The sequence below is a fragment of the Aquimarina mycalae genome (assembly GCF_029906345.1).
GTDB lineage: Bacteria > Bacteroidota > Bacteroidia > Flavobacteriales > Flavobacteriaceae > Aquimarina.
Map to the genome: position 1 here is coordinate 1 of NZ_JARYGY010000012.1, position 51,343 is coordinate 51,343.

At 32.3% G+C, this 51,343-nt stretch carries 42 protein-coding genes and 1 tRNA gene; 11 read left to right on the top strand and 32 right to left on the bottom strand.

Annotated elements, in window-relative coordinates; all coding sequences use genetic code 11:
* Positions 1 to 178: 178 nt before the first annotated feature.
* Genes QBK95_RS21950 through QBK95_RS22925 form a run of 4 tightly spaced genes read right to left on the bottom strand, consistent with a single transcriptional unit; the run spans position 179 to position 2,259 of the window.
* Positions 179 to 640, bottom strand: a complete 462-nt coding sequence (locus QBK95_RS21950) for an HAD domain-containing protein (protein WP_280936715.1) — start codon at positions 638 to 640, stop codon at positions 179 to 181.
* Positions 637 to 1,065 carry a hypothetical protein gene (locus QBK95_RS21955; protein ID WP_280936716.1) on the bottom strand — a complete coding sequence of 143 codons (429 nt, stop codon included), beginning with the start codon at positions 1,063 to 1,065 and terminating at the stop codon, positions 637 to 639. The genes QBK95_RS21950 and QBK95_RS21955 overlap by 4 nt, the downstream gene beginning before the upstream one ends.
* A 59-nt stretch (positions 1,066 to 1,124) precedes the next feature.
* Positions 1,125 to 2,045, bottom strand: coding sequence for a site-specific tyrosine recombinase/integron integrase (gene xerA, locus QBK95_RS21960; RefSeq protein ID WP_348637353.1), 921 nt, complete (start codon positions 2,043 to 2,045; stop codon positions 1,125 to 1,127).
* A gap of 13 nt (positions 2,046 to 2,058) precedes the next feature.
* The gene (locus QBK95_RS22925; protein WP_348637352.1) at positions 2,059 to 2,259 is read right to left on the bottom strand and encodes a hypothetical protein; all 201 of its coding nucleotides are present in this window, start codon (positions 2,257 to 2,259) and stop codon (positions 2,059 to 2,061) included.
* Between the two features lie 130 nt (positions 2,260 to 2,389).
* Here QBK95_RS22925 and QBK95_RS21965 point away from each other — a divergent pair, with 130 nt between their 5' ends.
* Complete coding sequence (locus QBK95_RS21965) at positions 2,390 to 2,764, top strand: hypothetical protein (RefSeq protein WP_280936717.1); 375 nt, start codon at positions 2,390 to 2,392, stop codon at positions 2,762 to 2,764.
* Positions 2,765 to 2,909: 145 nt separating this feature from the next.
* Positions 2,910 to 3,638 (top strand): CPBP family glutamic-type intramembrane protease, encoded by a 729-nt coding sequence (locus tag QBK95_RS21970; protein WP_280936718.1) that lies wholly within the window; start codon positions 2,910 to 2,912, stop codon positions 3,636 to 3,638.
* Here the strand turns inward: QBK95_RS21970 and recG are convergent.
* Positions 3,635 to 5,737: an ATP-dependent DNA helicase RecG gene (gene recG / locus QBK95_RS21975; RefSeq protein ID WP_280936719.1), complete on the bottom strand. Its 2,103-nt coding sequence runs from the start codon at positions 5,735 to 5,737 to the stop codon at positions 3,635 to 3,637. The genes QBK95_RS21970 and recG overlap by 4 nt on opposite strands.
* Positions 5,738 to 5,839: 102 nt before the next feature.
* On the opposite strand from recG, the gene QBK95_RS21980 reads away from it, so the two are divergent.
* Genes QBK95_RS21980 through QBK95_RS21990 form a run of 3 tightly spaced genes read left to right on the top strand, consistent with a single transcriptional unit; the run spans position 5,840 to position 9,752 of the window.
* On the top strand, positions 5,840 to 7,924 hold the full coding sequence (locus QBK95_RS21980) for a M1 family metallopeptidase (protein WP_280936720.1): 2,085 nt from the start codon (positions 5,840 to 5,842) through the stop codon (positions 7,922 to 7,924).
* Between the two features lie 7 nt (positions 7,925 to 7,931).
* Positions 7,932 to 8,825: a patatin-like phospholipase family protein gene (locus QBK95_RS21985; RefSeq protein ID WP_280936721.1), complete on the top strand. Its 894-nt coding sequence runs from the start codon at positions 7,932 to 7,934 to the stop codon at positions 8,823 to 8,825.
* 3 nt (positions 8,826 to 8,828) lie between these two features.
* Positions 8,829 to 9,752 (top strand): patatin-like phospholipase family protein, encoded by a 924-nt coding sequence (locus tag QBK95_RS21990; protein WP_280936722.1) that lies wholly within the window; start codon positions 8,829 to 8,831, stop codon positions 9,750 to 9,752.
* Positions 9,753 to 9,761: 9 nt separating this feature from the next.
* On the opposite strand, the gene QBK95_RS21995 is transcribed toward QBK95_RS21990, so the two are convergent.
* The 6 genes from QBK95_RS21995 to QBK95_RS22020 form a co-directional block, all read right to left on the bottom strand.
* Positions 9,762 to 10,280 carry a DUF7935 family protein gene (locus tag QBK95_RS21995; protein ID WP_280936723.1) on the bottom strand — a complete coding sequence of 173 codons (519 nt, stop codon included), beginning with the start codon at positions 10,278 to 10,280 and terminating at the stop codon, positions 9,762 to 9,764.
* 13 nt (positions 10,281 to 10,293) lie between these two features.
* On the bottom strand, positions 10,294 to 11,865 hold the full coding sequence (locus QBK95_RS22000; protein ID WP_280936724.1) for an FMN-binding glutamate synthase family protein: 1,572 nt from the start codon (positions 11,863 to 11,865) through the stop codon (positions 10,294 to 10,296).
* A gap of 11 nt (positions 11,866 to 11,876) precedes the next feature.
* Entirely contained in the window at positions 11,877 to 13,160 is a 1,284-nt protein-coding gene (locus tag QBK95_RS22005; protein ID WP_280936725.1) for an amidohydrolase, read from the bottom strand.
* 13 nt (positions 13,161 to 13,173) lie between these two features.
* Complete coding sequence (locus QBK95_RS22010) at positions 13,174 to 13,713, bottom strand: DsrE family protein (protein ID WP_280936726.1); 540 nt, start codon at positions 13,711 to 13,713, stop codon at positions 13,174 to 13,176.
* Between the two features lie 145 nt (positions 13,714 to 13,858).
* Positions 13,859 to 16,231, bottom strand: a complete 2,373-nt coding sequence (locus QBK95_RS22015; RefSeq protein WP_280936727.1) for an Ig-like domain-containing protein — start codon at positions 16,229 to 16,231, stop codon at positions 13,859 to 13,861.
* Positions 16,232 to 16,442: 211 nt separating this feature from the next.
* Positions 16,443 to 16,730, bottom strand: coding sequence for a hypothetical protein (locus tag QBK95_RS22020; protein WP_280936728.1), 288 nt, complete (start codon positions 16,728 to 16,730; stop codon positions 16,443 to 16,445).
* A gap of 274 nt (positions 16,731 to 17,004) precedes the next feature.
* Here QBK95_RS22020 and QBK95_RS22025 point away from each other — a divergent pair, with 274 nt between their 5' ends.
* The 5 genes from QBK95_RS22025 to QBK95_RS22045 all read left to right on the top strand — a co-directional run bounded on the left by QBK95_RS22025 (position 17,005) and on the right by QBK95_RS22045 (position 26,199).
* A complete protein-coding gene (locus QBK95_RS22025; RefSeq protein WP_280936729.1) occupies positions 17,005 to 19,335 on the top strand; it encodes an ATP-dependent helicase in 2,331 nt (776 codons plus the stop codon).
* 295 nt (positions 19,336 to 19,630) lie between these two features.
* Positions 19,631 to 23,020 (top strand): starch-binding protein, encoded by a 3,390-nt coding sequence (locus QBK95_RS22030; RefSeq protein WP_280936730.1) that lies wholly within the window; start codon positions 19,631 to 19,633, stop codon positions 23,018 to 23,020.
* Between the two features lie 726 nt (positions 23,021 to 23,746).
* A complete protein-coding gene (locus tag QBK95_RS22035) occupies positions 23,747 to 25,048 on the top strand; it encodes a cytochrome ubiquinol oxidase subunit I (RefSeq protein ID WP_280936731.1) in 1,302 nt (433 codons plus the stop codon).
* 3 nt (positions 25,049 to 25,051) lie between these two features.
* Positions 25,052 to 26,089, top strand: coding sequence for a cytochrome d ubiquinol oxidase subunit II (locus QBK95_RS22040; protein ID WP_280936732.1), 1,038 nt, complete (start codon positions 25,052 to 25,054; stop codon positions 26,087 to 26,089).
* A 32-nt stretch (positions 26,090 to 26,121) separates the two neighbouring features.
* Positions 26,122 to 26,199: transfer RNA gene (locus QBK95_RS22045), tRNA-Pro, on the top strand.
* 52 nt (positions 26,200 to 26,251) lie between these two features.
* Here QBK95_RS22045 and QBK95_RS22050 read toward each other — a convergent pair.
* From QBK95_RS22050 to QBK95_RS22120, 15 genes are all read right to left on the bottom strand, one after another.
* Entirely contained in the window at positions 26,252 to 26,608 is a 357-nt protein-coding gene (locus QBK95_RS22050) for a hypothetical protein (RefSeq protein WP_280936733.1), read from the bottom strand.
* Positions 26,609 to 26,854: 246 nt separating this feature from the next.
* Positions 26,855 to 27,664 carry an OmpA/MotB family protein gene (locus QBK95_RS22055; RefSeq protein ID WP_280936734.1) on the bottom strand — a complete coding sequence of 270 codons (810 nt, stop codon included), beginning with the start codon at positions 27,662 to 27,664 and terminating at the stop codon, positions 26,855 to 26,857.
* Between the two features lie 68 nt (positions 27,665 to 27,732).
* Positions 27,733 to 28,173, bottom strand: a complete 441-nt coding sequence (locus QBK95_RS22060; protein ID WP_280936735.1) for a hypothetical protein — start codon at positions 28,171 to 28,173, stop codon at positions 27,733 to 27,735.
* Between the two features lie 70 nt (positions 28,174 to 28,243).
* Positions 28,244 to 29,494 (bottom strand): PepSY-associated TM helix domain-containing protein, encoded by a 1,251-nt coding sequence (locus QBK95_RS22065; protein WP_280936736.1) that lies wholly within the window; start codon positions 29,492 to 29,494, stop codon positions 28,244 to 28,246.
* Between the two features lie 169 nt (positions 29,495 to 29,663).
* Positions 29,664 to 31,994: a TonB-dependent receptor domain-containing protein gene (locus QBK95_RS22070; protein ID WP_280936737.1), complete on the bottom strand. Its 2,331-nt coding sequence runs from the start codon at positions 31,992 to 31,994 to the stop codon at positions 29,664 to 29,666.
* 331 nt (positions 31,995 to 32,325) lie between these two features.
* Positions 32,326 to 32,553 carry a hypothetical protein gene (locus QBK95_RS22075; protein WP_280936738.1) on the bottom strand — a complete coding sequence of 76 codons (228 nt, stop codon included), beginning with the start codon at positions 32,551 to 32,553 and terminating at the stop codon, positions 32,326 to 32,328.
* Between the two features lie 241 nt (positions 32,554 to 32,794).
* A complete protein-coding gene (locus tag QBK95_RS22080; protein WP_280936739.1) occupies positions 32,795 to 33,730 on the bottom strand; it encodes a TolB-like translocation protein in 936 nt (311 codons plus the stop codon).
* Positions 33,731 to 33,817: 87 nt separating this feature from the next.
* Positions 33,818 to 34,414, bottom strand: coding sequence for a hypothetical protein (locus tag QBK95_RS22085; protein ID WP_280936740.1), 597 nt, complete (start codon positions 34,412 to 34,414; stop codon positions 33,818 to 33,820).
* 85 nt (positions 34,415 to 34,499) lie between these two features.
* A complete protein-coding gene (locus QBK95_RS22090; protein WP_280936741.1) occupies positions 34,500 to 34,817 on the bottom strand; it encodes a hypothetical protein in 318 nt (105 codons plus the stop codon).
* A 153-nt stretch (positions 34,818 to 34,970) separates the two neighbouring features.
* Positions 34,971 to 35,456, bottom strand: coding sequence for a DUF1203 domain-containing protein (locus QBK95_RS22095; RefSeq protein ID WP_280936742.1), 486 nt, complete (start codon positions 35,454 to 35,456; stop codon positions 34,971 to 34,973).
* A 167-nt stretch (positions 35,457 to 35,623) separates the two neighbouring features.
* Positions 35,624 to 36,895: an adenylosuccinate synthase gene (locus tag QBK95_RS22100; protein ID WP_280936743.1), complete on the bottom strand. Its 1,272-nt coding sequence runs from the start codon at positions 36,893 to 36,895 to the stop codon at positions 35,624 to 35,626.
* Positions 36,895 to 37,362: a Fur family transcriptional regulator gene (locus QBK95_RS22105; RefSeq protein ID WP_091412900.1), complete on the bottom strand. Its 468-nt coding sequence runs from the start codon at positions 37,360 to 37,362 to the stop codon at positions 36,895 to 36,897. Before QBK95_RS22105 ends, QBK95_RS22100 begins: the two co-directional genes overlap by 1 nt.
* Positions 37,363 to 37,525: 163 nt before the next feature.
* Positions 37,526 to 39,733, bottom strand: a complete 2,208-nt coding sequence (locus tag QBK95_RS22110) for a RelA/SpoT family protein (protein WP_280936744.1) — start codon at positions 39,731 to 39,733, stop codon at positions 37,526 to 37,528.
* Between the two features lie 130 nt (positions 39,734 to 39,863).
* Positions 39,864 to 41,105 (bottom strand): M48 family metallopeptidase, encoded by a 1,242-nt coding sequence (locus QBK95_RS22115; RefSeq protein WP_280936745.1) that lies wholly within the window; start codon positions 41,103 to 41,105, stop codon positions 39,864 to 39,866.
* Between the two features lie 60 nt (positions 41,106 to 41,165).
* Positions 41,166 to 41,972 carry a TrmH family RNA methyltransferase gene (locus QBK95_RS22120; protein WP_280936746.1) on the bottom strand — a complete coding sequence of 269 codons (807 nt, stop codon included), beginning with the start codon at positions 41,970 to 41,972 and terminating at the stop codon, positions 41,166 to 41,168.
* A gap of 234 nt (positions 41,973 to 42,206) precedes the next feature.
* Between QBK95_RS22120 and QBK95_RS22125 the strand changes: the two genes are divergently transcribed.
* Complete coding sequence (locus tag QBK95_RS22125; protein ID WP_280936747.1) at positions 42,207 to 44,144, top strand: T9SS type A sorting domain-containing protein; 1,938 nt, start codon at positions 42,207 to 42,209, stop codon at positions 44,142 to 44,144.
* Positions 44,145 to 44,170: 26 nt separating this feature from the next.
* Here the strand turns inward: QBK95_RS22125 and QBK95_RS22130 are convergent, their stop codons facing one another.
* From QBK95_RS22130 to thrS, 6 genes are all read right to left on the bottom strand, one after another.
* Positions 44,171 to 46,954 (bottom strand): PAS domain-containing hybrid sensor histidine kinase/response regulator, encoded by a 2,784-nt coding sequence (locus tag QBK95_RS22130; protein ID WP_280936748.1) that lies wholly within the window; start codon positions 46,952 to 46,954, stop codon positions 44,171 to 44,173.
* A gap of 6 nt (positions 46,955 to 46,960) precedes the next feature.
* Complete coding sequence (locus tag QBK95_RS22135) at positions 46,961 to 47,365, bottom strand: hypothetical protein (RefSeq protein ID WP_280936749.1); 405 nt, start codon at positions 47,363 to 47,365, stop codon at positions 46,961 to 46,963.
* Positions 47,366 to 47,539: 174 nt separating this feature from the next.
* Complete coding sequence (rplT, locus tag QBK95_RS22140; protein WP_027394179.1) at positions 47,540 to 47,884, bottom strand: 50S ribosomal protein L20; 345 nt, start codon at positions 47,882 to 47,884, stop codon at positions 47,540 to 47,542.
* A gap of 108 nt (positions 47,885 to 47,992) precedes the next feature.
* Entirely contained in the window at positions 47,993 to 48,190 is a 198-nt protein-coding gene (gene rpmI / locus QBK95_RS22145) for a 50S ribosomal protein L35 (protein WP_027394180.1), read from the bottom strand.
* Between the two features lie 82 nt (positions 48,191 to 48,272).
* Positions 48,273 to 48,767, bottom strand: a complete 495-nt coding sequence (gene infC / locus QBK95_RS22150; protein WP_280936751.1) for a translation initiation factor IF-3 — start codon at positions 48,765 to 48,767, stop codon at positions 48,273 to 48,275.
* 99 nt (positions 48,768 to 48,866) lie between these two features.
* Complete coding sequence (thrS, locus tag QBK95_RS22155) at positions 48,867 to 50,813, bottom strand: threonine--tRNA ligase (RefSeq protein ID WP_280936750.1); 1,947 nt, start codon at positions 50,811 to 50,813, stop codon at positions 48,867 to 48,869.
* Between the last annotated feature and the right edge of the window lie 530 nt (positions 50,814 to 51,343).

The window sequence follows — 51,343 nt, forward strand, 5'->3', positions numbered from 1 at the left end:
ATAGTTCCAACATATTTTATCCTGTATATTCCACAAGCTTGTCCGAAAGAGTATTGAATTGTCAAACTTAAAATTGTCAGTATAAGTATTCTTTTCATTCTCTCTTTTCTAATTATGCACAACGTTGCTTGTATGTTGCGTTTGCTAGCCGAAGGCAGCATATGCAATATACAACCTGTTATGTTCTTTTTACTTTTTCAATTGCAAGTTCCAGATTTTCTAGATCAAATCCTTTTTGCAATTCAGTTAATATTAATTTTTCCTTATACTTTTCTTCCAATCCATTTAGGGATTTATCATCATCAATCATCAAGAAATTTGAAATTTTATATTCCTCAATAAATCTTAATATTTCGTCTTTTCTAGTCTTACAATCATTATATTCAGGTAAGAAACCACTAATTGGAGTTTTAATATTCCGATTTCTAAAAATTTGATTGAATTCAGCTAATGTTTTTATAGTTCTACGTGTCGAGCTTAACCAAATTTCAAATTCCCATTTGGATAAGAGCTTATTCAAATTAGTTATACAATCCTCATTAAATTTAGAATAACCATCAGAATCAATTTCGTCAGCCTTCCACATAGGAGTTGTAATTAAAACTCCATCCAAATCTAATATCAATACAGGCTTGGTCATTTCTTAAGTTCTTGTTTGGCTTTTATCAATTTATTCAACTCTTCAATCACATTTAGCTTTGAGTTTTTTGGTAAATTAACGTAGCCCATTCCTCCAAAAATTACTTCCCAATATCCTCCTTCATCCAATATCATTTGTCCAACAACTCTCATTTCAGTTTCGTTTAAGGAAATAGGTAAGCCAATAACCTCAAGATCATATTCGGACTCAGCATATATCTCTTTAAACACAAATATTTCTTCTCCATCTCTTTTTTTCTTCTCAGGGAAAACTTCGATAGTAGTTCCATATGTCAATATTTCATTGAAAGGATCATTATTAGTCAGTTTATATCTATTGTCAGAAACTTTGATTACGTCATAATTTGCCGTTGAAGCTTCGTCGGGCACGTACATTTTTATTTCTATAATTTCTTCTTCGTTCATTTTGGTAATTGAACATAACAATAGTATAACAGCTATTGCTATTATATCTCTTTTATCACCTACAAATCTAAAGGATTTTTGATCATTCTAAAACTATTTGTAGCCACGTGCGTGTATATTTCGGTTGTTTTACTAGAACTATGACCAAGTAATGATTGAATATATCGTAGATCTGTTCCGTTTTCAAGTAGATGTGTAGCAAAACTATGTCTTAATGTATGTGGAGTGATCTTTTTTATAATTCCAGATTTTTTAGCGGCTCTTTCTATTATTGCTTTTACACTACTACCACTATATTGACCTCCTTTTGGACCTTCAAACAAAAACTTTGTAGGTTTATATTTCTTAAAATAAATTCTTAAATCTCTTAATAGATTAACAGATAATAAGGTATATCTATCTTTATTACCTTTTGCGTTAGCAACTCTGATAACCATTCGTTTACTATCAATATCAGTAATTTTTAAATTTAGTAATTCAGTTCGTCTTAAACCCGCAGAATACAAAAGACTTACAATGCATTTGTGCTTTATATTATTGGTGTTATTAATAATAGTTAAAACCTCTTCTTTGCACAATACCATCGGAAGCTTCTTCTTTTTTCTAGGCCTTTCTATAGCGTAAAATCTATTTGGCATATTCAGAACAATTTCATAATAAAACTTTATGCTATTAATAGCTAGGTTAATATAGGAGTCTGATTTTTTTTCTTGTATCAGTTTCCTGAGATACAACCTTATTTCTTGCTCACTTATATTCAAAAGTTCAATATCAGAGTAGTAATTGATAAACGCTTCAAATGCGGTTACATATGCTCTAATAGTATTATTAGCGTAGCGTTTTAACGCTAGTTTTTGTAAATATTCTTCAGGGCAAACCTTATATGTTTTTCTCAGAGATCTGTTACCAAACCAGTCGGTATTTGCTATTTCACTAGTAGGATTAATAATTTTGTTGTTGTAGAAATAATTACAATTGATCCAGGCAACACCTTTAAATTTTTTGAAAAATTAATCCTTGATTCTTCCTAGTATTAGCAATATATACCATATTAAAAAGAGTACTCCACCTAGGATTAGGTAATTCTTTGATTAAAGCCTGGATTACTTTATCTGGGTAGAATTGTAAGCCAATCATTTTTTGCTGATTAATCAGAATATGTTTTAGAGTGATATGCTTATTAATATGTTTCATGCTTGTCAAATATGAGTGATTATATAACCAGACACAATTATAGCCGTAGAATTAAACGTTTATTAAACGTATAATTCTATGGGTAACAACTTGAACATAATAGACACTTTAGTGTATAAGAAGAACTAAAATGAAACACTGTCTGTATTGTGAGTCGATAATAAAAGGTAGAAAAGATAAAAAGTTTTGCAATCCTTATTGTAAATCAGCATATCATAATATTAAAAATCAAGATAAAGAAGATACACTTTTCAAAAAAATAGATACACAACTAAAAAAGAATAGAAAAATATTAAAAGGCTTTAATAAAGCAGGTTTTGTAACCATCAGACAAGAAAAATTATTGAAAGAAGGTTTTGATCCAAAGTATTTTACGCATTACTGGAAAAACCAAAAAGGACAGGTATATCTTTTCTGTTATGAATATGGTTTTCTGGAATTAAAAGAATACACTAAAAAGAAATATCTTTTGATAATTTGGCAAGAGTATATGAATCGATCTTAAGATAAAAAGCAAAAATCATGCATAGTAATATCTAAGAGATACGGTGATACTTCTTCTAATAAAGCTAACTAAAAATAAATATGAATTCACATTGTAACAATTAAGCATAATGACGTCCTATTTCTATATACTAAGTTGCGATTGAATGAAAAAAACACTTAATGAGGTTATTGAAGTATTAAAAACAGGAGAGGTTAAAAGAACAAAGTATGCCGTAAAGGAATATATCTTGATTTTTCTGAAAATTATAGTATTGGTTGCGCTCTTCAGGTTTATGGCAATGATGCTTTCTGGGTTGATCTTGCATTTTTTAGGGATTGAAATTCCAGAGAATTTAACACAGACTAGTTTAGAAGAAAAAACATTCTTAGGTAGAATGTTTTTGGCACTTATCCTGGCTCCCGTTATTGAAGAATGTGCTACTAGGTTAGGGTTGGTTTTTAGTATAAGAAATTTTGTGATTTCTACTTCGTTGTTACTTTTCTTTATCTTACATTTTGTAATTAATAAAATTGTGATTTTTGATGCAATTCATCCTATATCAATAAATCAGAGGATTTTAGTTTCAGGTATTTACGGAGTTTTGATGTTTGTTTTATTAATTAGAAAAGATAAAATCACGAAGACTTTATCTAATTTTTGGAGTAAACATAAACGAAGTGTGTTTTATCTATCATTTTTGTTTTTTGGTTATATGCATATATTCAATTTTGAATTGACATTACAGAATATATTGATATCTCCAATTTTGTTAAGTTCACATTTTGTAATGGGTATATTTTTGGGTTATGCCAGACTTAAACTTGGGATGTTCTCTGCCATAAGTCTACATACGCTAAACAATACTGTAAGTTATATAAAGTATCTTTTTTAGCTAATGTAATTCCAGATGTTTTTATGCTTAGCAAGCTGTTGATAGGTAAATAATAATACCTTATTTTTTTCTAGAGATAGAGAAGGGTCTTCTTTTAGAATTTTCATAGCGTAATATCTAGCGGTTTTTAAAATATCATTATCGCGTACAATATCAGCAATCTTGAGATTTAGAACTCCGCTTTGTTGTGTTCCCATAATATCTCCTGGTCCGCGTAATTTAAGATCTACTTCTGCAATTTCAAAACCATCATTAGTACGTACCATGGTTTCTAGTCTTGTTTTGCTATCTGAAGAAAGTTTATGACTGGTCATTAGGATACAAAAACTTTGTTCGGCTCCACGACCTACGCGACCACGCAACTGATGTAACTGAGATAACCCAAAACGTTCTGCACTTTCTATAATCATAACACTGGCATTAGGAACATTAACTCCTACTTCAATTACAGTAGTAGCTACCATAATATTGGTTTCACCTTTTACAAAACGTTCCATTTCATAATCTTTATCTGCAGGTTTCATTTTACCATGCACAATCGATATCTGATAATCTGGAGTAGGGAAGGAGCGAGCAATACTTTCATACCCATCCATAAGGTCTTTGTAATCTAGGGCTTCAGATTCCTGAATAAGCGGATACACAATATATACCTGTCTTCCTTTTTGTATTTCATCAGAAATAAACTTAAAAACCTTTAAACGATTGCTATCATAACGATGTACTGTCTTTATAGATTTTCTTCCTGGAGGTAATTCGTCAATCACAGAGATATCTAGATCTCCATACAAACTCATAGCCAAGGTTCTGGGTATTGGTGTTGCGGTCATTACCAAAATATGTGGAGGATACGTGTTTTTATGCCAAAGTTTAGAGCGTTGTGCGACTCCAAACCTGTGTTGCTCGTCTATAATAGCTAATCCTAGATTTTTAAATTGTACCTTATCTTCAAGAACTGCGTGAGTGCCTATTAGAATATGCAGCGTTCCATCTTCTAATTCCTGATGAATTTCTCTACGTTCTTTGGCTTTAGAACTTCCCATTAATAACTTTACATTGATATCTAAATCTTTAGTAAGTTCTACAATTCCTTGATAATGTTGATTGGCTAAAATTGCTGTTGGAGCCATAAGACATGCTTGAAAACCATTATCTATTGCCAACAACATAGTCATTAATCCTACAATGGTTTTTCCTGATCCTACATCTCCTTGTAGCAAACGATTCATTTGTGCACTGCTACCAATATCTTTTCTAACTTCTTTAATTACCCGTTTTTGAGCATTAGTAAGTTCAAAAGGCAAGTGATGTGTATAGAAATTATTAAAATGTTTTCCTACCTCTGTAAAAGGAAACCCTTTTATTTTTTGCTTCCTGATCAGTTTTTTGGTAATAAGCTGTAGCTGAATGTAAAAAAGTTCTTCAAACTTTAATCGATATTGCGCTTTAGCTAATAACTCCTGGTTTTTAGGAAAATGAATATTAAGAATGGCTTCGCTTTTATGAATTAACTTCAGTTCACTACGTATTTCTTCAGAAAGTGTATCATAAAATCTAGCTTTTGTGTCTAGAAATAGCTGTTGCATCATTTTGCTAACCACACGATTAGTAACTCCTTTATTAGATAGCTTCTCTGTTGAAGGATATACAGGTTGCATGAGCACCTTGAGGTTTTTTTCATGTTCGGCAAGGAGCTCCATTTCTGGGTGTGGCATACTAAACCCATTATAGTATTTTGTCTTACCAAAAATTACATAGGGAGTATTTAGTTTTAAGTTTTCTTTGATCCATTTATGACCTCTAAACCAAACTAACTCCATTTCGCCAGTATCATCAATGAATTTGGCAACTAAACGTTTCCCTCTTTTTTGTGCTACCATTTTGAGATGCACAATCTTACCTACCATTTGTACTTCTGCCGAAGTACGTTGTAACTCATTAATTTTGTAGTAATGAGTTTTATCTATGTATCGATTTGGAAATAGATTTAATAAATCCTGATAGGTATGAATCCCCAATTCTGTACGTAACAGATCGGCGCGAGAAGGACCAACACCTTTTAGATAATCAATAGGAGTTTGTAATATATTAGGATTCATTGGAGCGAAGATACTATTTATCATAAAAATGTTCAATGCAAAACTTGTCACATTACCAGACTAAAATCGTTATTTTGGCAGAACATTTGATTATTGATACTTATGCGATTTATTTTATATCTATTTACGTTCTTTTTTTCTTTTGGAGTTGTAGCACAACAGAGCAAAGAAGTTGACTTTTTAACAGGAAATGTGAATGTTTTTCTAGAAGCTAATTATAAAAAGGTTGAAGGCAAGGTTACCTATACTTTTAAAGTTCTTAAACCTACAAAATCTATTGCGATAGATGCTCAGAAAATGAGAATCATGAATGTACTATTAGATGGAGAGAAAATAGATATAACGTATGATGACAAGGTGTTACAAATAGTTTCTGATTTTAAACCAGCTGCAGAGCACTCGATAGAGATTCAATATATCGCGGCTCCACAAAAGGCACTATATTTCTTAAAAGATTATCAAGGAAATGATCAGATTTGGACCCAAGGACAAGGAAAATATACCTCTAATTGGTTACCGAGTTTTGACGATATGAATGAGAAAGTAGTATTTGATTTGACGATTAATTATGATGCTGATTATGAGGTGATAGCTAATGGGAAACTAATTAGCAAAGAACTCGTAAATGATTCTATCCGAAGATGGGAATACGATATGCAACAACCCATGAGTAGTTATTTATTGGCACTAGCAGTAGGGAAATATGGAAAAGTTGTAGAAACTTCTGAAAGTGGGATTCCATTAGAAATGTATTATTATCCAGAAGATAGGGATAAATTCGAATCGACCTATAAGCATAGTAAGCAAATGTTTGATTTTTTAGAAAAGGAAATCGGTTATGCTTTTCCGTGGCAGAATTATAAACAAATTCCTGTAAAGGATTTTTTATATGCAGGTATGGAGAATACTGGAACTACTATTTTTTCTGACGCTTTTGTGGTAGACAATATCGCTTTTAATGATCGCAATTATATCAATGTAAATGCTCATGAATTAGCACATCAATGGTTTGGTGATTTAGTCACAGAAACAGAAGGCAAACATCATTGGTTGCAAGAAGGTTTTGCCACCTATTATGCATTGTTGGCAGAAAAAGAGATTTTTGGAGAAGAGTATTTTCAATATAAATTATACGAAAGTGCAGAACAACTTACAGAGCAGGCAAAAGCGAAAGATGCTACCTCATTATTAGATTCAAAGGCAAGTTCGTTAACTTTTTATCAAAGAGGTGCGTGGGCGTTACATGCATTGAAAAACCTGATAGGAGACGCCAATTTCAAGATTACTATCCACAATTACCTGGATAAACATAAATACAGTAATGTTAATACGTCTGATTTTATAAACGTAGCAGAAGAGGTGAGCGGCCAGGATTTAACAGAATATCGGAAAATTTGGTTAGAAGCTATTGCTTTTCCATCACAAGAAGCATTGGATATCTTAACAACTTCTTCATTTATTAAAAAATACCTTGGTTTGGCAGGCGAACGTACACAACCATTAGCAGGAAAATGGGGAACATTGGCTACGGCATTGGATTTTCCTATCAATGAATATTTGGGGCAGGAAGTAATCTATCAGTTAGATGGAGAAACCTCACAGGAAGCCATCGCACTATTTAATAAAGCATTTGAGACTAATAATGTTTTTGTACGACAAGCAATCGCAAATACCATGAGTCGTATTCCTAAAGGATTAAAAAAACAGTATGAATCCTTGTTAGAAGATGAATCGTATGCTACTATAGAACCTGCATTGTATCATTTATGGGCTAATTTTCCTTCAGAACGAAACTCATATTTAGATAAAACGAAAGACATTATTGGATTTAATGATAAAAATGTTAGAATACTTTGGTTGGTATTAGCACTAAGTACATCAGATTATCAGCCAGAAAAGCATCAGGAGTTTTATGCGGAATTATCAGGGTATTCTTCTTCAATACATCATTTTAGTACTAGAGAAAATGCATTTACTTATTTAGAAAGTCTTCAGGCTTTTTCCGACCAATCTCTTATAGATCTTGTAGATGGAGCATTGCATCATAATTGGAGATTTAGAAACTTTTGTAGAAAAGTATTAGATAATCTATTGAAGGATCCTAAATTTCAAAAGAAATATGTAGATTTAAAGAGTAATTTGCCAAAGAGGCAACAGGATTATTTAGAAAATAAATTAACCCCATAATTAAAACATGCGCGCATTAGTAATTTCTGGAGGAGGCAGTAAAGGAGCTTTTGCAGGAGGAGTAGCGCAATATTTAATTCAGGATTTAGGTAGACAATATGATATGTTTATCGGTACATCTACTGGAAGTCTTTTAGTATCTCATTTGGCATTGTCTAAAATAGAGGAAATAAAGAATTTCTACACTTCAGTAAATCAATCTTCTATATTCAGGAATTGCCCTTTTATAATTAAAAAGAAAAGAGGGTTTAATAGCATAAGTATTAATCATTTTAATGTATTGAGTAATCTGATAAAAGGCAGAAAATCTTTTGGAGATAGTAGAAACTTAAGAGACCTGATTAAAAACGCAATTTCTAATGAATATTTTACTATGTTACAAGCTGGTTTGCAGGATGTGGTTGTAACGGTAACCAATCTATCGACTAATGAAGTAGAGTATAAGTCAATTAAAGAATGTACATATGAGGATTTTTTAGATTGGGTGTGGATTTCGTGTAATTATCCTCCTTTTATGAGTTTGGTGCGTAAAAACAATTGCGATTATGTGGATGGAGGATTAGGATCTATGGTTCCTATAGAAGAAGCAATTAAAAGAGGAGCAAAAGAAATAGATGTTATCATTTTAGAAACCGAAGTGAATTACTTAAATAGAATGCCAACAAAGAATCCTTTTACTTTAATTACAAGTATGGTTGATTTTATGATGGATAAAATAGAACATCAAAATATTAGAATAGGTAAATTTGCAGCTTCACAAAAAGAGGTAGCCATGGATTTGTATTATACGCCAACAGTTTTAACTACAAACTCATTAATTTTTGAAAAAGAAAAAATGACAAAATGGTGGGCCAAAGGATACGAGTTTGCTAAAGAAAAAAACACATCTAATAGATTATAATATATGCGAGCATTAGTAATATCAGGAGGAGGAAGTAAAGGTGCATATGCAGGTGGTGTAGCACAATATTTAATGCAGGAAGAAGGAAGAAAGTATGATCTTTTTTTAGGAACATCTACAGGAAGCTTATTAATACCTCAGTTAGCGTTGGGTAATATTGATAAGGTGTATGAAATTTATACCAATGTAAATCAGCATACTATTTTTAGTATTAACCCTTTTAGAACAAGAAAAAAAGGGAATCGAGAGTTTGTTTCGATTAACTTCTTTAATACTGTTTTGCAATTCTTAAAGCGTAGAAGAACCTTTGGAGAGAGTAAAAATCTAAGAAAAAATATTCGAAGAAATTTTTCTGAAATAGAATTTGAGCTTGCTAAAAAGAAGGTTAACGATGTTGTAGTAACGGTTTCTAATCTTACTAAAAATACTACAGAATATAAATCTATCAATGACTTCTCATATGAAGATTTTTGTGATTGGATATGGATTTCCTGTAATTATGTTCCCTTTATGAGTTTGGTAACCAAAAATGGTTGCGAATATGCTGATGGTGGTTTTGGCTGTATGGTTCCTATTCGAGAAGCAATCCGTAGAGGTGCGACAGAAGTGGATGCAGTTATTTTAGAATCCGAAAATATGGAACATAATAAGATTTTGGGGAAGAACCCTTTTTCCTTAATGGTTAATCTTTTTAGCTTCATGTTTGATCAGGTAGAAGGCCATGATACTGTCGTTGGTAAATTAGCTGCAAAAAATAAAGACGTAGTGCTTAATCTATACTATACACCATCTAAACTTACAGAGAATTCCTTAGTTTTTAATAAGAAATTAATGCGTAATTGGTGGAAACAAGGATTTGAGTATGCTGCCGATAAAGCAAAACAGGCAGAAGATAATAAACTAAAAGATATAGATATGGCTGGCTGATTTTTTATATTAAAACAAATCCTCCACTTCACTTTTGATTGCTGATAAAGCAGTATCACTAGGTGATCCCTTTTCTACTATTTCTGTAAGGATGACTTCTCTCATTGTATCCGAAGAATCTACTTCTTCTTTTAATACCGTTTTACGAATTAAAGCTATAGTACCGTTTTTAGCAGCTTTTACAATATTCCAACATTCATCAGAAATATAAATCTGTTGCGTAAGATTATGATCGAATTCTTGTTCTATAGTATTTACAAGCAAGGATTCATAACTTTTTTTATCCTCTCCAAGTGGTGGTGTTCTTAGTAATAATTTACCCGGAGAAATTCTTTCTAAAAACAATGCCATTCGCTCGTATGCCTGTAACCTTAGTGGTAATGCTTGTTTTTGATTTTCTTTATGTAAAAGAAATCTTCGCCTTTTTTCTTCGTTATCAGTGTGTGTTTTGAAATAATACAATGCTAATAAGGTGATAAAAAGTGAAGGTATTAGCGAAAGTAATAAAGGTATGATTTCTAGTTTCATCTATGTTAGTTTATTATTTATCAATTTCTTTGTAATGTCCTCCAAGAAAGGAGCAATTTTTTAAATCTTCTAAACAGCTAAAAGCTACGGGTGTTTTGGTATATTTAAAAGATTCTTCTAAGGTTTTAGTTAACTCGCCATCATCCACATTTACATCGATATCATTCATCGTAAATTGGCTTGGATGTTCATATCCCGCAGCGTGCGTAATCTCAACAAGTTCTTTTCTAAAAGATTTAAAATATTGAGCGAGTCGATCAGATTTCAGAGGAACGTTAATTCCTTTTTGTAACCATTTACTTTGGGTTGCTATACCACTAGGACATTTGTTGGTATGGCATATTTGCGCTTGAATGCAACCAATACTCATCATAGCTTCACGAGCTACATTAATACAATCAACTCCCATTGCAAACGCCATAGCAGCTTTTGCAGGAAACCCTAATTTTCCGCTTCCTATAAAAACGACTCTTTCTGTAAGCTTATGTTTTTGAAAAATTTTATAAATAGCAGTAAACCCATATATCCAAGGTAAAGATACATGATCGGCAAAACTTGGAGGAGCTGCTCCTGTACCACCTTCTCCGCCATCAATTGTAATAAAATCAGGACCTCTATTGGATTTTACCATTAACTCGGCTAATAGTTCCCATTGTTCAGTTTTACCAATAGCCGCTTTAATCCCTACAGGTAAACCAGTTTCATCGGCAATATCTTCTATCAATTGTAATAACTCAGGAACATTTTTAAAAGCTTTATGTGATGAGGGTGATAGTACATCTTTACCAACTTCTACACCTCTTATTTTGGCAATTTGAGGTGTTATTTTTGCTCCTGGCAGTACACCACCTTTTCCTGGTTTTGCACCTTGAGAAAGTTTAATTTCAATAGCTTTAATAAATGGATTGTCTTCTACTAGTTTTTTCATTTTTTCCATCGAGAAATTTCCATCCTTACTTCGTACACCAAAGTATCCAGTTCCAAAATGAAATACAACATCACCACCATTACTATGGTATGGAGATAAGCCTCCTTCTCCAGTATTATGATAGGCTCCAGCTTTTTTAATACCAATATTCAAAGAATCAACAGCTCGTGCGGATAAAGAACCAAAACTCATCGCCGAAACATTAATAGCAGAAGCTGGACGATAAGGTTTTCTACGCTCATTATATGCACCCATTACTTTCGCACATGGAAGAAAAGTCTTATCAATTTTATTAGGATGATTCTCATCCATTTGGTATGGAATCATACAATTTTTTACAAAGATATGCTGATGCTGATAGATATCCCTATCGGTACCAAAACCTTCATAATTATTTTCATTCTTAGAAGATGCATATACCCATCCTCTCTCGATTCTATTAAATGGAAGTTCTTCTCTATTATTCGCAACAAAGTATTGTCTCATTTCAGGACCAATACTTTCCAGAAGATATCTAAGGTGACCAACGATCGGAAAATTATGACTTACCGTATGTTTTTTATTAAAAAAAACATCTCTTATGGCGATAAGTGCTAGTGCAATCAAAATCCACATCCACCAGGATATAGAACCTAAGAAATTTAAGACAGCTTCCATGATATGTTAAATTATTGTGCGTTTAAATAATCAATTGCTAATTGTGACATTACTTTAACACCTAGCACTAAGCCACTTTCGTCAATATAAAAATCTGGAGTATGATGAGAAGCAGCTTTTTTTGTATCTGGAGATTTCCCTCCTAAAAAGAAATAAAACCCAGGAACAACTTCTTGAAAATACGAAAAATCTTCTCCTCCTGTGGTAGCTTTTGATAAAATTACATTCTCTTTTCCTGCGATTCCTTGAATTGTAGGAAGCATTTGTTTTACTAGTTTAGGATCGTTATAAGTAATCGATGTGTTATTTTGAAATGTTATTGTAGCTTCTCCACCATAAGCTTTTGCGATTGCTGGAACCATTTCATTCATACGACGTATAATCAATGCACGCATTTTTGGGTCAAGGGTTCTTACAGTTCCGATCATTTCAGCTTTTTCTGGGATGATATTAAAACGAACTCCACTGGTGATTTTACCTACCGTGATCACAGCAGCTTCATCTACCAAAGGAGATTCTCTACTAATGATAGTTTGTAAACCATCAATTATTTTTGCTGAAATAAGAATAGGATCAACACCAGTCCAAGGAGCGGATCCATGAGTTTGCTTTCCTTTGACATCAATAACAAAACGTTCTACTGCTGCCATAGTGCCTCCTGGTTTATAACGAATCATTCCTACTGGTGTTCCAGAATTAATATGAAGCCCAAAAATTGCATTTACATCAGGATTCTTTAGAACACCTTCTTTGATCATGAGTTTTGCACCTCCTTCTTCTCCTGGCGGTGGTCCTTCTTCTGCTGGTTGAAAAATAAACTTAACAGTACCGTTAAGTTTATCCTTATGTTTACTTAACACCTCTGCAACACCCATCAAAATTGCAATGTGAGTATCATGACCACAGGCATGACTAACGCCAACTTCTGTATCAAGAAATGTTGTTTTTACGGTAGACTTGAAAGGAACATCAGCGCGTTCAGTGACTGGTAATGCATCAATATCTGCTCTTAGGGCTACAACTTTTCCTTCTTTGTCACCTTTTAGAATACCAACAACGCCAGTTTTTGCAACATTTTCTGTTACTTCAAAACCAAGATCTTTGAGATGTTTTGCAATTTTTTTTGCAGTTTCGAACTCTCGATTAGAAAGTTCAGGATTTTGATGAAAATCTCTTCGCCATTCAATAACCTTACTTTCCAGAGTTTCTGATAACGAATTAATTTCGGGATCAATTTTTTGAGCTTGGATAGTACAACACAAAAGCAATATGGCGATTAATATGTTATTTTTCATGGAGTTAGTTGAGTTAAAAATTTATGAGTTTGTAGTCTTCGTTTTGTAATTGCACTAACGCAGTCATAGCGGATAATGCCAATTTGATATCTGGATGTAAATCCGATTTAGATATATTTCTATGTGCAGCAGTTTGTCCACATAAAATGATCTGTACTCCTTTTTTGGTAAGTGCAGAGATTAATTCGGTGTTAGGATTGTTTATACTATACTTCGCATTATATTCTTTAGTATTCAAAATATCATTAGCGGCATTTCCATGAATTACCAGAGCTACTTTGAGGTTTTTGAAGGGAACTCCTGCGTGTACATGCATATTTAAATATCTTGCAGCGGTATGGATAAGAGGATTTACCTTTGTACTATCTCCAAAAGATCTTCCAATATCAAAAACAACCTTTAATTCATTCAGTAGATCCGTTTTGAAATCTGGATTACTTACTTCATAGGTTTTTCCATATTCTGTAATCACAGTCCCAGTTTTGGATTGTTGCTGACAAAAGAGAAATCCAGGTAATGCTAGTACCAGAGTAAAAAGAAATGTGTGTTTCAAGTTTTAATTTTTGGCATCTAAAGATATTCAAAAAACTTATAAAGGAAAGTTAAAATATATTTTTGATCTTTTAAGGCATAAAAAAAGCACATTTTTGATTTCTCAAAAATATGCTTTTCTAATATTTTGGAATGTTGATAACTGTTTACAGTTTTACAAATTTACCAACAGATTCATTGTTTATCAGGATGATATATAATCCATTAGATAAACTTGATAAATCAACTTCAGGCGTAATAATTGACTCGATAATTATCTGCCCTGAAGCATTGACAATTCTAATATCTTTTTCGTTTATAGTAAGTCCATCAATGCGAAGAATATCTTTAGTTGGATTTGGGTAGTATTTAAAAATACTTGTTCCTTGGCTAGAGTTAAGTTGAGATAAATCTACAGAGAACTCTTCTGAAATAGTATTACATCCAGTTTCATTAAAAACTTCAACACGATATGTTCCAACTTGATCTGGTAAATATTGAGCCTGATTGGTATCTGCAATTGGTTCATCATTAAAATACCATTGATATGAAGCATATTCACTATCTATAGTTAAATTTTGATTATCAGGAACTGAAATTACTGGTTGTTCTGGATTATCAGCAACAATGGCACTAACTGCGGTCCTGGTATCTGTTACACAACCATCAAATGCTCCAGCTACATAATATGTCTGAGTAGCAGTTAATACTGGTGTTTCATAAGTGGATCCTGTAGTAATCAAATTTCCTCCAGTTGGAGCATCATACCATTGATATTGACTACTTCCGCTCATGGTGATTGTAGTTGATTCTCCAGTACATAGATTTTGGTTAGCAGCTATGGGTTGACTAGGCAGGTTGATATCAACGAAATTATTTTTTTCATTCGTATTTTGGCCAACACTATTGGTTGTGGTTAGAGATACTGTATAAACTCCACTTGATTGATAATCGTGTGTTGGATTCTGTTCAGTTGAAGTATTACCATCTCCAAAATCCCATAAGTAGGTATCTACTGTATTAATAGAAGTGTTAGTGAAACTTGCTATGGCACAATCAATCGTTGCTTCAAAGTTAGCAACTGGCGGTTGATTATTATCTCCTGGGATATATTGACCAGAAATTGTATAGTTTCCTAATGATGAATAATCAGAATATCCATTGGAAAAATCACTTCCTTCTCCAACTCCATCAATTTCTATAAAATAAGTTCCATCTGTTAATTGGGTATTTATAGAAGCACTCAATCCTGAGGGATCTGAAAAAGCTACTTCTTCTCCAATAGCATTTAAGATTCTAGCTTGTATATTTAGATTTGGATAATCTGGATCAGGACTGAAGTCAAAAGATACATTCCCAGTTTCGATAACAAACGAAAAGACATCTTTATCTGTTCGTTGACTGATCAGGCCAAAATTTTGACTGGCACTAACATTACCATCATTATCAACCAAGATAGATGTTGCATCCCCAATAGTATCTCCATGATCATCATTTTGAAACCCTACACCATTTGTATTATTTGCGATAATAGCGATGTCATCCTGAGAACTGGTTGCATTATTATATTCTCCAGAACTCCAATGTCCGATAGGTTTATTTGCACTCCAACCCATAATTGGACTCCATTGCCCATGTCCGCTATAATATTCTGTACCACCTTGTCCATCATGATATAATCCTAATGTATGTCCTATTTCATGGGACCCTGTTTCTCCAGCGGCTCTTGTAGATAGATTATATACCCAACAAGGGTTATCATTGTTTCTTGAAAAAGAATTTACATATGCTACACCACCAGAGCCAGGAGCAGCATCGTTGGTAGGCGTAAATATGCACATCATTCTACGATTTCTTGGAGTGGCATCAAATATGGCCCTGTTTGTAGTAACATTGAGATTAAAGGGGCGAAAATCTTCAGCCATAATTTTCCATACAGCAATAATTTTTTGATCAGAAAAATTAGGAGATGCAGCGTTAATGGTTCCTCCACTTACCCAGCTGGTTCCTGATACAACTTCTCCATCAAAATCTAAATAAATAACACCTTCTGCTCCAGGAAGACTTTCCAGAATTGGTGCCATTTTAGAAGAAACAACACTTGCATCTGTCTTCGTTTCTGGAGAGCTTTTTTCTAAATCAACACAAATTAGCGTATCGATATCTGCTTCCTTAAGATATACCTTACCATGATCATTAGTAAATATCTGATATCCTGTTTTTGAGTCTTGTAATATTAAATTACCTTCTAATTTGTTTTTAGTTTTATGTATTGTAAAAGTTGATAATTTTTGGTTATTAATGGTTCCAATAAAGGTAATATCATCATCATTTACTTGTTGAACATTCGTGCGTAAAATAATAGATGAGCTTTTAGAGTTTTTTAATGAGAATCCTTTTGTTTTGTTTTCTGAAAGATTTTGAATAAAACTATCTGGACTTTCTGCAATTAATATAGAAGATGTTTCTTGTGCATACATCGCTATACTACTTATAAACAATATAAATAGAGTAATGTTTTTGTAGTAGGTTTGGATCATTTTGATTGATTTTTTTTGGAGTAAAATAGATGTTATAATTTGTATTTGTCTTATAATTAATAATATAACTTATTGAATACAAGTTTGAGGTCATTGGTTTTGAAATAACAGTGCAATTGTGAGTTTATTGTATAAAATCATAAAAATAAAAACTCTCAATAATTTTTTTGACAAAATATTGAGAGCTATCGGGGCAATAAAATTAGAGCTTTTATGAAATACTAATAATTCTTTCTAAGGGTATAATTGTAGATTGTTTTAAGATAACTTCTCTATCTGTGATTCCCCAGATAGTAGTTTCGACTTTTTTTAATCCTTTATTATCTACAAAAACGATTTTAACTTTTTGACGTTCTAAATTTCCAAGAGATAATGCTCGTTGAAGCTCTAAAATACGATCAATTTGATCTTTTCTTTTGTTTAGTACATCTTCTTTCGGAAAGGTTAGGAATTTGATTTGTTCTTTTTCAATAGGTTGGACATTCATGTTAGGGGCCATAGCAACAATATTAGGTTATTTTTGGGGTTTAAATAATGTGTTTCTATTAGTAATGAGTTATAAATATATGCTTTTTATCTTAAAATATTGCATTTTAACGATATTTTTATTGAAAAAGATATCAACAATGTAAGAATTTATTCTTTGAGATGGATTTTTTATTTCATGTGTTATGTGTGTCCATACGTTAATGATTTGTTTATAAGTATCATTAATAATAGTTCAATAAAAAGGATAGTTTACTTAAATTTCGAAGCTTATAAAATATGAAGACTTGGAAGAATATTTAGCTGGATTAAATGATGCGCAAAGAGCTCCTGTTTTGCAAAAGGATGGCCCTATGATTGTAATCGCAGGTGCTGGTTCTGGAAAAACACGAGTACTTACTTTTAGGATTGCTTATCTAATGAATCAAGGAGTTGATTCGTTTAACATATTGTCCTTAACTTTTACTAATAAAGCTGCACGTGAGATGAAAAAGCGTATTGCAGATATTGTTGGTGCAAGTGAGGCAAAAAACCTTTGGATGGGAACATTCCATTCTATTTTTGCTAAAATCTTAAGAATAGAAGCTGATAAGCTAGGATATCCTTCAAACTTCACAATATATGATACACAGGATTCACAACGGTTAATTGCATCGGTAATTAAAGAAATGGGACTGGATAAAGATATATATAAATATAAACAGGTCCAATCACGTATTTCTTCTTATAAGAATAGTTTAATAACTGTAAAGGCATATTTTCAAAACCCAGAATTGGTTGAAGCAGATGCAATGGCAAAACGACCAAGAATGGGAGAGATCTATCAACATTACGTGGATCGTTGCTTCAAGGCAGGAGCCATGGATTTTGATGATTTATTGTTAAAGACTAATGAGTTGTTAAATCGTTTTCCAGATGTACTTGCAAAATATCAAAATCGTTTTAGGTATATCTTAGTAGATGAGTATCAGGATACAAACCATTCACAATATCTTATTGTAAAAGCGTTATCAGATAAGTTTCAGAATATATGCGTAGTAGGGGATGATGCACAAAGTATTTATGCTTTTCGTGGAGCAAACATTAATAACATTCTTAATTTTCAAAAGGATTACGATAACGTACAACAATATCGATTAGAACAGAATTATAGATCAACAAAGAATATCGTTGAAGCCGCGAATTCTATAATAGATAAAAATAAAACCAAATTGGATAAGGTGGTATGGACAGCAAATGATCCAGGCCCGAAAATATTAGTGAATCGATTACTTACTGATGGAGATGAAGGTCGATTTGTAGCGAGTTCTATTTTTGAGAATCAAATGCAGCATCAATTGACTAATGGTCAGTTTGCTATTTTATATAGAACCAACGCACAGTCTCGTGCAATGGAGGATGCGTTAAGAAAGAGAGATATTAAATATCGAATCTATGGTGGATTGTCTTTCTATCAAAGAAAAGAAATAAAAGATGTTTTAGCCTATCTAAGATTAATAATTAACCCTAAAGATGAAGAAGCGCTTAAACGGGTTATTAATTATCCAACGAGAGGAATAGGAGGTACTACGGTTGATAAATTAGTAGTGGCAGCAAATCATTATGATCGATCTATTTTTGAAATTATTGAAAACTTAGACAGAATCAATCTAAAGATCAATAGCGGAACAAAAACCAGACTCGAAAACTTTATGAATATGATTAAAAGTTTTCAGGTAACGAATCAGACGTCTGATGCTTTTGTGTTGGCAGAAATGGTAGCTAAAAACACAGGGTTATTACAAGAACTTAAAAAAGATGGAACGCCAGAAGGGATTGCGCGTATAGAAAATATAGAGGAACTACTCAACGGTATCCGAGATTTTGTTGAAGAGCAGAAAGAATTGGCAGACGAAACAGGGTCGTTAGCAGAATTTCTAGAAGATGTTGCACTGGCAACAGATTTGGATCAGGATACTGGTGATGACGATAGAGTAGCGCTAATGACAATACATTTGGCAAAAGGACTTGAATTTCCTTACGTATATATTGTTGGTATGGAGGAAGATTTGTTTCCTTCTGGGATGAGTATGAATACGAGATCAGAACTGGAAGAGGAACGAAGACTGTTTTATGTAGCACTTACCAGAGCTGAAAAACAAGCATATCTAACTTATACGCAATCAAGATATCGATGGGGTAAATTGGTAGATGCAGAACCTAGTCGTTTTATTGAAGAAATAGAACCACAATATCTGGAGTATATTACTCCAGTCGATACGTATCGATATAAACCACTTGTGGACACAGATATTTTTGGCGATGTTGATAAAAGCAAGTTACGACTTAAAAAACCAGTATCTGGATCACCACCAGTTGCACATAAACCTTCTGAGGAACAATTACGTAAGTTACGTAAACTAAGACCTGTATCTAATAACACTACAAGTACTCCTAAAACGAATCTTTTTGACGGTGATCTTGTACCTGGAACTATCGTAGAACATATGCGTTTTGGGAAAGGAAAAATTCTACAGCTAGAAGGAGTAGGCCAAGATAAAAAAGCAGAGATTAATTTTGAGAATGGAGGAATCAAAAAGCTCTTATTAAGATTTGCAAAGCTTAAAGTAATAGAATAAAATAGTTTTCAAGTATTATTTTTTTTTCTCATTAATGACTGTAGATCATATGTTTTATGATGTAACGGGTCAATTAATCTATTAAATAAAGTATTGGTTTTTTATTCATTCTTCACTTTTTTAACCCTTTTATAATAAAATATCAACACTCAAACGTTTTCGCAAAAAAACGGCACTTCTAATATTATATTATCTGGTTTTTTTTTAGAAATATTTATTACAACGTTTGAGGGATTTTCTTGAAAAGGAGATTTGCGCATTCGTTTTTTATTAACACACAAACCAAAACTTAATTATGAAAAAAATACTCTATTTAGGGTTATTAATGTGCTTATGTATACCTAGAATTGGTGTAGCACAATCAGGAAGAAACCTTCCGTTTTCTTGGGATAATCTTACAGTTTACTTTCTTATCACGGACCGTTTTAATAATGGTGATACTTCTAATGACAATAATTTTGATCGTTTTCAGGACAGCCAGAATAATGAATTAGATTTCCATGGAGGAGATATTGCTGGGGTTACCCAAAAAATTGAAGAAGGATATTTTGATGAACTTGGAGTTAGTGCTATATGGGTTACTCCAGTAGTAGAAAATAGACATGGGTTTAATAATCCGCCAGCAGATGATCCTAGTTTTAGAGATTATCCATATCATGGGTATCATACAAATGATTGGACAGCATTTGATCCAAACTTTACAAGTGCAGAAGATTTTGAAACATTTATAAATACAGCTCATGATCATGGTATTAGAGTTTTGTTAGATATTGTTATGAATCATTCTGGTTACAGGACTTTTAAAAATGTTAACGGTCAATTAGAATTTGTGGATGAAGATTATCCATCGGATTGGGTGCGACTGCAATGTGGAACCGATAATGGAGAGCTCCCTTGTGATGATCTTACTACTCCACTTTTTGGATTACCAGATATAAGAACAGAATCCTTTAATTCTGTAGCTCTTCCTCAGTGGCTACTGGACAAATGGGATGTAGAAGGGCGAAAGCAGCAAGAATTAGATGAACTAGATGCATATTTTGCTAGAACAGGAAAACCAAGAGCTCCTAGATATTACCTAATAAAATGGCTGACTGATTGGGTAAGAGAATACGGGATCGATGGATTTAGAGTAGATACAGAAAGACATGTGGGGGTAGATGCTTGGGCAGAACTTAAAGATGAAGCTGTAGCCGCTCTAAAAGAATGGAAGCAGAATAATCCAACTAAAAAATTAGATGATCTTGATTTTTATATGACTGGAGAACACTCTGGAGTGAATATTATTGGGAATGTTGGAGATCAACTACCAGATGATTTTACTGTAGGGAAATTTAATAGTATGATCAATTTTAGATCTCCTAAAGAAGCGTATACAGATTTAGGTCAGGAAGAAATATTCAGTTCTTTTGCTGCAAAATTGAACAACAACGATGGAGGTTTTGGTACACCTGGAGAGTATAACATGATCAGCTACCTAAGATCACATGATTTTAGTGAATTCTATACAGGAAATATGTTCGAAGGAGCAGTGAAATTATTATTATCTCCTGGAGGTGCACAGATTTATTATGGAGATGAATCGGGACGTCAGTTTTTTAATGCAACGACCTATGTTGATGCTGGATATCGTTCTGACATGAACTGGGGTTCTATCGATGATGCAATGTTGTTGCATTGGAGAAAACTAGGAAAATTTAGAAGAGAACATATTTCGATTGGTGGTGGATCACATCAGAAATTAAGTGATGCGCCTTATATTTTTAAACGAGAATATAATCGTAATGGAGAAAATGATAAAGCGTTAGTATTTCAAGGACAAGATAATGACTTTGCAGGAGCATTGAACGTTTTTGGAATGTGGCCTGATGGAACTGAATTGAAAGATTACTTTTCGGATACTACAGCTACCGTTTCGGGCGGAACCGTTACTTTTGGAACCACTTTCGGAATTGTTTTAGTAGCAGAACCTTTTACATTAACAGATACAGTAACATTATCAATAAACCCAGTTTCAGGGTTTTATACTGATGCAATAAATGTTGATATGGTAGCAGGATCCACTGCACAAGGAGCTTCGATTGATGTTTTTTACACCACAGATGGATCAACACCTTCAGCTTCTAGTACAGAGTATACTACTTCATTTAATATAGTGAACACAACAACAATTAAAGCGATAGCGATTGATTCTAATGGAAACCAATCAGAGGTAATTACAAGAGATTATGTGATTGGGGATGGAGAACCATTTGATGTATATTTTAAGAAACCAACTAGTTGGTCTTCAGCTTTTATTTATATATTTAATCAAAATACAGGAGAAGCATTATCTGGGTTTCCTGCATGGCCAGGTCAACCTCTTCAGAATGTACAAAACTCACTTTGGTATACGTACACGGTAGATCAAGAAGTTCAGGTTGGGATTGTATTTAACGATAATGGAGGTGCACAAACAGATGATCTTACCAGAATAACAGAAGGTTGGTATGACAATCAATGGTTTGATAGCTGTCCGAATGATTGTCCAGGACCTTTAGCATTACCTGTTTTAACTGTTAATCCAGTAAATGGAACTTTTGATGAGAGTGTAGATGTAACAATGAGTGCTACAAACTCTGCAACTATTTATTATACATTAGATGGAACAAATCCAACATCGGCAGATTTTGAATATAATGGTGGTTTTGTGATAGGTGGTGCACCAAGAACGGTTGAACTTAGAGCGGTAGCAATAAATGAGACTGGAAGTTCTCCAATAACTGTAAGGACATATATTTTAGAAGAAATAATTGAAGAAGGGTATACTATTAACTTTAGAAAACCTGATAATTGGGGATCTGCATATGTTTATTTGTACGATAAAAATACAGATGCTGCTATACCTGGATTCCCAGCTTGGCCAGGAGTTCAAATGTTGCAATTGAGCACTTCTCCGTGGTATGAGTATTTTGTAAATGAATCTGTCGAAGTAGGGATTGTATTTAATGATAATGGAGGAGCTCAAACTGATAATTTATTCAGAAATATAAACGGATGGTATAATAGTGGTTGGACAAATGATTGTCCTGGAGAATGTCCAGGAATTATTCCTGATAACTCTTTTGAAGTATATTTTAAGAAACCATCTTCCTGGAATACAGCATTTATCTATCTATATGATAAAAATGCAAATACTCCAATATCTGGATTTCCAGCTTGGCCTGGAGTGGCAATGAATCCAATAAATGGATCATCATGGTATTCTTATACAGTAGATCAGACTGTTGAAGTAGGGATTGTATTTAATGATAACGGAAGTTCACAATCTTCGGATTTATTTAGAGCCACAAACGGTTGGTATGATAATCAATGGTTTGATAGTTGTCCGAACGATTGCCCCAATTCTGGAGCAATTAAAGAATCTTTTTCTATAAAAAAACCTGAAAGTGATGTGCTGCAACTAGTAAACGCTTGGCCAAATCCTTTTAATGAATTATTGACATTATCTTTTACTGGAAATATGAGAGATCAACAAATTAGAATAGAAATGTTTGATCTTGCAGGAAAGAAAACCAATTCTACCTTTACAAAAGATACAAGAATAAATACAGTAACTATAAATACATCGAATCTTCCAAAAGGGATTTATCTTCTAAAGATAATTTCTGACAAAAACGTGAAGGTCATGAAAATGGTTAAATAATTATTATTTTGCTGAAGTAGAAACCTGTTGAGGAAGTGATTATCCTTGGCAGGTTTTTTTTGTAGTATTTTTTAAATCCTACATGGATATGAGATATGCGCAATACCAAAGAATGTTATAATAGTTTTTTTTTTTTTTGAATTTAAAGTTTTGATATGTAGTATTTTAAGAGAGTCACTCTTTGGGGTTTAAAATTTTGGCACGCGTTTTGAATTTTAATAAGCAACTGATTGGGCAATTATTAATATCAGTAAAAAAAGCAATGTATTAATTTAAAATGTAGAAATCATGACAAATTTTATTTCATTAAAAATCAATTGGAATGTTTTAAGAAAGTTTATACAAGAATTACCAGCGGCAAGTAGCTATGCAATTCATAGATAGACTTTCATAAACCTAAACCCCAAACAAAATGTTTACTAAATACTTTTAATAACTGGATATAAATTCTATTTTATATCCAGTTTTTTTAGAACACTTTTTCAAGTTTTAATTGCAGCAATATCCATCAATAATATATATAATTTTTTTAATCCTATTTTTAGTTTGAAAATACATATGTAAATAATTAGCATTATTTTAGTTTTCATTTTTTAACGATAAGAATTACCAATTATAAAATGCTATTAATAGCATAAAAGACCCTTCTTTTTTCTTCTTAATACCAGCTTTGCATCGTATCTTTATGGTATAATTAGAAGACTATTCTTTCTCTAAATATTTTCTATGGAAAACCTTGATGCGGCAAGACTCCAGATGGCATTTACCTTAATATTTCATATTGTTTTTGCATGTATTGGTATGGTCATGCCTTTTTTTATGGTGGTATCACATTATAAGTGGTTAAAGACTAAAGACCAACTCTATTTAACCTTGACTAAGGCTTGGCAAAAAGGAGTTGCAATTTTTTTCGTTACAGGTGCTGTTTCTGGAACTGCATTGTCTTTTGAATTGGGATTATTATGGCCAGAATTCATGAAACATGCAGGTCCAATTATTGGAATGCCATTTTCGTTAGAAGGTGCTGCATTTTTTGTGGAGGCAATTGCGCTAGGATTTTATCTATATGGATGGGGTAAACTACCAGAGAAATTTCATTGGTTTACAGGCATTATTATTGGTTTATCTGGTGTTGCTTCTGGGATATTGGTTGTAGCAGCAAACGGATGGATGAACGCTCCAAGTGGGTTTGATTATATAGATGGTCAGTTTCTTAATATAGATCCAGTGAAAGCTATGTTAAACCCTGGATGGTTTACGCAGGCACTGCATATGACTTTGGCTGCGTTTGCTTCTACAGGTTTTGCTGTAGCAGGAATTCACGCATATCAAGTCTATAAAGGTAGAAAAGTAGCATTACATACAAAAGCATTTAAAATAGCAATTACCTTTGGGGCAATTGCTGCATTATTGCAGCCTATCAGTGGAGATATTTCTGCAAAGGACATAGCAGAACGACAGCCTGTAAAACTTGCTGCGATGGAAGCTCATTATAATACAGAAAAAGGAGCTCCATTATATCTGGGTGGTATTGTAAACCCAGAAACTCAAGAAGTAACTTATAAAATTGCTATTCCAGGAATGCTATCTTTTTTAGCATTTGGTGATTTTGATGCTGAGGTTAAAGGATTGAATGATTTTCCAGAAGATGAACGACCTAATGTTCCTATTGTACATTATGCTTTTCAAATAATGGTAGGTATTGGAGGTTTATTAATGTTAGCTGGGTTATTGTATTTTATTTCTTTAAAAAAGAAGAAATGGTTTACAAAGAGTAGATATTGGTTGTTTTTCGTGTTGTTAGCACCTATGGGATTTATAGCACTAGAAGCAGGTTGGATTGTTACAGAAGTAGGAAGACAACCATGGATTATCCATAAAATAATGCGCACTAAAGATGCGGTAACACCAATGCCAGGAATTGTTTTTAGCTTCTATACCTATATTGTGGTATATCTAACATTGTCTATTGCGGTTACCTGGTTAATGATTCGTCAAATTAAAGTTCTTAATGCTAAAAATAATTAGTGTATGCTGTATGTTGTATTATTCTTTTTGATATTCTCATTGTATTTGTATGTTGTTTTAGGTGGTGCGGATTATGGCGCAGGAATTGTTGAGTTGTTTTCTTCTGAAGAGAATCAAAAAATAACAAAAAAAACTATCTATAGAGTAATGGGGCCAGTTTGGGAAGCGAATCATATTTGGATCATTATTTTGATTGTGATTTTATGGATTGCTTTTCCAGCATATTATAACATATTGGTGGTTAATTTACATATCCCTCTTACCATCGTTTTATTAGGAGTTACTCTTAGAGGAGTAGCATTTGTGTTTAGACATTATGATGCGGTTATTGATAATTCTCAGAAGCTGTATGATGCCATGTTTAAAATATCAAGTTTAATCACTCCAATATTTTTAGGAATGGTTTTCGGAGGATTAATTAGTGGCAAGATTAAGATGGTAGAAGATGTTAGTACTATATCTTTTTATGAGGCTTTTATAAACCCTTGGCTAAATGTTTTTAGCATTTTAGTGGGCTTGTTTTTTGCTGCATTATGTGCATTTTTATCTTCGGTATTGTTAATAGGAGAATCAGAAGAGAGAAAGGAAAATATATATGTTAGAAAAGCTACAATTGCAACGATTGTTGTTTTCATAACGGGATTATTAACTTTTATATATGGATATATTGGAGAGTATGTTTTTGTAAAGGATTTTATTAAAAATCCATATGCTATAATTGCGATGATTGTTTCTGGATTGTTATTGATACCATTGTGGTTAACCATAAAAAGTGGAAGAAGAGTACTTAGTAGATTTTTTGCAGGTCTACAGGTGTTTTTAATTTTGCTGGCGGCTTTAATATCTCATTTCCCATATGTGATAATTACAGAAACAAAACAAGTAAGTTTATTAGAAAATATTGCTCCAGATAGTGTTATTAAAACATTAGGAATTTCTTTAATTATTGGTGGTGCAGTCATTTTACCAGGATTGTTCCATTTATTAAAATCTTTTAAAATGATAAAGATTTTGGAACAGCATAATAACCCCTCTGATTAATAAAAGTATTTTTATATTTGTCTCCCAAATTTCGGGTAGTAGCTTAGTCCGGTTAAAGTGCTGGTCTGGGGGACCAGAGATCGGAGGTTCGAATCCTCTCTACCCGACCAATAAAAAAAACCGATCAATATTGATCGGTTTTTTAGCTATCTATATTATCTATTAAGCGTGGTAATAACGCTCTCTATAGATTTTTCCATCTTTCCATTCTGTAACCACAGTCTGTTCAGAAAGCATAGTACTTCCGTCTTTTAATTTTAATTCCATAACAGCATCATAAAAAGAATGATTGCCATTAATAGCATAATTATTCACTTCGTATCGCACGAATTCAGAAAGTTGATTGTCAATAAAATCTTGTTCAAATTTTAGATTGAACTCTTTTCCTTTTTTGGGTTGATCATTACTTTCTCTAAGTTCTACATCATCATGTAAATATGTTTCCATAGCTTCAATAAAAGCTCCTTTTGATAATAATTCGTGTACGTGTTTTAGATTATTTTCGATTGTATTGTTCATATGTTTTATTTTTTTGATTATTTATTGTACAAATGTAGAGTGGATACACAGTAAATAAAATGAATATTATTCCCTTTACATGGTACATTTTTCTTTTTGAAGAAATTTTGAATATAATATTGATGTTTACATATAAAAAATTGAAGTTATGAGATAGTGTATAGTTAAAATCGGGCACAAAAAAATGGTTTACCAGAAATGATAAACCATCTTTATATTATAATTAATATAGTTGTATCTATATAGTTATTTTTTCATATTATCTTTTACTAAACCATAAAACTGATCAAATTTTGGATCAATAATAATCCTTGTAACTGTTTCAATACCTTCGGTAGCGTATTCACTTTTTCCCAAAGCTTCCATTCGTTTTGGGTCTACTTTGTAATCTGATTGTAATACTCTAACAATGGAAGCTGCTTGTCTGGCACTTAAATCCCAATTATCGATAAGCTTTTTCCCATCTAGTTTCAAAGCATTGCTATTTCCTTCAACAGTGATCTTAAGGTTAGGATTAGCATTGAGTGTAGCAGCGATTTTTTCTAATGTTGGTTTTGCTTTTGGATCTACAATGTAGTTTTTATCGTTTTCTCCAAAAAGTGTAGTATTTGGCAATACAATATATATTGTACCATTACTTATTTTTATTTGATCACCACCAATAGCATTTTTAAAGGTACTAAATACAGCAAGATTAATGGAGTCATTGGCAGTAATAGCATCATTAATTGCATTTAATTGATCATCTTTTGCTTTGATAATCTCTTGAGATTTCTGGAGATTACTAGCTTTTTTATTAGAGAGTTCGGTAAAACTATTCATATTAGCAAGAAGAGAGGCATTGGTCTCTTTCAGGTCATTGACCTGAGTTTCCATAGATTTTACTTGAGCCTCGCTCACTTTTTCATTTTTACGAGATTCGGTTAACTCTCCTTTTGTGGTTTTTAATTCTTTTCTTAGTAGATCGATTTCTGCTATTAAATCTTTCTTTTTTTGTGCGTGTACAAATGAATTGGTTACTAGTAGTACAGAGGCAAATAAAATAATTTTTCTCATTGGTTTAAGCGATTTGTTGCAGCTGCTAAAATATAACATTTTTACAAACTATAAGTAAAACCGTTTGGTTATGACTGGTCTAAAAGCTTATCAGCTTGATCTATACTTGAATTAATTTGATCTCTTAGTTTATTTACTTCAATTTCTTCCTGCTCAAGCATTTTCATCTTGGTATTGAATTTTTCCTTATCATCTGCCGTATTTTCTTCACCATAAGGAAACTTGGTACTAAAATCACTCATCCAATCCATCATAAAATCATAAGAGTCTTTTAAATCCTTTTGCGCCTTCGCATAATTTTTACCTTGACTGGTAGTATCTATTTTAGATTCTAACTCTTTTATTAAAGTACTCATTTGCCCCATTTTTGGCATTACTTCATCGTGGACATCAATTATTTTTTGCATTAAAGTATCAAACTCTTGTTCTTCTTTAGAGAGTTGATTACAGGAAAAAAAAACTAAAAGCCCTAGTATACAAAGGATGTAATGTATGTTGCTATTTTTCATTATAACAGGTTTACGTGTTTTCAAATGTATTACTTTTTTGGATATGACTAGATATGCTATCTCTTACGAGTTAAGAAAGTCTTTTTATATAACTACCTTTCCGAAAGTATTCTATTCCTATAATTAGCAATAAGCTTATTCCAAATAAAGGAAAAACTATAGCAAGTATCGCAAGAAGCACCATAATTCCATATCCAACTTTAAAAGTTGCTGGTACTTTGGGTACGCCCCAACTTTTCTTCCGCTTTCTATACGCATAGGAAAGTATAGCCGAAAGGCTCATTATATTTAGTGTAATTGCAGTAAAAAGCATTAACCCCCAATTCCAAATGCCAAATTGACCTTGATGAAAAGCCATAAACCACATTCTCCCTCTCATAAGAATCCCTACATCCTTCCAAGTATGATGTAATATAGTTTTTCCTGAATATTGATCAAAATGAATTTTTTGTTGAGATGATAAATCCGATGGGTTTAGATTAGATACACTATAGACTCCTTTAGGCCCTTTAGGGAAACTAAGAGTCACTTGACCAGGTAACTGTAACATTTTTACTTGTTCTACCATTTGATCTAATGTTAAAGGGTTTTCATTAATACTAGATTGTAGTTGATTTCCTTGCCAAGTGCTGGGATATCCTGTATTAGTGACTTTTTGTAGTTTTTTGAAGTTTTCCCCAAAAACATCTGTCCACGGGAATCCTCCAGCCAAGATCATTAATAATAGTATAGATATCCAAAACCCTGAGATGGCGTGTAGATCTCTATAAAAAGTTCTTCGATCATGATTAGTTCGAGGTATAAAGTACCCTCTTATTTTCCAAGTACTGGATGGCCACCAAATATATAACCCAGTAATTATTAATACAATCATCCAACTTGCCACAAGTTCTATAATCTTGGTTCCGAATGTGCCCATTAAAAGTTCACCGTGTAGTTTTCTTACTGTATACATATCGGTTTTTTTATCAATGATTTCTCCTGATACTTCACCATTATATGGATTTATGAATAAACTACTTTTACCGCCAAATTTGCCCGAAACAAACTGAGTAGCTTGGTTAGGAGATGATCGAATGATTATAGAATTTGGTTTTTTAATGGCATTAGTATTTGCAATTTCCCATTGTTCTTGTAAAGAGATGGGACTACCTTGAACCACAACTTCTTTTATGTGTTTTTGTCTCGGTGTTTCATAATCTGATTTAAATAAGTATATAGTTCCAGTGATAGAAAGTATAAGAACAAAAGGTAGTGATATTAACCCTGCAACGAAGTGCCATTTCCATAACCAGATATGTAGTGTTGATTTTTTTTTCATCATCCAAGTATTATTAAGAGATTTTATTTCAAAAAAGATCTACTGCCACCATTTTCTATTACCCCATAATAGAGAAGTAACGTTTACAAAAACAAATCATACGTGTAAACAGAGTCAACGTCACCATATGTGACAGCAGATCATAATTGTGTTCTTAGAAAATTAAATATTAAAAGTTATATCTAACTCCAAGATGAAAAGATCTAGGATTACCTATGGTAAAACTATTTTCATTTCTAAATCTATTATATGAAGCTCTGGCTGCATATAATTCATCAAAAATGTTTAATACGTGTGCCCAGATTTCAAATCCATTATAATTAACAACGGCTCTTAGGTTAAATACATTATGACCATCATAGGTTGCGGTATCAAAAGTTCCATCATCGTTTTCTATTTGATTTTCAAAGCTGGTGTTGTAACCACCAACTAGTTCATGTTCTCCTGTAATGCTAACACCAAAGTTGCCATATTTCTTATTGTAGGTAATTAAAGAAGTCCCTAGTAGGCTAGGAGCAGTTTCTCTTTCAGTGTCAGAATAATCAATTCCACTGTCAAAAAAATCTATATATTGATGTTTAGCATAACTTCCATTATGAGCAATAGATAGTGCTTTTATAGGTTTCCAGCTTACTCCATATTCGATACCGTAGGATCTGGTTTTACCAGCATTGGTATTAAAAAAGTTATCATCTTCATCACGTAAAGTTATCAAAGTGTTTTTTCCTTCTAACACATATATAGCGGCATCAAATCTAATGTTTAATGGGATTGAAAAATATCCTCCAATTTCATAATTATTGTATCTACTTGGTTTAATTCCTTGAACCTGATTTCTGTTACGGTATAAAGTAGAAACCTGAGGAGGCGTAAAACCTTGAGAATAGTTTGCGTAGATACCTGTTTGATTGGAAAAATTATAGTTAACCCCTAATTTGGGAGTAAGGTTGTTAAAATTATCTACAGCATCTTCAACTCCTACAATTTCATCTACTTGGTTATCATAATCATATTCAAAACCGTCATATCGTATTGCTGCAGTTATTTTTAGTGGATCGATTGGTGATATTTCATATTGCAAGAACCCCGCATAGTTAAAGATATCTGCCTCATAATTCAATATAAAATCTCCTGAATTGATATTGAAATCAATATTTCTTCCCGTAGTAGGATCTACTGTAATACTAGTTGTTTCTGCTACATATTTTTGCGGTGAAAAATCACCAGTTGCACCAATGATCAGGGAAGAATTAGCAATGTTAAAATCTAACTTGTGTTGTATCAACCCAACAAAACTTCTGAATTGATTAGAATTGATTTCTCCAGATCCAAACCCTGTTAGTTGACCTTGATCTCGAAACTGACGTATTCGATAGGATGGATTTTGGTCCATTTTGTTATCTCTTACTATAAAATTAAAAGATGTTTTATTATTTGTATTCCAAAATTTATCAACTGTCGTTCTTATTCTAAAGGCAATAGCTTCTCTTTCGGTAAATGTTTGATCACTTTCAAAATTTCCACTAGTATAATCTGCTTCACTAATAGAACCAGTCATATCTGATCTATAATCAACAATATCAAAAACAGTAGTCCATTTTGCCGTTGACGAAAGGTCATAAACGGTTTTAAAAGTAAGCGCAAGTTTTTCGTAATCACTATGCTCAATCGGTCCATCTTTTCGTTGAACATAATGTCCGCCAAGATAAAAGCCAAACCTATCATTTGTTGTATCAGCGACTTCTAATTCGTAGCGAGATAATCCAATGTCATTAGTTTGAAAACCAATGCTTCCGCTCAGCTTTTCTGTAGGGTTTTTAGTTATGAAATTGAAACTCCCGCCAATAGATTCGCTTCCATAAATACTCGAGGCTGGACCTTTAAGAACTTCTAAACGTCCATAAGAAATATCATTCATTTCTAAGAGAGCATTATGATTGAAGACTGAAGTAGGGCGAATTTGTAATCCGTCTTCTAAGTATAAGAAAAGAGCCTTTGTCGATATAGGAGAACGAACAGCCATAAAATGCTGCTCATTACTCGCTGCTCTAGAAGTAGCCATGAAAACTCCAGGCACTTGATTTACTAATTGATCAATACCAAAAGCTTTGGTTTCGTTTATGGTTCTTGCCGATATGGTCGAAATCGATCCAGGGACCTCAGAACGTTTCTGAATTTCTCTGCTTGCGGATGTTACCAATACTTCATCTAAAGCTACATTATCTTCGGTAAGTCTTATAGTATTGATTCCTGAAGTAAGTGTTGCTTTTTTTGTGATATATCCCAAAAAACTCACGATTACTTCATTAGAGTTTTGAAGATGTATGGTAAAGGAACCATCATTAGTACTCATTACTCCATTCAATGAGTCATTATGTGCTATAATCGTAGCTCCAGATAAGGGTTCATTAGAATTATTTACAATCGTCCCGTTAAATTTTTGTGCATAACTATGAATTCCTAAACATAGGAAAATAGTTGATATTAATATCTTTTTCATTATTTGTTGGTGTACAAGTATTATACATCATTCGTTAGATGATGCATATTTAGGTTTTTAAAGTAATATTCGATTCTTACGACACGTATAGTATTTCTTCGCGTAGAGTTTCTATGTGTTCATGTATTATTTTCAATAAAGCGTTTACCATTAAAATATGGGTATAGACTTAGAGATAAGACATGATTTTGTAAACAATTCTTAGCTTAAAATGACCATGTCAGATCATGTGTAAACGTTCTGAATAGTTCACGATTTGCATAGGAACAATACCGAATAAAAACATTGTGTTATTCGTCGTATATTCTGTTATTACGATATGTGAGGGTAATTAAGAGAAGTAAATTTCTGGAGGGTGATCAATGTTATCAGTAACATTTTCTAAGTGTAAATAATTAGGTTTCCAATGTTGTTTATATTTATATAAAAAGAATGTGTTGTTTTTAATATGAATAGTGTTTTCTTCAAAAAATAAAGGGATAAATGCTTCTACAATTACTGTTAATGAATTGGATTTGTCCTCATTAGAAGTTTCCAGATTCATTTTCATCTGGTTCATAAGATAACATTTTCCGTTACAGTTTAGTTTTGGTCTTTCCTTATTGACACAATATTTCTCTATAATTGTATCAATATTGAGTTGATAATAGAGAACATTACTAATTTCTATTGCTGGCCTAATTGCAAAAGCAGTAAATATTAGTATGGAAAAAAAGAGTCTCAACTTTGTGCGTTCAAATTTTATACAAATATACTATTCTTAGGCTATAATGTTATCCAAAAAACTTATGAAATAGAAATTATAATTTAAGCGAAGCACTATAAATTCTACTTAACCCATTTTTATAGGAGTGCATTAGTTTTAAAAGCTGTTGTAGATTTCTTGATTTAGAAAAATCCTGTTGGATTGATGTTCTTTTGCTTGTAAAATATAGTGTTGAGGTCTTTTGATCATAGTATGGGCAATAGTCCATTTTATCTGAGTTGATAGTGGCTGTTAGATTTGTTGCTTTTGACCAACTACCATCTTTAGATTTACGAGAAATGTATAGATCACCACTGCCTAAACCATCTTTACGTTGATATGCTCCGAAGATTAAAAAAGATTCATCTGGAGCGATATAAGAATTATATTCATATCCTTCAGAATTTATGGCTTCACTTAATGAAATAGGTTTAGAATAGGTGTTATTTTCCCATACACTCATAAAAATATCATCTTTACCTTTTGTTCCTTCTCCTGTACTGGTAAAATATAAATTACCATTTCTTGCTATTGAAGGGTAGAATTCATCACCTTCTGTATTGATTGGGTTTCCTAAATTAATAGGAGCAGACCAGTCTGATGTAACTTTGGATCTTTTAATATACCATATGTCCTGATCTTTGGGTTCTGTATTAGTATTATTTTTAGGTCTATTCGAAACAAAAAATAATCTAAGTCCGTCTGGTGAAAACATGGCTTCCAGATCAGTGTATTGACCAGAGAATGGAGCAACTATTGGAGCTGTCCATTTACCATCTACTTTGGTTGTTTTTATGATGGTAGAAAGTTCTCCTAAATAACCTTGAGCCGTAAAGTAAACTTCATTCTGATTTGGAGATATTGTAAAATCTCTAACATTCGGAAATTGTGAAATAATTTCTGGTAGAATAGATTGTATTTTAGAAGAAGTCTCTTGACTATATAAAAATTGTATAGTAGCAATAAAAAGAAATAGTATAGTTTTTTTCATAAAACATATCAGTAATAGATGATGTTGAATATAAAAATTATTGCAATGACCGAGTATTAAATATTTTATAAAACTAAACCGCTAATTTTAAGTTCCGATTAAATTTTTAAAAACATCTTTTAATTTTTCAATCATAGATTTAGCAAATAGTCCTGCTAATAGTGACCAAAAAATTACGTTGGACTCATCGAATTCTTCAGTACGATATTTAAAAACTCCAATGATTTGAAAACCATAATAAATTATAAAACCTGATAATATCCCAAGTATTGGTCTAATAGCAAAGAATGTAGACATACGCACGCTAAACTTATCCTTAGGAAATTCATCAGGATATTTCATTCCATTTTTAAATTCCCAGCCATTTGCTTTTCGTTGTAGTACAGAAATTAAGGCAGATACACTACTACCTAATATTCCTGATAAGATACAAATCCAAATTATTTCTAAAAGTAATTTGTAGTTCATTATTATAATTAATGCAGTCAATATAATGCATACAATTAAAATGAATAGCACTACTCTGAAACGATTTCTTAATTCAGGTTCTTCTTGAACTAAATATTCTTGTGCTTTTTTAGTCTGTATTTCTTTTAATCTAGCTGAAATGTTTTTGACTTCTTTTTTTAGACGTAAAACCTGCGATTGAAGCTCTTTGAACTCATTTAAATTTTCATTGCTCATGTGGATTTAATTTTAAACGGGGAACAATGTTACTTTTTACTTTATGGGTATAAAGTATTTGTGGGATACACTGTAATATACGAAATTATACAGGAATGGTCTCTTTAATTAGTTCATCAGCTTGTTCCCAATCCATATTAATAATAGGAATAGAATATAAGATTGGCATAGCATCGACAAATTTTTCTCTTAGTTTTTTGTCAATAGTGTTAAATAGTAATGCTTTGGTTTTTCCCATGATTAAGGTTTGATTAGTACTTTGAGCGGTGCCATTTTCCAAACGTTTTCTAATTATTACGTTTTCAAGAATCATAGAATTTAAAATAAGTTTCTCTTTATTTAAGAAATCTGCGATTTCAATGGCTTTATCTTCAGTATCTGCAATAATGTGAATTAATATCATTTCTTTTAGATTTAAAATTAATCAAAGATAAAGATTGAATATGGGTTTATGTGTCACGTTAACAGGGTGTTAAGTTCTTTTTTTTGTAATTACAAAAACTTGTAGTGGTAAGATTTATTTAGATATAAGGAGTACATGGGATATAACTAGACGTTAGTGTATCCGATCAATATGGCAATTATAACAACCAGGATTGGCATTGTGTATATGTAAATATTTGATCTCTAAATTGTCAAAAAAATCTTGAATGACTTCAAGTAACTTGATTCCGTGAACGGTTATAGCGTTCATCATTATCCCATCATCATTATATCCTCTAACGGAAAGGAGTCTATGAGTAAGCATAAAAGGAATTTCATTAGGTTTTAACCTTATGTTTTTTTGATTTTTTCTTACATATATAGGTCCAGAAGCTTTATAAGGTGAACTTACATTATGATGTTGATACGAAAATAGGATTACTTCTTCTCCAATGTTTGCGTCTTCTAAACTTACCCGACAAGGAACCCCTGGTTTTTTATCTACGATAATTCTTGCACTATTTTGCTTTCTTAATTCTGAATCAGCGTATAAAAACAGATGGCTAATCTGATGTTGATCGATAGCTTTAATTTGAAAGTTGTGGCGTATAATATTCATTTTTAAATGTATTTACTATTTGCCCAAAATTCGTTTAAAAGAAGCTTTCACCCAATCCGATTATTGCGGTTTTACTATATATAATCTTAATCTATATAAAAAGAAAATTCCTTAAGCATAATATACTTAAGGAATTTGTTTGAATTGTAGTTAATAATACTATTAAACTATCTATGTATTGTTTGAGTTCTATCTGGTCCTACAGAAACAATAGTTATAGGTGTTTCTAGTTCTTTTTCCAGAAACTCAATATAGTCATTTAGTTCCTTTGGGAACTGTGACTTATCATTCATTTTAGTAAGATCCTCAGACCACCCTTTCATTTCAGTATATACTGGAGTAACATTTTCTGGTTCGATATTGTAGGGTAGGTGAGTTATAGTTTTTCCTTGATAATTATAAGCAGTGCATACTTTCAAGGTATTAAAACCACTTAGTACATCACCTTTCATCATCATTAATTGAGTCACACCATTTACTTGTACTGCATATTTTAAGGCTACCAGATCTAGCCATCCACATCTACGAGCTCTGCCTGTTGTAGCACCAAATTCATTACCTACACGTCCCATAGTCTCTCCGTCTTCATCAAACAGCTCTGTAGGAAATGGTCCACTACCTACTCGTGTAGTGTATGCTTTAAAAATACCAAATACTTCTTTGATTTTATTAGGAGCAACACCCAATCCTGTACAAGCACCAGCGGCTGTAGTATTAGAAGAGGTTACAAAAGGATATGTTCCAAAATCAATATCCAATAAAGATCCTTGGGCTCCTTCTGCTAGTATTTTCTTACCTTCTTTTTGTGCTTGGTATAGATACTCTTCGCTATCAATAAATGTAAGAGATTTTAGTGTTTTTACAGCTTCAAAGAACTCATTTTCTAGCTCTTCGAGATCGTATTCTATTTTTGCATCATAGAAATCAATCATGGCTTCGTGCTTATTTGCCAAATTACGATAACGTTCTTTCCAATCACTTAGTTCTAAATCTCCAACACGAATACCATTTCTACCAGTTTTATCCATATATGTTGGACCGATACCTTTTAATGTAGAGCCGATTTTGGCTTTTCCTTTAGAAGCTTCGGATGCAGCATCAAGAATTCTGTGAGTTGGTAATATTAAATGTGCTTTTCTTGATATTACTAGTTTAGACTTATAGTCTAAATTAAACTTAGCAAGATTGTCCAACTCTTTTTTGAAGATTACTGGGTCAATTACAACACCATTACCAACTAAGTTGATTGCTTTATCGTGAAAAATCCCACTTGGGATTGTATGTAATACATGTTTGATTCCGTCAAATTCCAATGTGTGACCTGCATTAGGACCTCCTTGAAATCTAGCTATAATATCATAATTTTTTGTAAGAACGTCTACAATTTTTCCTTTACCTTCGTCTCCCCATTGAAGACCAAGTAATAAGTTTACCGCCATTAGTTTTCTTGATTAGTTGGTTTCTTTTTAGTTCCGTAGAAATACAATGAATGATTTGTAATATCTACATCAAAAATTTCCTCGATTGTTTTTTTTATGGATTGAATTCTTGGATCACAAAACTCCAGTACTTCACCACTATCCGTAAGGATTAGGTGATCATGTTGCCTGTCGAAATATGATTTTTCGTATTGTGCCTGACTTTGACCAAATTGATGCTTTCGAACCAGTTTGCAATCCAGTAGAAGTTCTATCGTGTTATATAATGTAGCTCTACTTACACGATAGTTTTTGTTTTTCATTTTGATATATAAAGATTCTATATCAAAATGCTCTTCACTTTCATATATTTCCTGAAGAATAGCATAGCGTTCAGGTGTTTTTCTATGACCATTTTCTTCAAGAAAACTGGTAAACACATTTTTAACGATATTTTGATCGTTTTGCGTAGTTGTTTTGGTACTCATATGCTTAAAAAAGCAAAGTTACATTATTTTTTATTAGTGAGAGACCAAATTATAAATAGTTATCTATGTGCTGTGATAAAAATTCTTTTTAGATCGTTTTTATTTAAAAAATGAAGTTGATTAATATACTTTGAAGCTTTTGTTTAGGTATAAAGTGAACGTTTTATTCTCTAATTACTTTATCAATACCATTTACTTTAGAAAGATTTTGAATTACAGTCTTGAGTGTGTTCTTGTTTTTTACACCAACTGTTATCTTTCCAGTAAAAACACCATCGTTAGTATCAAAGTTCATATTGTAAATCGCTAAATGCATATTGTTCGATATAATTTGCGTTACCTCATTCACCACACCGATATTATCAATTCCGTTGAGACGAATGACAGCTTTGTATACTTCTTGGCTAGAGTCTATCCATTTGGCTTGCATAATACGATATGCATAATTACTCTGCAGTTGCAGCGCATTTGGACAATCTTTTTTATGTATTTTAATTCCTTCATTTACAGTGATAAAACCAAATACATCATCGCCAGCAATTGGATTACAGCAATTAGATAATTTATACTCCAATTTTTCGGAATCTTTACCAAAAACTAAGAGATCATATTTAGAAGTGATTTCATCTTTATTAAGGTCTTTTGCATTACCTCTTCGAATTCTGTTTTTAATAAAATTCATAAAGACATTACTACGTGTGGTAGCAAACTCTTTAATTTTCTGATTATCTATTGTTCCAATTCCAACTCTGTAGAAAAGATCCTGGCTAGTTTTAAGTTTAAAGTATAGCACAAGTTCATTTACCACCTTTTCGCCCATTGTTATTTTTTGTGAGCGAAGCTTACGTTTCAAGATTACTTTTCCTTCTTCTGCAATTTGTTTCTTTTCATCACGTAAGGCAGATTTTATTTTTGATCGAGCTCTAGCTGTTGTTGCATAATCTAGCCAGTTAGAAGAAGGTTTTGATTTCGTAGATGTAATAATCTCTACTTGATCACCACTTTTTAGTTCATGACTAAGAGGTACTAATTTACCATTTACTCTGGCTCCTCTTGTTTTAAGCCCAACTTCTGTATGTACACTAAATCCAAAATCCAATGCAGTAGCTCCTTTAGGTAATGATTTTAAATCCCCTTCTGGAGTAAAAACAAAGATTTCTTTTGCATATAGATTTAGCTTAAATTCTTCTACAAAATCAACGGCATTAGCTTCAGAGTTTTCTAAAGCTTCTTGTAATCTATTTAACCATCCATCTAATCCTTGATCTTGTTTTTCTTCTGTATTCTTGTATTTATAATGTGCTGCATATCCTTTTTCAGCAATTTCGTGCATACGTTCACTCCGTATCTGAACTTCTACCCATTGACTGTCTGGACCAATCACCGTAATATGTAATGCTTCATACCCAGTAGATTTAGGTTGAGAAATCCAATCTCTAAGCCTAATAGGGTTTGGGCGATAATAATCAGTAACGATTGTATAAATTTTCCAGGCTATAAACTTTTCATTTTCTACATCATCGGACTTGTATATGATTCTAATAGCAAATTTGTCATAGACTTCATCGAATGAGATATTTTGTTTTAGAATCTTACGTCTTATAGAAAAAATAGATTTTGGTCGCCCTTTGATTTCGTAGTCAAGTCCTTCTTTATTAAGTCCTTCTTTAATCTTATCAGAGAATCTTTTGATGTAAGCGTCCTGTTCTTCTTTACTTTCCTTTATTTTTTCAAGAATGTCTTTGTATACGTCTGGTTCAGTATATTTTAATCCTAAATCTTCTAACTCTGTTTTGATGTTGTATAACCCAATTCTGTGTGCTAACGGAGCATATATGTATAATGTTTCTGAAGCAATTTTCACTTGCTTATCAGGACGCATAGCATCCATCGTTTGCATATTATGTAAACGATCAGCAATCTTAATGATGATAACCCTAACATCGTCATTTAAGGTTAATAACATTTTCCTGAAATTTTCTGCTTGTAGAGAAATATCTCTATCCTTTTTTAAGGAAGAGATTTTTGTTAATCCATCTACAATACGAGCAACGGTTTCACCAAACATTTGCTCAATGTCTACCAATGTATATTCGGTATCTTCTACAACATCATGTAATAATGCTGCAGCAATAGAGGTTGCATCCAATCCAATTTCGCTAGCTACTATTTTCGCAACTGCAATAGGATGAAATATATAAGCTTCTCCACTTTTACGTCGCTGGTCTTTATGCGCATCCACAGCAATATCAAATGCTTGTCGGATTAGTTTTTTATCGTCATTAGTAAGATCACGATAACTAATACGAAGCAATTCTTTATATTGCTTTGTAATTTGCTTGTTTTCCTGTTCTATAGCGGCTTCGGTCATACCATAAAGTTTTCTTGAAAAGCCCTGTTTTTAATTCGATTGTGTAGTATTTTCAACGTTTACTAACTTAAATTTAGTAACCAGTAATAGTTTAAAAGTACAATTAAGAATTGTAACCACCAAGTCTATTTTAATCGATTTGTTTTCTTAAATTTTTGATCCTTTGCAAAAGTGTTGGATGTGAGTAATGTATGAATACCATTGCTGGATGTGGGGTCAAATTACTGAGGTTATTTTTTGATAGCTTTTTTAGACTATTAATTAGCGCTTCACCATCGTAAGAATTTTTTGCATAGTCGTCTGCTTGGTATTCAAATGCCCTAGATACAATATTCATAATAAGACCTGTAATCTCTGATATAGGACTATACAGAATACCAAAAGCTACTAATCCAATATGAAAAGAAGGGCTTTCAACTCCTAAAGCTTCTGATAGGAGTGGATTTGCAATAAAAAGAGACAAAAACCATAAAGTAATTCCAGTAAGTAGTATCGATAAAAGAAGATTGATAATTACATGTCTTTTTTTATAATGCCCAACTTCGTGCGCAAGAACAGCTACAATTTCCTCTTTATTTAAATCTTTGATTAATGTATCATAAAGAGTTATTCTTTTCTCACTTCCTAATCCAGAAAAATATGCATTTGCCTTGGTACTTCTTTTAGATCCATCAATTACAAAAATATCTTTTAACTGGAACCCTACGTTTTTAGAATAAGCTTCTATTGTATCTCTTAATTCTCCAGGTTCTAGAGGAGTTTGCTTATTAAATAATGGTACGATGAGTTTTGCATAAAACATATTCATAGCTAATGTAAAAATAGAAATTAATGCCCATGCATATACCCAAAAATACTGCCCAGTAATTTCATAAAACCACATGATTAAAGCTAATAATCCGCCACCAACAACTATCATCATTAAGATGCCTTTTACTTTATCAATAAAAAATGTTTTAACGGTTGTTTTATTAAAACCAAATTGCTCTTCGATAACAAAAGTTTTATAATATGAAGCTGGTGAAGAAAAAATATCACTGCCTATCATTATAATACCAAAAAATATAAGTCCAATTATAATGGGATTATCTGAAAAATTCCTTGCTATTTTATCCACCCAGGCAAACCCATCAAGAAAAAAAAACAGTAACATAATACATAAAGAAATCAACGAAGAGACTAGCTTAAATTTATAATTTGCTTCTTTATATGCAATTGATTTTTGATACTCGTCTTCTGGATAAACATCTGCAAGCTCTTCTGGGATGTTGTTATTATAATGTCTGGCATTAAGAATATCTAATAAAGAGTCTATAAGAAATACAATAATGATGATCGAAATCAGCAAGTAAAAGAGTAGGTATGATGTCATTTGTCTAGGTTTGTAGCTTTGGGATTTGTAGGTTTTAGAAAGTTAATGATTTTTTAAGTATCAGACAACAAAATCACGCTGTCGTTTTGCTTCAAAAATTAATATTCCTGCTGCAACTGAAACATTCATTGAATCTATAACACCACTCATGGGGATTTTAATATTTTGTGTAGTGTTGTTTAACCACGCATCGGTTAAGCCCTTATCTTCTGTACCAACGACAATTGCAGTGGGTTTAGTATAATCTTGGGTGTAATAATTTTCTGATGCTTGTAGTGCAGCTCCATAAATATTTATTTTTTTCTGATTTAAAAAATCTATAATCTCAGAAGTAGATCCAGTAACGACATTATTCGTAAACACGCATCCTACACTAGATCTAATGATATTTGGGTTGTATATATCTGTTCTTGGATTAGCTATAAATACAGCATCCACCTTTGCAGCATCAGCAGTACGAAGCAAAGCACCAATATTCCCTGGTTTTTCTGGGGATTCTGCAACTAAAATTAATGGGTTTTTAGTGCTTAGATTTATGCTATTTAGCGTAAGTTCTTTTGATTGTGCTATTGCCAAAATCCCTTCTGTTGAAGATCTGTATGCAAGCTTTTGATATATTTCTGTTGTGATTTCGATTAATTCGATAGCGAGATTATTAATTTCCAAAATTGATAAAACTTCTTCATAAGAAATAATACTGGAGCAATAATATATTTGATCTAATATGTATTCGGCAGAAATAGCTAGTGTTATTTCTCGTTTTCCTTCGATAATGAAACGATGTTCTTTTTTACGAACCTTCGATTTTTCCTTAAGTTGGTTCAGAAATTTGATTTTAGGATTTTGAAGACTTGTTATTCGGCTCATTCAATGTATTGGTTTCGTATTTTTGTAAAATAAGACCAAATAATCTTACTAAACAATTTTGAAGTATAGAATAATTCTTTAATGAGGTCGATCTTATATTACTTCAATCCCAAAAATAGTGCAATTTATCCACAGAATTTTGTAAGTGAGCACACTCTTTGTTTTTGTTGAATACCAGTGGTTATCTTTAAAGATAATTGGGCTTATTTAAATTGAATTAAACAAATTGAAACTATGAATATTCCTGTTAAATCTTTAATACATGTAATTGGCTTTTTATGTGCTGTACAAATAGGAACATCACAAATATGTGATTCCTTTGTAGTAACTATACAATCCATTACCAATGAACCTTGTGCATTTGTTCCAGCTGGTAGTGTGGAGATAGAAGTTTCTGGAGGTACTGCGCCTTACATATATTCGATTTTTGACAATACGAATACCGAGATAACTAATTCGGGTCCTGTATCCAATGACACTTTTAGTTTTACAAACCTGCTTGCAAATGATTATAGGATAGAGGTTGAAGATGCTAACGCTTGTATTTTGGAAATAGCAGCGGTTGTAGAAACAGAAGAGCTTGTTCTTAATGTTGCTGTTATTGATGTAGTTTGTTTTGGAGATGCAAATGGTGAAATTATTTTAGATGTTTTCGGAGGTGGAGGCGAATATACTTATGATTTGGTTGATACTAATACAGGGACTATAATAAGAACAGATGGTGGGCCAGAAAATTATGTGTTTTTTGATGTAGAGCCAGGAATGTATGATATAATTGCTACTGATATATTTACAGGCTGTAGTGAATCCTTTTTTGTTTCAGTTATAGAGCCAGAACCATTAGTTTTTACGGTTTCTAATTCTTTCGGTATAAGTTGTGCGGGCGATAATAATGGTGAGTTAACTCTACAGGCAACAGGAGGTGTTCCTCCATATTTGTATAGTCTCTTTACAAACGGTGTAGAAGTCATTCCAGAATCTACAAATACTATATTTTCTAACCTGCCAGCTGCTGATTACGAAGTTAGGGTAGTCGATACTAGGGGATGTCTGGAAAGTGTTTCGATACTATTAGAAGAACCAGATGCTTTGGTACTTCAACTTATAGAAGCTAGGGATGCATTTTGTTTTGGTGATCCAAGTGGAAGTATTACACTAGAAGTAATAGGAGGAGTTCCTCCTTATGAATATACTGTAGATGGCATTATTTATCAAGCATCACCTTCTTTTACTAATTTAGTTGCGGGTAATTATACTGTTAGTAGTAGAGATAGTAATGCTTGTATGGTAAGTTTTGATGTAACCATTAATAATCCTGATCCAATTCAGGCAGAAATAGATATAGATTATGTTTCTGTTACGGATAATACCATTGAAATAATTGGAAATGGTGGTTCGCCTCCTTTTGAATATTCGTTAAAACAAGGAACTACAATTTTAGAAACTAATACAATAGGGATTTTCAATGTGCAGGAAGGAAATTATATAATACAGTTGGTCGATGTCAATGGATGTATATATGAAAATGAATTAATTATAAGCTATGAAGATGCAAATCAGGATGGGATTGCCGATAATGATGAAGATGTAAATGGTAATGGAATATTAGATGATGATGATACAGATGGAGATGGTATACCAGATTATTTAGATGATGATGATGATGATAATGATGGAGTGGATAGTATTGGAGAAATTGACACTTCAGGAAAATCACTATTAAAAATGCCAGGAGAAAACTTTTTAGATACTGACGAAGATGATATTCCTAACCATAGAGATATGGACGATGATGGAGATGGGATTTTAACAATAGATGAGGATTATAATGGAAATGGTGATCCTACCGATGATGATACAGATAATAGTGGAGTAGCTGATTACTTAGAAATAGGAGTAGCCCTTTCTATTCAGGAGTATTTATTATCGGATAGATTTTCGTTTTTTCCTAATCCTGCAGACACAGATATTAATTTGATATTAGATAATTTAGAAGGTCAATCAATAGAGATTACTTTATTTAATTTACAAGGTAAAAGGGTCTTTAATGAAAATTATTCTACGAATCAAAAAGAAATAGGTATTGATGTTTCACGTATTACTCCTGGATTGTATATAGTGAAAATTGATAATGGTAAAAATGCAGGAATTAAAAGATTAATTGTTAAGTAAATGATTGTGAAAGTATAAAACCTTCTTTATGAAGTTAAAGAGGTTAAATACTCAATTTGATATTTAATTTCCGAAATAATTTTAGGATACGACATATCTAGTATATTTATTAATTCTGACAAGTGATTAGAATGGTGATTTGTTTTATCAAATTGTTCAATTTCTTGTAGTATATGTACTTGTTTAGTTATACCAAGTGTCTTATAGCTTGATTTAAGTTTATGTGAAATTTCTTTAGCAACCTTTAGATTATTATTATGAATCGCAGTTTGTAATTTTTTATAATCTTCAGGAGTTTCTTCTAAGAATACTTGAAGTACAGATTTGATAATATCAGTATCATTTCCAAAAGTTTCATTTAAAATAGAAAAATTGCATAACTGTTCAGAATTGTTATCATCAATGCGCTCAACATTTTCAGAAGATTTTTCGAAAACAGTATTGTTTTGTGTTGGTGTAGGTTTTAAACCGAGTAATATTTCTTCAAGAGCTTTTTCGCTTACAGGTTTGGTTAAATAAAAATCCATACCAGATTCTATAGCCACTTTTTTCGATTCAGGAAAGACATCTGCAGAACAAGCTACAATAGGTATGTTTTTAATTCTTTCATTACTAGATTTCCTAATCTGAACTGTAGTCTCTGGCCCATCCATTACTGGCATATGCATATCCATGAGTATAAGGTCATAATTTAGATAATCCAGTTTTTCAAGCGCCACTTTTCCGTTCTCCGCAATATCTGCCTTGATATCCCAATTAGTAAATAACTGTTTTATAAAAAACTGATTCATTTTGTTATCCTCAACTACAAGAACACTCATCCCAGAAAGGGTGTTAATATCTTTTGTTTTGGATGTTTTTGTATCAATTGTTTTAGGAGATTTAAGTTTGCTGACACCATATTGAATTGAAAATTCAAAATTAGAACCCTGATTAGGCGTACTTTCAGTTTTCAAGATTCCTCCTTGTAGTTCGATAAGTTGTTTGGATATAGAAAGACCAAGTCCCGTTCCTTCAATTTTATGTATACCTGGTTTATGAATTTGATAAAAACTTTGAAAAATAGTATTAAGCTTGTCTTCAGCGATACCAACACCAGTATCTCTAACAGAGAAGTGGACAGTCAATTGATCGTTTTCTCTCTTTTCGACAGTTATAGTTATAGATACTTCTCCTTCATTAGTGAATTTAATCGCATTTCCAAGTAGATTAGTAAGAATTTGATTTAATCTAAATTGATCGCCAACAATAAACTTCGGAAGTTTAGGGTCTATATTGGTTATATATTTTAATCCTTTTTCATCTGCTTTGATTTTAAATCCTCGAGATACATTTTTGATAAGTTCATGAATGTTAAAATCTATTTTTTGCCAAGTAAGTTTACCCGCTTCGATCTTAGAGAAGTCTAAAATGTCATTTATAAGTACCAAAAGATTTTCTGCAGAAAATTGAATTCCATCAAGATTTTTTTTGTCCGTTTTGGGATTTGTAAAACCGCTTTTTTGTAGGATTCCTGTAAGGCCCAAAATTACATTAAGAGGAGTTCTTATCTCGTGACTCATATTGGATAAGAATATAGATTTTGCCTGAGCAGATTTTTCTGCAAATACTTTGGCCTCTCTAATTTCTTTATCTATAATTTTTCTATTGGTAATGTCTCTGAAAAAAGCATTAAAAAGGTAGTCTCCCTTTGTTTTGATAGCAATTATAGTAAGTTCTACATATACTATAGAACCATCTCTTAAAGGCACAGAAGTTTCTACTCTTTTGTTGATTAATTTCCCTTTTCCATTTGCAATATAACTTCTAAAACTACTTTCTAGTTCTTGCCCAAGTTTATATGGAACCAGAGAATAAATACTTTTTCCGATCGTTTCTTCTTTACGTACTCTTAAAATAATCTCGGCTTGTTTGTTCCAATCTAATACAATCCCATTTTTATCTACCAAAATAATCCCATCCATAGCCGTTTCTAAAATTCGAGTTTTTAGATGTTCGCTATGTTTTAAATCACTTTCTACTTTTTTTCTTTCAATAACTTCTTTGGTAAGTCTTTCATTAACTTCTTCCAGACTATATAGTTGTTTCTGCAACATTTTTAGCATTTGTTGCTTACTCGGAAAATTGATTAGATCTTTAGCAAAAATCTCTTCTGGAATTACATTTAACGTAGAGGTAAAAGAATCGAGAAGGTGATAGGATTGAAAATGATGTTTGTATACTACTAAGTATATGTTTGCTATTGCATTTTCTCCTAAACTATTTTTTATTTTACTAAATATAATTGAAGAGAATTCTAATAGTTTTTTTCTTTCCTTAATAATATCAATAACTCCCTGATCATTAAAATTTTCTAGATGATTTTTTATTTTCAGAATACCTGAGTCATTAAAGTCACCTACTAATTCTGACGATTTTTCTAATACTTTTGATAGAAAAATTCTACATATTGTTAATTCCTGTTTTTTAAGCTCTTGTAATATAAGCTCGAAGTTAGGGTAGTTAAGTACAAAACTATAATCGGTACATATTTTATTTCTTAATTTTTGTTTAGAATATTTGCGAATTATATTTTTCTCTATAAGGTGTTCTTCTAAATGAAGGTATGTTTCTGGTAGAGAATAGATTTTTTTTTCTAATGAAAGTTTATTAAAAGAATCAATTTTGTTTTTTAGATTGATAGCATTGGCAGGAATATCTACTTCTTTCCACAAAAAATCAATAAGACATAGAATATCCTTTTCCTCTTGATTAATGGGGAAGACGGGTTTCTTTTTTTTTAGTATGGTTTTAAACCAATCTAAGATCATGAGGTATCATATTTTACTAGCTTTATATATTTTATAAAAGCCTAAAGCCGATAATCCCCATGTTAATATTAAAGCAATAAACCAGATATAGTTACCCAATGTTTCTCCAAAAATATTTTTGAAAATGTTATAGTCAAAAATGTGTGCGATTTGCATGTGTAAATGCCCTAAAGCCATCACCACAAATCCCCAAGCTAGCAAAGACATTCCTGTACCAAATTTACCTCCTTTAAGCCTTGTTGCAGTGAGAAAACTAAATATCAAGGCAATTGCAAGAAAAGGCATTTCTAATAATCCAAAAATTTGTTCAGCACCTAAATTATTACTATCGTGAGATGTATGATCTTGAGCAGATACGAATTGGCATAATGTGATAAATATCGAAGTAAGTAAAATTTGATTTTTTTTCATTTTTAACTTTATTTACCCAAAAGTAGCAAAAAAAAACCAGTACTATAGTTTTTTAATAGATTAAGTGTTTGATTTTATCGTTTAAATACATATATCCGTTGCTTTATGTAATAAAAAAACCTCGCTTAAAAGCGAGGTTTTTCTTATAAGTGAGAGTATTTTATATTTAAAAAATTACTTTACTTTTTCTACAATAGCTTTAAAAGCTTCTGGATTGTTCATAGCTAAATCTGCAAGAACCTTACGGTTCAATTCAATGTTATTAGCTTTTACTTTTCCCATAAATTGAGAATAAGACATGCCGTGTATACGAGCACCTGCATTAATACGAGTGATCCATAAAGCACGGAAAGTTCTTTTTTTGTTTCTGCGGTCTCTATAAGCATATGACATTGCTTTATCAACTGCATTTTTTGCTACTGTCCAAACATTTTTACGACGTCCGAAGTAACCTTTTGCTTGCTTAAGAACTCTTTTTCTTCTAGCTCTTTTTGCAACAGAATTTACTGATCTTGGCATAATTTTAAATTTTTTAGTAGTAGGCGGTCGATGTTTCGACTCTTAGTCTTTTTTATATAAAGGCCTAACTCCTGGGTTTATAATAATTTTAACCTGATTAAAAAGCGACTACTTTAAACGTAATTGTTCTTTAATACTATTTTCATCGCTTTTATGCACTAACGTAGAGTGCGTTAAAGCAAGCTTACGCTTTTTAGATTTTTTTGTCAAAATATGACTCTTAAAAGCGTGCTTTCTTTTGATTTTACCAGTACCGGTAAGCTTAAAACGCTTTTTAGCACTGGATTTTGTTTTCATTTTAGGCATTGTATCCTCGTTTTTATAATAATCTCACTTATTATCTTTAAAGACTCCTATATAGAAACCTTCAATTTTTTTAGTCTTCTTTCTATTTCGTTTTCTTCGGCGCGATAAACATAATCATCCGTTTACCTTCTAGTTTAGGCATCTGTTCTACCTTACCATACTCTTCTAACTCCTGAGCTAGTCTTAGTAGTAATATTTGTCCTTGATCTTTATAGATAATAGAACGCCCTTTAAAGAAAACGTACGCTTTTAATTTAGCACCTTCACTTAAAAACTTAATTGCGTGTTTTTTCTTAAACTCATAATCATGTTCGTCCGTATTTGGTCCAAATCTAATCTCCTTTATGGTAACCTTGGTAGCCTTAGTCTTAAGAGCTTTGTCTCTTTTTTTCTGTTCATACAAGAACTTTTTATAGTCCATGATTTTACAAACAGGAGGTACAGCTTTTGGAGAAATTTCAACAAGATCTAACTCTTGCTCTTCAGCAAGTGCCAGCGCTTTTTTAGTTGGATATACACCAACTTCTACATTATCGCCTACAAGACGTACTTCATCAACCCTTATTTTATGATTGATTCTGTGAGCATCTTCTTTGATTACTCTTAGTGGTTTCTGAGACCTTCTTCTTCTTATTGCTATGACTTAAAATTTTTAAATTAAACTTAATTATTTTATTTATCCGTTGAACGGTTTTAGTGTTCGATTGATTTCTTCTGTTACAATATCGGAAAATTTATCAATACTTACAGCACCTAAATCTTCTCCACCATGTTTACGAACCGATATAGTATTATCTTTTTCTTCCTGTTCCCCTACAATAACAATGTAAGGAATTTTTTTCATTTCTGCTTCTCTAATTTTCTTACCCATGGTCTCGTTCCTATGATCAGCAAGGGCGCGAATTTCGTTATTTTCTAACAAATTTAAAACTTTTTCAGCGTATTTTTCATATTTCTCACTGATAGAGAGTACAATAACTTGTTCTGGCATTAACCATAAAGGGAAGTTACCAGCTGTATGTTCTAGTAAAATAGCAATAAATCTCTCCATACTCCCAAATGGTGCTCTATGAATCATTATAGGTCTGTGCATCTCATTATCACTGCCTTTATACTGTAACTCAAAACGTTCTGGTAAATTGTAATCTACTTGTATAGTCCCTAATTGCCAACTTCTTCCCAAAGCATCCTTGACCATGAAATCAAGTTTTGGGCCATAAAAAGCAGCCTCGCCACTTTCAACAACATAATTAAGACCTTTGTCTTTTGCAGCGCTTATTATTGCATTTTCTGCTTTTTCCCAATTGGTAACATCTCCAATATATTTTTCAGGATTGTCCAGATCTCTTACAGATACTTGAGCGGTAAAATTTTCAAATCCTAGAGAACCAAAAACATAAAGGACTAAATCTATTACTTTTTTAAATTCATCATCTAATTGATCTGGAGTGCAAAAGATATGTGCGTCATCTTGTGTAAAACCACGTACTCTGGTTAGTCCATGAAGTTCTCCACTTTGTTCATATCTATATACAGTACCGAACTCTGCATAACGTTTAGGTAAATCTCTATACGACCAAGGACCACTATTGTATATCTCACAATGGTGAGGGCAATTCATTGGTTTTAATAAAAATTCCTCGCCTTCAGCAGGAGTATTTATAGGCTGAAAACTATCTTCTCCATATTTTGCATAATGTCCAGAAGTAACATATAATTCTTTTTGACCAATATGTGGAGTGACTACCATTTCATAGCCAGCTTTTTTCTGAGCTTTCTTAAGAAATTGTTCTAAACGTTCTCGTAAAGCAGCGCCTTTTGGTAACCAAAGAGGTAATCCTTGTCCCACCTTTTGAGAAAAAGTAAAGAACTCCAATTCTTTTCCTAGTTTTCTATGATCTCGTTTTTTAGCTTCTTCTAGTAACTCTAAATATTCTTTAAGTTCTTTTTGTTTTGGAAAAGAAGTTCCATAAACACGAGTAAGTTGTTTATTGTTTTCATTTCCTCTCCAATATGCACCAGCAACACTCATGATTTTTACCGCCTTAATAAGGCCTGTGTGTGGGATATGTCCTCCACGACAAAGATCAGTAAAGGTGTCATGATCACAAAATGTAATGGTACCGTCTTCGAGGTTTTCAATTAACTCTAATTTGTACTCATTGCCTTCCTCTTTATATTTAGCTAAAGCATCGGCTTTAGATACAGATCTCATTTTAAAGTCGTGTTTTCCTCTTGCGATTTCAAGCATTTTGTTTTCAATTGCTTTAAAATCTTTTTCAGAAATAGTTTTATCTCCTAAATCTACATCATAATAAAATCCATTATCAATTGCAGGACCAATAGATAATTTAACTCCTGGGTATAATTCTTCTAATGCTTGAGCTAATACGTGAGAAGTAGAATGTCTAAAAGCCTTTTTGCCATCATCATCCCTCCAAGTGAACAAAACTAAATTTCCGTCAGTGGTTAATTCTGTTGATGTTTCTATAGTGGTTTCATTGAATTTTGCAGAAATAACATTTCTTGCGAATCCTTCACTTATATCTTTTGCAACATCCATAGCAGTAATGCTGCTATTGTATTCTCTAACTGAACCGTCAGGTAACGTAATTTTGATCATTATTTTCTAATTAAAGTCGCAAAGATAATACGATTAATAAAATCCACACAATAATTTGCAGTATACATTTGATAAAATATGGATAGATACCTATTAGTATATGTATGATGCATTAGTTCAATATTAATTAGTTTTTATTTGGTTATATATTAAGGACAGATTAGGGAAGTAGTTTTTAAATTTTTATATTTTTTTTATTGTTGTAAAGTTAATGTTTAGAGGGTGTTATGTTTTGGTTTTGAGATTTTCAAAAAAATAATAAAAAAAGGTATTGTTAGATTGAAAAAGGGTTGTATGTTTGCACCCGCAAAACGGGATTTTGTTTTGCGATTGTTCATTGATAAGGGGTTGTTTTTTTAGTTTTGTATAGAGGTTAATTCGGATATTTTTTATTTGTGTTTGGTTCAAAAAAAAACTTCAAAAATAATTCAAAAAAGTTTTGTTGAATTGAAAAGTGGTTGTATATTTGCACCCGCTTTGAGAGACAAGCTAAGTTCATAGGAAAAAAGATTATACTGGAGTAGGGTGAT

Bases quoted from the DNA above. Each gene is read 5' to 3' on its own strand.
- QBK95_RS21950 (WP_280936715.1), bottom strand. From the start codon at position 640: ATGACCAAGCCTGTATTGATATTAGATTTGGATGGAGTTTTAATTACA.
- QBK95_RS21955 (WP_280936716.1), bottom strand. From the start codon at position 1,065: ATGAACGAAGAAGAAATTATAGAAATAAAAATGTACGTGCCCGACGAA.
- QBK95_RS22925 (WP_348637352.1), bottom strand. From the start codon at position 2,259: ATGAAACATATTAATAAGCATATCACTCTAAAACATATTCTGATTAAT.
- QBK95_RS21965 (WP_280936717.1), top strand. From the start codon at position 2,390: ATGAAACACTGTCTGTATTGTGAGTCGATAATAAAAGGTAGAAAAGAT.
- QBK95_RS21970 (WP_280936718.1), top strand. From the start codon at position 2,910: ATGAAAAAAACACTTAATGAGGTTATTGAAGTATTAAAAACAGGAGAG.
- recG (WP_280936719.1), bottom strand. From the start codon at position 5,737: ATGAATCCTAATATATTACAAACTCCTATTGATTATCTAAAAGGTGTT.
- QBK95_RS21980 (WP_280936720.1), top strand. From the start codon at position 5,840: ATGCGATTTATTTTATATCTATTTACGTTCTTTTTTTCTTTTGGAGTT.
- QBK95_RS21985 (WP_280936721.1), top strand. From the start codon at position 7,932: ATGCGCGCATTAGTAATTTCTGGAGGAGGCAGTAAAGGAGCTTTTGCA.
- QBK95_RS21990 (WP_280936722.1), top strand. From the start codon at position 8,829: ATGCGAGCATTAGTAATATCAGGAGGAGGAAGTAAAGGTGCATATGCA.
- QBK95_RS21995 (WP_280936723.1), bottom strand. From the start codon at position 10,280: ATGAAACTAGAAATCATACCTTTATTACTTTCGCTAATACCTTCACTT.
- QBK95_RS22000 (WP_280936724.1), bottom strand. From the start codon at position 11,865: ATGGAAGCTGTCTTAAATTTCTTAGGTTCTATATCCTGGTGGATGTGG.
- QBK95_RS22005 (WP_280936725.1), bottom strand. From the start codon at position 13,160: ATGAAAAATAACATATTAATCGCCATATTGCTTTTGTGTTGTACTATC.
- QBK95_RS22015 (WP_280936727.1), bottom strand. From the start codon at position 16,231: ATGATCCAAACCTACTACAAAAACATTACTCTATTTATATTGTTTATA.
- QBK95_RS22020 (WP_280936728.1), bottom strand. From the start codon at position 16,730: ATGGCCCCTAACATGAATGTCCAACCTATTGAAAAAGAACAAATCAAA.
- QBK95_RS22030 (WP_280936730.1), top strand. From the start codon at position 19,631: ATGAAAAAAATACTCTATTTAGGGTTATTAATGTGCTTATGTATACCT.
- QBK95_RS22035 (WP_280936731.1), top strand. From the start codon at position 23,747: ATGGAAAACCTTGATGCGGCAAGACTCCAGATGGCATTTACCTTAATA.
- QBK95_RS22040 (WP_280936732.1), top strand. From the start codon at position 25,052: ATGCTGTATGTTGTATTATTCTTTTTGATATTCTCATTGTATTTGTAT.
- QBK95_RS22050 (WP_280936733.1), bottom strand. From the start codon at position 26,608: ATGAACAATACAATCGAAAATAATCTAAAACACGTACACGAATTATTA.
- QBK95_RS22055 (WP_280936734.1), bottom strand. From the start codon at position 27,664: ATGAGAAAAATTATTTTATTTGCCTCTGTACTACTAGTAACCAATTCA.
- QBK95_RS22060 (WP_280936735.1), bottom strand. From the start codon at position 28,173: ATGAAAAATAGCAACATACATTACATCCTTTGTATACTAGGGCTTTTA.
- QBK95_RS22065 (WP_280936736.1), bottom strand. From the start codon at position 29,494: ATGAAAAAAAAATCAACACTACATATCTGGTTATGGAAATGGCACTTC.
- QBK95_RS22070 (WP_280936737.1), bottom strand. From the start codon at position 31,994: ATGAAAAAGATATTAATATCAACTATTTTCCTATGTTTAGGAATTCAT.
- QBK95_RS22075 (WP_280936738.1), bottom strand. From the start codon at position 32,553: ATGAACCAGATGAAAATGAATCTGGAAACTTCTAATGAGGACAAATCC.
- QBK95_RS22080 (WP_280936739.1), bottom strand. From the start codon at position 33,730: ATGAAAAAAACTATACTATTTCTTTTTATTGCTACTATACAATTTTTA.
- QBK95_RS22085 (WP_280936740.1), bottom strand. From the start codon at position 34,414: ATGAGCAATGAAAATTTAAATGAGTTCAAAGAGCTTCAATCGCAGGTT.
- QBK95_RS22090 (WP_280936741.1), bottom strand. From the start codon at position 34,817: ATGATATTAATTCACATTATTGCAGATACTGAAGATAAAGCCATTGAA.
- QBK95_RS22095 (WP_280936742.1), bottom strand. From the start codon at position 35,456: ATGAATATTATACGCCACAACTTTCAAATTAAAGCTATCGATCAACAT.
- QBK95_RS22100 (WP_280936743.1), bottom strand. From the start codon at position 36,895: ATGGCGGTAAACTTATTACTTGGTCTTCAATGGGGAGACGAAGGTAAA.
- QBK95_RS22105 (WP_091412900.1), bottom strand. From the start codon at position 37,362: ATGAGTACCAAAACAACTACGCAAAACGATCAAAATATCGTTAAAAAT.
- QBK95_RS22110 (WP_280936744.1), bottom strand. From the start codon at position 39,733: ATGACCGAAGCCGCTATAGAACAGGAAAACAAGCAAATTACAAAGCAA.
- QBK95_RS22115 (WP_280936745.1), bottom strand. From the start codon at position 41,105: ATGACATCATACCTACTCTTTTACTTGCTGATTTCGATCATCATTATT.
- QBK95_RS22120 (WP_280936746.1), bottom strand. From the start codon at position 41,972: ATGAGCCGAATAACAAGTCTTCAAAATCCTAAAATCAAATTTCTGAAC.
- QBK95_RS22125 (WP_280936747.1), top strand. From the start codon at position 42,207: ATGAATATTCCTGTTAAATCTTTAATACATGTAATTGGCTTTTTATGT.
- QBK95_RS22130 (WP_280936748.1), bottom strand. From the start codon at position 46,954: ATGATCTTAGATTGGTTTAAAACCATACTAAAAAAAAAGAAACCCGTC.
- QBK95_RS22135 (WP_280936749.1), bottom strand. From the start codon at position 47,365: ATGAAAAAAAATCAAATTTTACTTACTTCGATATTTATCACATTATGC.
- rplT (WP_027394179.1), bottom strand. From the start codon at position 47,884: ATGCCAAGATCAGTAAATTCTGTTGCAAAAAGAGCTAGAAGAAAAAGA.
- rpmI (WP_027394180.1), bottom strand. From the start codon at position 48,190: ATGCCTAAAATGAAAACAAAATCCAGTGCTAAAAAGCGTTTTAAGCTT.
- thrS (WP_280936750.1), bottom strand. From the start codon at position 50,813: ATGATCAAAATTACGTTACCTGACGGTTCAGTTAGAGAATACAATAGC.